This is a genomic window from Shewanella sp. SM95 (assembly GCF_025653595.1).
Lineage (GTDB): Bacteria > Pseudomonadota > Gammaproteobacteria > Enterobacterales > Shewanellaceae > Shewanella > Shewanella oncorhynchi.
The window spans coordinates 1-57,671 of the sequence record NZ_JAKKSE010000012.1 but is presented as its reverse complement, the minus strand read 5'-3'; the positions used below and the strand labels follow the sequence as shown (position 1 = coordinate 57,671).

46 protein-coding genes are annotated in these 57,671 nt (G+C 45.8%); 23 read left to right on the top strand and 23 right to left on the bottom strand.

Annotation, left to right across the window (positions count from 1 at the left end; genetic code table 11):
• Window positions 1–144 precede the first annotated feature (144 nt).
• From L5M29_RS13865 to L5M29_RS13845, 5 genes are all read left to right on the top strand, one after another.
• Window positions 145–1,944: an assimilatory sulfite reductase (NADPH) flavoprotein subunit gene (locus L5M29_RS13865; RefSeq protein ID WP_263168324.1), complete on the top strand. Its 1,800-nt coding sequence runs from the start codon at window positions 145–147 to the stop codon at window positions 1,942–1,944.
• 99 nt (window positions 1,945–2,043) lie between these two features.
• A complete protein-coding gene (cysI, locus tag L5M29_RS13860; RefSeq protein WP_263168322.1) occupies window positions 2,044–3,741 on the top strand; it encodes an assimilatory sulfite reductase (NADPH) hemoprotein subunit in 1,698 nt (565 codons plus the stop codon).
• A complete protein-coding gene (locus tag L5M29_RS13855; protein WP_263168321.1) occupies window positions 3,734–4,516 on the top strand; it encodes a phosphoadenylyl-sulfate reductase in 783 nt (260 codons plus the stop codon). The genes cysI and L5M29_RS13855 overlap by 8 nt, the downstream gene beginning before the upstream one ends.
• Window positions 4,517–5,273: 757 nt before the next feature.
• Complete coding sequence (gene mtgA, locus L5M29_RS13850; RefSeq protein ID WP_263168319.1) at window positions 5,274–6,059, top strand: monofunctional biosynthetic peptidoglycan transglycosylase; 786 nt, start codon at window positions 5,274–5,276, stop codon at window positions 6,057–6,059.
• A 402-nt stretch (window positions 6,060–6,461) separates the two neighbouring features.
• Window positions 6,462–8,198: a hypothetical protein gene (locus tag L5M29_RS13845; RefSeq protein ID WP_263168317.1), complete on the top strand. Its 1,737-nt coding sequence runs from the start codon at window positions 6,462–6,464 to the stop codon at window positions 8,196–8,198.
• Window positions 8,199–8,259: 61 nt separating this feature from the next.
• Here the strand turns inward: L5M29_RS13845 and L5M29_RS13840 are convergent, their stop codons facing one another.
• Both L5M29_RS13840 and L5M29_RS13835 read right to left on the bottom strand, forming a co-directional pair.
• Window positions 8,260–9,816 carry a S41 family peptidase gene (locus L5M29_RS13840; RefSeq protein ID WP_113939008.1) on the bottom strand — a complete coding sequence of 519 codons (1,557 nt, stop codon included), beginning with the start codon at window positions 9,814–9,816 and terminating at the stop codon, window positions 8,260–8,262.
• A gap of 233 nt (window positions 9,817–10,049) precedes the next feature.
• Complete coding sequence (locus L5M29_RS13835) at window positions 10,050–10,934, bottom strand: phospholipase A (RefSeq protein ID WP_263168316.1); 885 nt, start codon at window positions 10,932–10,934, stop codon at window positions 10,050–10,052.
• A gap of 442 nt (window positions 10,935–11,376) precedes the next feature.
• On the opposite strand from L5M29_RS13835, the gene cobA reads away from it, so the two are divergent.
• The 5 genes from cobA (at window position 11,377) to cysC (ending at window position 17,157) form a co-directional block, all read left to right on the top strand.
• Complete coding sequence (cobA, locus tag L5M29_RS13830) at window positions 11,377–12,222, top strand: uroporphyrinogen-III C-methyltransferase (protein ID WP_263168315.1); 846 nt, start codon at window positions 11,377–11,379, stop codon at window positions 12,220–12,222.
• 91 nt (window positions 12,223–12,313) lie between these two features.
• Window positions 12,314–13,222, top strand: a complete 909-nt coding sequence (gene cysD, locus L5M29_RS13825; protein ID WP_105251586.1) for a sulfate adenylyltransferase subunit CysD — start codon at window positions 12,314–12,316, stop codon at window positions 13,220–13,222.
• Window positions 13,223–13,304: 82 nt separating this feature from the next.
• On the top strand, window positions 13,305–14,747 hold the full coding sequence (cysN, locus tag L5M29_RS13820; RefSeq protein WP_113939005.1) for a sulfate adenylyltransferase subunit CysN: 1,443 nt from the start codon (window positions 13,305–13,307) through the stop codon (window positions 14,745–14,747).
• 3 nt (window positions 14,748–14,750) lie between these two features.
• A complete protein-coding gene (locus L5M29_RS13815; protein WP_198571839.1) occupies window positions 14,751–16,475 on the top strand; it encodes an SLC13 family permease in 1,725 nt (574 codons plus the stop codon).
• Window positions 16,476–16,539: 64 nt separating this feature from the next.
• Window positions 16,540–17,157, top strand: a complete 618-nt coding sequence (cysC, locus tag L5M29_RS13810; RefSeq protein ID WP_263168314.1) for an adenylyl-sulfate kinase — start codon at window positions 16,540–16,542, stop codon at window positions 17,155–17,157.
• A 254-nt stretch (window positions 17,158–17,411) separates the two neighbouring features.
• Here cysC and L5M29_RS13805 read toward each other — a convergent pair whose 3' ends face one another.
• From L5M29_RS13805 to L5M29_RS13790, 4 genes are all read right to left on the bottom strand, one after another.
• Complete coding sequence (locus L5M29_RS13805; protein ID WP_263168313.1) at window positions 17,412–19,310, bottom strand: sensor histidine kinase; 1,899 nt, start codon at window positions 19,308–19,310, stop codon at window positions 17,412–17,414.
• Window positions 19,307–21,541 (bottom strand): EAL domain-containing protein, encoded by a 2,235-nt coding sequence (locus L5M29_RS13800; RefSeq protein WP_263168312.1) that lies wholly within the window; start codon window positions 21,539–21,541, stop codon window positions 19,307–19,309. The genes L5M29_RS13805 and L5M29_RS13800 overlap by 4 nt, the downstream gene beginning before the upstream one ends.
• Window positions 21,542–21,683: 142 nt before the next feature.
• The gene (locus L5M29_RS13795; protein WP_028761753.1) at window positions 21,684–22,523 is read right to left on the bottom strand and encodes a TIGR03899 family protein; all 840 of its coding nucleotides are present in this window, start codon (window positions 22,521–22,523) and stop codon (window positions 21,684–21,686) included.
• Window positions 22,524–22,667: 144 nt separating this feature from the next.
• The gene (locus tag L5M29_RS13790; RefSeq protein ID WP_168822615.1) at window positions 22,668–23,876 is read right to left on the bottom strand and encodes an MFS transporter; all 1,209 of its coding nucleotides are present in this window, start codon (window positions 23,874–23,876) and stop codon (window positions 22,668–22,670) included.
• 476 nt (window positions 23,877–24,352) lie between these two features.
• Here L5M29_RS13790 and hemG point away from each other — a divergent pair, with 476 nt between their 5' ends.
• Together hemG and L5M29_RS13780 are read left to right on the top strand one after the other, a co-directional pair.
• Window positions 24,353–24,874 (top strand): menaquinone-dependent protoporphyrinogen IX dehydrogenase, encoded by a 522-nt coding sequence (gene hemG / locus L5M29_RS13785; RefSeq protein ID WP_028761755.1) that lies wholly within the window; start codon window positions 24,353–24,355, stop codon window positions 24,872–24,874.
• Window positions 24,875–24,981: 107 nt separating this feature from the next.
• On the top strand, window positions 24,982–25,509 hold the full coding sequence (locus L5M29_RS13780) for a cytochrome b/b6 domain-containing protein (protein WP_263168362.1): 528 nt from the start codon (window positions 24,982–24,984) through the stop codon (window positions 25,507–25,509).
• Window positions 25,510–25,616: 107 nt separating this feature from the next.
• Here the strand turns inward: L5M29_RS13780 and L5M29_RS13775 are convergent, their stop codons facing one another.
• The 3 genes from L5M29_RS13775 to nfsB all read right to left on the bottom strand — a co-directional run bounded on the left by L5M29_RS13775 (window position 25,617) and on the right by nfsB (window position 28,316).
• Window positions 25,617–26,372, bottom strand: coding sequence for a thiol:disulfide interchange protein DsbA/DsbL (locus tag L5M29_RS13775; RefSeq protein ID WP_263168311.1), 756 nt, complete (start codon window positions 26,370–26,372; stop codon window positions 25,617–25,619).
• A 312-nt stretch (window positions 26,373–26,684) separates the two neighbouring features.
• A complete protein-coding gene (locus L5M29_RS13770) occupies window positions 26,685–27,329 on the bottom strand; it encodes a DNA-J related domain-containing protein (protein WP_131524261.1) in 645 nt (214 codons plus the stop codon).
• Between the two features lie 333 nt (window positions 27,330–27,662).
• Complete coding sequence (gene nfsB, locus L5M29_RS13765) at window positions 27,663–28,316, bottom strand: oxygen-insensitive NAD(P)H nitroreductase (RefSeq protein ID WP_219233801.1); 654 nt, start codon at window positions 28,314–28,316, stop codon at window positions 27,663–27,665.
• 162 nt (window positions 28,317–28,478) lie between these two features.
• On the opposite strand from nfsB, the gene L5M29_RS13760 reads away from it, so the two are divergent.
• The 4 genes from L5M29_RS13760 to L5M29_RS13745 all read left to right on the top strand — a co-directional run bounded on the left by L5M29_RS13760 (window position 28,479) and on the right by L5M29_RS13745 (window position 30,615).
• Window positions 28,479–28,844 (top strand): VOC family protein, encoded by a 366-nt coding sequence (locus L5M29_RS13760; RefSeq protein ID WP_263168309.1) that lies wholly within the window; start codon window positions 28,479–28,481, stop codon window positions 28,842–28,844.
• A gap of 77 nt (window positions 28,845–28,921) precedes the next feature.
• The gene (locus L5M29_RS13755; RefSeq protein WP_263168307.1) at window positions 28,922–29,278 is read left to right on the top strand and encodes a DUF6547 family protein; all 357 of its coding nucleotides are present in this window, start codon (window positions 28,922–28,924) and stop codon (window positions 29,276–29,278) included.
• Between the two features lie 190 nt (window positions 29,279–29,468).
• Window positions 29,469–29,756, top strand: coding sequence for a hypothetical protein (locus L5M29_RS13750; RefSeq protein ID WP_263168305.1), 288 nt, complete (start codon window positions 29,469–29,471; stop codon window positions 29,754–29,756).
• Between the two features lie 121 nt (window positions 29,757–29,877).
• Window positions 29,878–30,615 carry a hypothetical protein gene (locus L5M29_RS13745; RefSeq protein WP_263168303.1) on the top strand — a complete coding sequence of 246 codons (738 nt, stop codon included), beginning with the start codon at window positions 29,878–29,880 and terminating at the stop codon, window positions 30,613–30,615.
• 486 nt (window positions 30,616–31,101) lie between these two features.
• On the opposite strand, the gene L5M29_RS13740 is transcribed toward L5M29_RS13745, so the two are convergent.
• Genes L5M29_RS13740 through L5M29_RS13730 form a run of 3 tightly spaced genes read right to left on the bottom strand, consistent with a single transcriptional unit; the run spans window position 31,102 to window position 33,242 of the window.
• Window positions 31,102–31,827: an amino acid ABC transporter ATP-binding protein gene (locus L5M29_RS13740; RefSeq protein ID WP_028761645.1), complete on the bottom strand. Its 726-nt coding sequence runs from the start codon at window positions 31,825–31,827 to the stop codon at window positions 31,102–31,104.
• Complete coding sequence (locus L5M29_RS13735) at window positions 31,820–32,500, bottom strand: amino acid ABC transporter permease (RefSeq protein WP_006085903.1); 681 nt, start codon at window positions 32,498–32,500, stop codon at window positions 31,820–31,822. Before L5M29_RS13735 ends, L5M29_RS13740 begins: the two co-directional genes overlap by 8 nt.
• Before the next feature lie 7 nt (window positions 32,501–32,507).
• On the bottom strand, window positions 32,508–33,242 hold the full coding sequence (locus L5M29_RS13730) for a basic amino acid ABC transporter substrate-binding protein (protein WP_263168301.1): 735 nt from the start codon (window positions 33,240–33,242) through the stop codon (window positions 32,508–32,510).
• A gap of 433 nt (window positions 33,243–33,675) precedes the next feature.
• Here L5M29_RS13730 and L5M29_RS13725 point away from each other — a divergent pair, with 433 nt between their 5' ends.
• On the top strand, window positions 33,676–34,494 hold the full coding sequence (locus tag L5M29_RS13725) for a hypothetical protein (protein WP_263168300.1): 819 nt from the start codon (window positions 33,676–33,678) through the stop codon (window positions 34,492–34,494).
• 8 nt (window positions 34,495–34,502) lie between these two features.
• Here L5M29_RS13725 and L5M29_RS13720 read toward each other — a convergent pair whose 3' ends face one another.
• A complete protein-coding gene (locus L5M29_RS13720; RefSeq protein WP_028761648.1) occupies window positions 34,503–35,393 on the bottom strand; it encodes a LysR family transcriptional regulator in 891 nt (296 codons plus the stop codon).
• A gap of 122 nt (window positions 35,394–35,515) precedes the next feature.
• On the opposite strand from L5M29_RS13720, the gene L5M29_RS13715 reads away from it, so the two are divergent.
• From L5M29_RS13715 to L5M29_RS13695, 5 genes are all read left to right on the top strand, one after another.
• Window positions 35,516–35,950 carry a CidA/LrgA family protein gene (locus L5M29_RS13715; protein ID WP_028761649.1) on the top strand — a complete coding sequence of 145 codons (435 nt, stop codon included), beginning with the start codon at window positions 35,516–35,518 and terminating at the stop codon, window positions 35,948–35,950.
• 2 nt (window positions 35,951–35,952) lie between these two features.
• Window positions 35,953–36,672, top strand: coding sequence for an LrgB family protein (locus tag L5M29_RS13710; RefSeq protein ID WP_219251214.1), 720 nt, complete (start codon window positions 35,953–35,955; stop codon window positions 36,670–36,672).
• Window positions 36,673–36,847: 175 nt separating this feature from the next.
• Window positions 36,848–37,339: a GNAT family N-acetyltransferase gene (locus L5M29_RS13705; RefSeq protein ID WP_263168298.1), complete on the top strand. Its 492-nt coding sequence runs from the start codon at window positions 36,848–36,850 to the stop codon at window positions 37,337–37,339.
• A 396-nt stretch (window positions 37,340–37,735) separates the two neighbouring features.
• Window positions 37,736–38,704: a D-alanyl-D-alanine endopeptidase gene (pbpG, locus tag L5M29_RS13700; RefSeq protein ID WP_105251600.1), complete on the top strand. Its 969-nt coding sequence runs from the start codon at window positions 37,736–37,738 to the stop codon at window positions 38,702–38,704.
• Between the two features lie 165 nt (window positions 38,705–38,869).
• The gene (locus L5M29_RS13695; protein WP_263168296.1) at window positions 38,870–39,775 is read left to right on the top strand and encodes a hypothetical protein; all 906 of its coding nucleotides are present in this window, start codon (window positions 38,870–38,872) and stop codon (window positions 39,773–39,775) included.
• Between the two features lie 29 nt (window positions 39,776–39,804).
• Here L5M29_RS13695 and L5M29_RS13690 read toward each other — a convergent pair whose 3' ends face one another.
• The 6 genes from L5M29_RS13690 to L5M29_RS13665 form a co-directional block, all read right to left on the bottom strand.
• The gene (locus L5M29_RS13690) at window positions 39,805–40,902 is read right to left on the bottom strand and encodes a calcium:proton antiporter (protein ID WP_025008445.1); all 1,098 of its coding nucleotides are present in this window, start codon (window positions 40,900–40,902) and stop codon (window positions 39,805–39,807) included.
• A gap of 143 nt (window positions 40,903–41,045) precedes the next feature.
• Complete coding sequence (locus L5M29_RS13685) at window positions 41,046–43,355, bottom strand: toxin-antitoxin system YwqK family antitoxin (RefSeq protein ID WP_263168294.1); 2,310 nt, start codon at window positions 43,353–43,355, stop codon at window positions 41,046–41,048.
• Window positions 43,356–43,471: 116 nt separating this feature from the next.
• Window positions 43,472–45,199, bottom strand: a complete 1,728-nt coding sequence (locus tag L5M29_RS13680) for a toxin-antitoxin system YwqK family antitoxin (RefSeq protein WP_263168293.1) — start codon at window positions 45,197–45,199, stop codon at window positions 43,472–43,474.
• A 12-nt stretch (window positions 45,200–45,211) separates the two neighbouring features.
• Window positions 45,212–47,509 carry a hypothetical protein gene (locus L5M29_RS13675; protein ID WP_263168291.1) on the bottom strand — a complete coding sequence of 766 codons (2,298 nt, stop codon included), beginning with the start codon at window positions 47,507–47,509 and terminating at the stop codon, window positions 45,212–45,214.
• Between the two features lie 350 nt (window positions 47,510–47,859).
• Complete coding sequence (locus tag L5M29_RS13670) at window positions 47,860–49,068, bottom strand: NupC/NupG family nucleoside CNT transporter (RefSeq protein WP_012088411.1); 1,209 nt, start codon at window positions 49,066–49,068, stop codon at window positions 47,860–47,862.
• Between the two features lie 310 nt (window positions 49,069–49,378).
• Entirely contained in the window at window positions 49,379–50,326 is a 948-nt protein-coding gene (locus L5M29_RS13665) for a LysR family transcriptional regulator (RefSeq protein WP_259560168.1), read from the bottom strand.
• Between the two features lie 220 nt (window positions 50,327–50,546).
• Here L5M29_RS13665 and L5M29_RS13660 point away from each other — a divergent pair, with 220 nt between their 5' ends.
• Complete coding sequence (locus L5M29_RS13660; protein WP_263168288.1) at window positions 50,547–51,527, top strand: dienelactone hydrolase family protein; 981 nt, start codon at window positions 50,547–50,549, stop codon at window positions 51,525–51,527.
• Window positions 51,528–51,684: 157 nt separating this feature from the next.
• Here the strand turns inward: L5M29_RS13660 and L5M29_RS13655 are convergent, their stop codons facing one another.
• From L5M29_RS13655 to L5M29_RS13640, 4 genes are all read right to left on the bottom strand, one after another.
• On the bottom strand, window positions 51,685–52,965 hold the full coding sequence (locus L5M29_RS13655; RefSeq protein WP_259562563.1) for a cytochrome c: 1,281 nt from the start codon (window positions 52,963–52,965) through the stop codon (window positions 51,685–51,687).
• On the bottom strand, window positions 52,965–53,498 hold the full coding sequence (locus tag L5M29_RS13650; protein ID WP_006085889.1) for a (2Fe-2S)-binding protein: 534 nt from the start codon (window positions 53,496–53,498) through the stop codon (window positions 52,965–52,967). The genes L5M29_RS13655 and L5M29_RS13650 overlap by 1 nt, the downstream gene beginning before the upstream one ends.
• Window positions 53,495–56,392, bottom strand: coding sequence for a xanthine dehydrogenase family protein molybdopterin-binding subunit (locus tag L5M29_RS13645; RefSeq protein ID WP_263168285.1), 2,898 nt, complete (start codon window positions 56,390–56,392; stop codon window positions 53,495–53,497). Before L5M29_RS13645 ends, L5M29_RS13650 begins: the two co-directional genes overlap by 4 nt.
• A 632-nt stretch (window positions 56,393–57,024) precedes the next feature.
• Complete coding sequence (locus L5M29_RS13640) at window positions 57,025–57,390, bottom strand: hypothetical protein (protein WP_263168283.1); 366 nt, start codon at window positions 57,388–57,390, stop codon at window positions 57,025–57,027.
• Between the last annotated feature and the right edge of the window lie 281 nt (window positions 57,391–57,671).

Below are 57,671 nucleotides of genomic sequence, written 5' to 3'. Positions count from 1 at the left end.
AACTTTTAACCAGTGCACACTTTTGTAGCTTAAATTTTGCACTTTGTATATTCCAAAATGGAATTAAAAATCCTATTTTATTCTTTTTTGCTTTTCTTAAACCGCGATAAGCTTGTGGACATTACACTGTCATAGGGCCGTCTCATGTTGTTAAAAGAACTTTCATCGCTGGCTTCGCCATTGTCTCAAGGACAAGTCGATAAGCTAAAACAACTCACTTCTGAGTTAAGTGCTGTGCAATTGGCCTGGGTGAGTGGCTATCTTGCTGCCACAGCCAATGCGGGCCAATTAGCGCCTGCCGCACAGGCGCAAACGGCTCAAACTGTGACTATTCTCTATGGCAGCCAAACGGGTAATGGCCGTGGTGTCGCTAAAGCGCTCGCCGATAAGGCGCAGGCGCAAGGTTATGCGGTCAATCTGGCTTCAATGGGCGAATACAATGTTCGCCAATTAAAGCAAGAAGCTGTGCTTTTATTGGTGGTCAGCACCCATGGTGAAGGTGAAGCGCCGGATGATGCGATTGAATTACACAAGTTTTTAGCATCGAAACGTGCCCCTAAGTTAGACAATTTACATTACTCAGTGCTGGCGCTGGGGGATTCTAGCTATGAATTTTTCTGCCAAACCGGTAAAGACTTCGATGCCCGCCTAGCAGCGCTGGGTGCTAAATCACTATTACCTTTAATTGAATGTGATGTGGATTATGAAGCTGCCGCGGGCCAGTGGCACGCCGATGTATTAGAGGCCGTTAAGCCGCTAATCGAAACCTCGTCCGCCAGTGTGGTATCCATCGGCACCGCTAAAGCGATTGGCGAAAGTGAATTTACTAAGCAAAACCCCTATAGCGCCGAAGTGCTTGTGAGCCAAAAAATTACCGGCCGTGGATCAGACCGAGATGTGCGCCATGTTGAAATCGACCTTGGCGACTCAGGCTTAACCTATCAAGCGGGTGATGCCCTTGGTGTGTGGTTTAGTAATAACGAAGTCTTAGTCGATGAAGTCTTAGCGGGTTTGTCATTAGCCGCCGATGAGTTAGTGACCCTTGGTACTGAATCCTTGTCCCTTAAGCAGGCTTTGGTTGATAAGAAAGAATTGACTCAGTTATACCCTGGATTAGTCAAAGCTTGGGCCGAATTGAGCGGCAGCACTGAACTGCTGGCATTGAGCGAAGATAAAGAACAAGTGCGCCACTTTATCCTTAAGCATCAATTTGCCGATTTAGTTACTCAGTATCCATTATCAAATAACTCAGTAACCTTAAATGCAGCAAAACTGCTTGAGCTACTGCGTCCATTAACGCCAAGACTTTACTCTATCGCCTCAAGTCAAAGCGAAGTTGAAACAGAAGTCCACTTAACTGTGGCCTTAGTGGAAGATGAGCGCCATGGCTCAGCACGTTTTGGCGGTGCGTCACACTTCTTAGCATCTGCGCAGGAAGGCACGCAAGTTAAGGTTTATGTTGAGTCGAACAAGCATTTCCGTTTGCCTGAAAATCCAGAAACACCGGTGATCATGGTGGGGCCTGGTACCGGTGTTGCGCCCTTCCGTGCCTTTATGCAGGAGCGCGTAGCACAAGGGATCCAAGGTGATAGCTGGTTATTCTTCGGCAATCCTCACTTTGAGCAGGATTTCTTGTATCAAACTGAGTGGCAACAGTATTTGAAAAATGGCGATCTCAGCCGTATCGATGTGGCGTTCTCACGCGATCAAGCCCATAAGATTTATGTGCAGCACCGCATTAAAGAACAAGGCCATGCCCTGTGGCAATGGTTGCAAAATGGCGCGCATCTTTATATTTGTGGTGATGCTGAACGTATGGCCAAAGATGTTCACCAAGCCTTGATTGAGGTGGCAGTCGAAGTCGGTGGTTTGAATACCGAAGCTGCCGAAGCCTATTTTGAAACCCTGCGCAGCGATAAACGTTACCAAAAAGACGTGTATTAATCTCAACCGTTGCGCAGATAAGAAACGCATAAGAATAGCCAAAGCTGCACACGTGATGACCTGTGCAGCCAGCTAACCCAATTTTAAGAGGCAGTTGCCATGAGTGAGCAAAAGTTAGCGTTAAACGAATACCTAAAGACCGACAGTGATTACCTGCGCGGGACCATCAAAGAAGGTTTAGATTCTTCTGTGACTGGCAGTTTCAGTGACGGCGATCAGCAGCTGATCAAATTTCATGGCTTCTACCAGCAGGATGACCGCGATTTACGTAACGAACGTAAAGAGCAAAAACTCGAACCTTTATATAGTTTTATGTTGCGTGCCCGTGTACCCGGCGGTATTTGTTCTCCGCAGCAATGGTTAGGCGTAGATAAAATTGCCTCGACGCTCACCAGCTCGAACAGTATTCGTTTGACGACCCGCCAAACCTTCCAATACCACGGTATTCCTAAGCGTAACTTGAAGACCATTATTCAAGACTTAGATCGCGAAGCGCTGGATTCGATTGCTGCCTGTGGTGACGTTAACCGTAACGTGATGTGTAACCCCAATCCGGTGGAATCGAAACTGCACGAGCAGGCCTATGCAGTGGCGAAACAACTGTCTGATCATCTATTACCCCACACTCGCGCCTACGCCGAAATTTGGTTAGATGAAGAAAAGTTACTCTCGACCGAAGATGAAACCGTCGAACCTGTGTATGGCAAAACCTATCTGCCACGTAAGTTCAAAATGGCGGTTGCGGTTCCTCCAGATAACGATGTTGACGTTTACACCAACGATTTAGGCTTTATTGCTGTTGCCGAAAATGGCGAGCTAGTTGGCTTTAACTTAACGGCTGGCGGCGGCATGGGCTCGACCCACGGCGAAGTGGAAACCTTTCCACGCCTAGCAGACGACTTTGGTTTTATCAAAACTGAAGACGTGATGAAGTTTGCCGAAGCTGTGATGACTGTGCAACGTGACTGGGGCAATCGCTCTAATCGTAAGCGCTCGCGCCTTAAATACACAATCGTTGACCACGGCTATGAGAAATTTAAAGCCGAAGTTGAAGTACGTGCTGGGGTGAAATTTGAACCTAAACGTGATGTAGTGATTGGCGATCGCGGCGATCGTTATGGTTGGGTCGAAGGCGTTGACGGTAAGTGGCATTTAACCTTATTTATCGAAAGCGGTCGTATTAAAGATTTACCGGGCCAAACCCTGCAAACGGGGCTGCGTGAAATTGCTAAGATCCACAAGGGCGATTTCCGCATGACCTCGAATCAAAACATGATCATCGCAGGCGTCGCAGCTGAAGATAAAGCCACCATTGAAGGTTTAGCCCGTAAACATGGTCTGCTGGGCCAAGTGTTGACGCAAACCCGCGGTCACTCGATTGCCTGTGTGGCGTTGCCGACATGCCCATTAGCGATGGCGGAAGCCGAGCGTTATTTCCCTGAGTTTATCGATCATATCGATGCGCTGCAGGCAAAACACGGCATCAGCGAGCAAGCAATTGTCGTGCGGATGACGGGTTGTCCTAACGGTTGTGCTCGCCCATTTGCCGCTGAAATTGGGCTTGTGGGTAAGGCGCCGGGTCGCTATAACTTGTACTTAGGTGCAAGTTTTGAAGGGACTCGTTTGAACAAAATGCACAGAGAAAATATCCAAGAGGCGGACATTCTCGCCGAATTGGATGCCCTGTTTGGCCGCTACGCCGTAGAGCGTGATGCAGGCGAAACCTTTGGTAACTTCACAGTCCGCGTGGGTGTAGTGAAGGCGGTGATCGATGCCGCTAAGGATTTTCATGGCTGATCTTGAGCAAAAAACCAGTGATAAAGTGCCGACTGTGGTCAGCGCTGCCGAACTCAAGGCATTATTGAGTGCGCCTAAGGCAGAGCAAGTGATAGAGCTTGAGCGCATTAATCAGTTCTTAGGGGGATTAAGCGCGCAAGAGCGAGTGCTATGGGGCTTAACTTATTTGCCCGGTAATCATGCGCTGTCCTCAAGCTTTGGGATCCAAGCCGCTGTAATGCTGCATATGGTGAGTCAGGCACAGGCGAATATTCCGGTTATTCTGACGGATACGGGTTATTTATTTCCTGAGACTTATCAGTTTATCGACGAACTGACAGAGCGTTTATCACTGAATTTAAAAGTGTACCAAGCAGTGATGACATCGGCATGGCAAGAGGCGCGCTTTGGCCAGTTGTGGGAGCAAGGGGTAAACGGACTAGAGCAATACAACCGGTTAAACAAAGTTGAGCCTATGCAACGTGCTTTAGCCGAGCTTGAGGTCGGCACTTGGTTTGCAGGGCTTAGACGCAGCCAAGCCAGTACCCGTGAGGCGTTGCCGATACTGGCGATTCATGGCACGCGCTTTAAGCTACTGCCAATTATCGAGTGGTCGAATAAAGATGTTCACCTCTATCTGACGCAATTTGACTTGCCGTACCATCCACTTTGGGACCAAGGCTATGTTTCTGTGGGGGATACCCATTCGAGTAAACCACTCGAATTAGGGATGACAGAGGAAGAAACTCGCTTTAATGGCCTACAACGTGAGTGTGGTCTGCACTACGAAATCTAGTCATTTTATTGATTTTAAATATTAAACGCCTCAACTTAGTTTGGGGCGTTTTTTTATCATTTTAAGATAAGTGGGATTGAATTTAATACTCTGGACTGTCGAGGAAGCTAAGTGATGTCATTTAAGCGTCATTTAACTAAGATAGATTGATATTCATAGAGTTAGTTTGCATTCATTTTTAAATGCTAAAAATGTTGTACATTTTTACTCACAGAGTTATGCACATTGGTTAAGCCTGCGCTATATTTTGAAGTTCCCGTAGATGGTTTTGAAGCGTTTTACTGTGTTAATTGACATGATTCATGTCTTTTATGAGGTTAAGTTGTTGTATATCGGTATTTATGGGCTGGGTTTGCTGTGTATCGATATGGCTTAATTGGATGCAGTGAAAGCGTTGAAAACCTGACTCGCACCTGCGAGTATCAAGCAGTTTGATTGACTTGCTAGCTCTCGTTAATCAGCCATCATTACCTCGGTCAGCTGTCGTCAAAGCTGCCGAGGTCAAGTTAAGTCGACCCCAGTCAATCTCCAATAGTGATTTGTTCTTGTTATGGTTATTTCTCAACCTATCTTTGATTATCGAGTAAGATATCCTTGGTGTTTCCTTTACTCTCGTAGCATGATCAGCTTGCAACTCGCGTAAAGCTTTAGAATATTTTCTGTAAGCCTAGGTTGCCCCAAAGAATCCTTGCAATGGGATGGCTTGACTGGATAGATGAGAAACAAGAAATGAGAGTGTGTGGATGAGATGGTATAAATGACGGCCCCTTTATATGCGATGCGAGATCATGTCAGGCGTCCAAGTGTTAATAAGTCGAGTGACCCAGCACCTCAGAGACGAAAGCGTGGTTTTCGTCGTTTATTGTCTTGGTTATTTAAGGGATTAGTTTGGGCATTTATTTGCTCAATTTTATTAGTGATCCTACTACGATTCGTCGATCCACCGATGTGGACTTGGCGTATCGAGCGTGCCTTATTTCCACCTGCACCTATCGGTGAGATCAGGCATCAATGGCGCGATTTAGCGCAAATTTCTCCCGAATTACAATTGGCTGTGATTGCTGCGGAAGATCAACGTTTTGTTGAGCATACTGGATTCGATTTAGTCGCGATAAGTTCGGCACTGAAATACAACCAAAAAGGCACCAAAGTCCGCGGGGCAAGTACCTTAAGTCAGCAGGCGGCGAAAAACCTTTTTATGTGGTCGAGTCGCAGTTTCTTTCGTAAGGGATTGGAAGCTTGGTTTACGTTATTTATGGAGTTGACTTGGGATAAGTCGCGTATTCTTGAAGTGTATTTAAATATTGTAGAATTTGGCCCAGGTATTTACGGCGCCGAAGCGGCATCAAAGCATTATTTTGGAAAGTCAGCGGCAAAACTTACCCAATACGAGGCTTCATTACTCGCAGCCATTTTACCCAATCCTTGGCGCTATAAGGTGTCTCCACCGTCATCCTATGTGCAGCAGCGCTCAGCTTGGATCCGTAAGCAAATGCGCCAGCTAGGTGATGTCACGCTTAAAAAAGTCCACGAAGCACGATGACGCTCTGGTGAGTTAGTTTGAGTGAGATGAGCTTAATTTGTCATTGAGTTCTTTGCTTAATCGTCGATGACTTTGAGATGTTTTATTACCGAATTGAAATAAGATTGGAGTTATGTTTAATAAACGTTAATTCTAATGCGTTTTTAATGCTGCGAACTCCTATCCTGTTCGCTTCTGTGTCGGTTTAATGTTAAATTATCGGAAAAATTTTATACCTTAGTTTCGCTTAGCCTAAGCATTTTAAACTGGGTTTGTATTGCGTAGGGCTGAGTCATTGCGTTTTCTGATTTTGCATTATCTGCATAAGGGATATGTAAGAGCGGATAAATATTTAAATACCTAAGGTGAGTTCTTTAGGTATTGTTTTCATAAAATTGAATGTCATTAAATGGAGTTTCTTAAATGAAAAAGATTGTGATTGCTGCGGCAATTATTGCAGCAGGTGCTGGTGGTTATTGGTATATGCAGAATGGCGCGGGTTCTAGTGCCTCTGCTAATCCTTTGCTCGACTATGTGCCTGCCGATACGCCGATATTTTCGGGCCAGTTAAAACCCTTCCCGTTAAAAGCGTATTTACAGTCTATTTCTGGAAATTATCAGCAATATCCAAGTAACACGCTTGATGAACTCGGTGTGCAGGATAGCCCTATGGGCAAGTTCTTCGTTAGCATTTATCAGCAGTATATGGATGGGATGAAAGATCCTGCCTTACTGTTAAAAACCTTCGGTTTCCCCGATGAAGTTAAACCTTATATTTATACTTTAGGTGCTTTGCCAGTATTAAAGATTGATGTTAATCAGGCTGAAGCATTTTGGGCTGTATTAGATAAAGCCGAAAAAGACAGTGGTGTAACCCACGAAATGCGTAAAGTGGGCGATGTTGATTATCGCGTTTATGCACTATCGGATGAAAGCTCAGCAGAGAAAGCAGAACTGCTATTTGCCCAGAAAGATGGCATATTAACGATGACTTTCAGCACCTCTATTACCGAGCCTGAGTTATTAGAAATGGCATTTGGTATTAAGAAGGCGCCGCAGTCATTAGCCGCTTCTGGCATATTAGAAGATATTATTAAGACCCATGGTTTTAAAGATGACAGCATTAGCTTTATTAACCATGTGGAAATTGTAAAGGCATTAACTTCTGCAGATAGCAATATGCTAGCTAAGCAACTGACTCAATTTTTTGCTGATGAAAGTGCGGGTGAAGATCCATTAGCTCAAATCAGAACACCAGAATGTCGTACCGAACTGACTGCGATTGCCGCTAACTGGCCGCGTACTGTTGCTGGTTTAACGGCGTTTTCTGTGACTGAAAAAGAAAGCCATATGGCGGCTTCATTTGTTGTCGAAACGAAGAATCAACCTATTCTTGCGGCAATGCAAAAGATGCGTGGTTTTATTCCATCGCATCTGGCGGATATCGACAGCACTATCTTCTCCATGGGAATAGGCTTAGATATCAATGAAATTACCCCTTCATTAACGGCTATTTGGGATGATCTGCAAAAGCCGCAACTGACCTGTGCACCATTGGCAGAGTTGCAGGCTGAGTTGAGCCAACAGAGCCCAGCTATGCTAGGCATGTTCACTGGTATGGCTAACGGTGTGAAAGGCATGAGCGTTTCATTGCTCGACTTTAAAATGAGCACACAAGATCAAGAGCCTAAGTTAGAAAGTTTAGATGCTTTAGTCAGCCTCAGCGCCGAAAACCCATCCATGTTGTTTAATATGGTCAAACCTTTCGCCCCTATGCTGGCTGAAGTGCAATTAGCCGATAACGGCGATGCTACTGATTTATCTCCAATATTGATGTTGCCTCCAGAGTTAGGTGTTAAGCCAATGCTGGCGATTAAAGGCCAACATTTAGTGGTGTATAGCGGTGATAAAGGCTTGGCTTTAGCCAACAAATTAGCAGGCGAGAAACTGTCAGCGAATGGCATGTACAGCTTGTCTGCTGATTACGGCAAGATGTTTACGCCAGTGCTAACACTGTTAGAAATGAGCGGTGAGCCGATCCCTGAAGAAATGCAAATGCTTAAAGATTACAACATGCGAGTTCAAATGAGCTTCGATGTGAATAAGCAAGGCTTGGTCATAGGTTCAGTCGCCAATTCTAAAGCAACTGAAAAGAAGTAATGCGTTAGTAAACTCATATTTGCTTAAAATGAGCCAGCAGATTGCTGGCTCTTTTTTTGGCTTAATTTAGCTTAGCTTGAGCCAACTTAGTGTGCTGTGCTGGCAGAACAAGTTGCGCTTTGGGCTTGGCGGAGCGCATTAAACTAACGAGCCCTTGCCATTGAATATCACTGTTCTGAGGGAGCAAAATATCCGGTTCAGTCCCGATACCGGACAGGAGTCTCCCCTGTGCATCATAGGTTAACGAACTGCTGAATCTTATGTTTAATCCACTGTTTGGCAGTTTGAAATGATACTGACGTGCAAAGTCGCCTGAGGTTTTTTCACCAATCAAATTTGCCCTAGACCAAGATTTAGTACGATAGGCAATCCACTCGCATTCTTGGCGACAATGGGGACTCACGAGTAGCGCTAAGCGATTTCGCCCTTCAGGAGCCACCGCAGGCTTAGTGCGAACATACCAAGGGCTGAATTTCTCTTTATCGACAGAGGGTAAGTTACGGGTGAGAGATTTGAGCCTAGGAGGACTGTACTCTAACGCATCCAGAGGCATAAAATTGAGCGGCTGTAGATAATCATTTCTCAGCTCTGGTGAGCGGCGATAGTGCGCAAATCCCATCACGTTAGGTGTTAAAGTGTTATTTAAATCCGCATCTTGATATCGCGACAGCATAGTCAATAATTTCGGACTAAAGCCACTGGTATCACGTAAATCAATGATTAGTAAGGGATGTGTCATGCCTTTGAGCAGTTCTTGCTGTTGTTCTTTATCTAATTCAAAGGCGTAGAGATCGCTGATCTTAAGTTTGACCGTCGTATTGTTGACCGTCTCTAATTGATTTGGCATGTCTTGAAATTCGGTGCGCTCAAATTGAGATAATTGGTTAATAAATTCGAGCACATTAATATCTTGAGTCTCGTCTTTTTCACTGATAGTTGCTAATTGAACTTGCGGTTTATGGCTTGGCAGGGCGAGAGTCACCTGCTGGCTTTGCAGATCATCATTAATTAGCGTAATGACCACATAGGGCTTGATGCTAAGTCCTAAGTCTTCGCGCAGTAGGTTAAGTTTTTTCAGCCAAGGTAACTGCATTTCTTGGCTCTGTTTTGCCGGCTCAGGTAAGTAGGCTTGGCTGGTCGCTACCCATTTGCTCATAGGTAAACCATCGATATGAGTGATAAAGGGGAAGTCGTTGTTGACTGGATTATTATCGTTATCCAAGGCTAACCATTGGTCGTTGACTGGCCTTAGCGTTAACGGGAGATCGCCGCTTTGATCATCGAAGTTATGCACTTGAGCGCCTGGATCTTTGAGGGTATTGAGTAATTTAGTGACTTCAGCAGCAAAGCGATCATTGGGAGTAATATCTTGATACTGTTCAACAATAAGGCTAGCCATAAATTTAAGCTGCGGGTTGGCTTTGTCGGCCGTTAAGGCATAAAACGCTGAGTGTTGCTCGATTTGATCCAATAAGGCATAGAGATCTTGGCGTACCTCTTGTGCATTCAGCACTGGTGCAGCGCTATCTTTTGGCACAGCGAAAAACGCGAGCTTAAGTAAGCTCGCGAAAATAATGACACTGAGTAGCATGACTATGCTGCGGTAGCTAAAACTCATATTCCTCCATGATGTTAAGGCGCTGCTTCAGGGCACAAAAAGGTGTGCGACTATCGGCTTAAATGCCATTCGGATCAATGTAAATCGTCCCGCTGAGCCATAAACTCAGGTCCATCTGAGCAATTTAGCAGCAGGTTTGGTAGATTAGCAGCAAATTATGGTCGATTTTTGTACTTAGTCACTTTATATACCCAAACAATCTTAAACAGCGGGATCAAGTGGGTATATCTTTCTTATAGAATATCGTTGAGTGAAATTCCGATACCAATACGTTGATTGTGATAGTTGTAATCGATTAGGCTTTCGCCATAACCATTAAAGTATTGAGTATAAAAGCGTAAGTTGCCGACGATAGGATGACTCCAAGTCAGTTCTGCTGAGCCTCTGTCGATATCTTCTAGATTCGTTTTAACGGTTAAAGTGAATCTATGTTCATCGATACCATAAACGCCAATAAACTCTGCTTTACCTATATAGTCATCAATATTCGGGTTATCGTCGCCGCTGGCTTTATATGGATCTGTCTTTTCATCTTCAGGAATACGCCACCACACTTTGGTGGAGAAGGCGAGTGGGCCTGCATCAAAAATCATAGTGGCATAGAGTCGATTCCAACTGCGGGAAAGTGGCCCTGCTTTACCATTCGATTGATGTACGGCACCAAATCCCCAAAAGGAATTGGTCACACTGCCAATTTTCCAATCGTTATTAAACAGCATAAAGACTTCAGGCTCGTGATTGGTTTCCCTAAAAGGCGATGAAGTGTCTTTGTTATAAACCTGCCAATAGGATTGATTGGTGTAAGCAAAAAATAAATGGCCATTATCACCAAACACATTGTACCAAATAGGAAATTTAAAACTGATTTGGAACTTAGCCTCAAACTCATCTAATGAATAGGGGTTGAGTATTGCATCTTCGGTGAAAGGTGTCATGTTGGGATCTGGGCTGTAGGTGACTGGTAAAAGGTAATTCACTTTATGTGGCGTAATCACAAAAGGTAGATCCGCCGTGGCAAGTTCATCTTTTACTCTTCCTTTGACTAATGATTCTTCGGCATTTATGTCCGTACAGGCTAATAGCCCTGCCAATGCAATACCTGAGTAAAGTGGTTTCATCTGCCCTCCTTGATGTGTTTATTTATTTGTCAGTCGTACTCAACAAAGATAGTTATTTCCAGCTTAACATTAGAAAGTGAATTTATGGTTATGGAAAAATCCTGTGTCACTTAATGACAAATCTTGTAGTCAGCCATTTTTAGTCCCATAGAGACATGTTTAGGTAGAATTTTTGGCAATAACATAGTGCCAAAATCGTGCACTTAGCGGACAGAAATTAATTTGATGCAATTAGCTTAATCTTATTAAGTCACTTTTATTTCAATAGGTTAACCTGGATTTAGCGCATTTTTGATTTTGAAACCTAAGGTTTTCCCCACTTTAAGTGAGTGATCCCTCATTCTTTTATATCTAAATGATATAAAAACTAATTATTATCTATTTATTATGGAATATAAGACGCGCTATATTTCTACAGACTAAAGTGATCTTGGGGATTCTGATGGAAATTTTCTCTTTACCGGGCCAAGCGGCCAAAGGCAAAGTCTGGCTGGTGGGTGCAGGTCCCGGCGACGTTGAGTTGTTGACGTTAAAGGCATGGCGCATCCTTAAAACTGCTGATGCAGTGCTATATGACGCTTTAGTCAGCCAAGATATCCTCGATCTTATTCCCAAAGACGCTGAGAAGATTGCCGTAGGTAAACGTGCGGGCAAGCATAGCGCCGCACAGGACGAGATTAATCAGTTACTCGTCACTAAAGCCTACACCCGTAAAAATGTGGTGCGCCTTAAAGGTGGCGATCCTTTTATTTTTGGCCGCGGGGGCGAAGAGTTACAAACTTTAGTCGAAGCTGGGGTTGAGTTTGAAGTCGTTCCCGGCATTACCGCTGCCAGCGGCACGTCAGCCTATGCGGGAATTCCCCTAACCCACAGAGACCATGCCCAAGGCGTCACTTTTATCACTGGCCATTGTCAGTTAGAGAGTCGCCCTATGGATTGGCAAGGTTATGCTAATCCTAACAATACCTTAGTCGTGTATATGGGGGTTCTGAACGCAGGCATTATTCGCCAAGGTCTAGTCGATGCGGGCCGAAGCCCTGAAACGCCTGTGGCGATAGTGTCAAAGGCAACCACTAAAGAGCAACGTCGTTTTATCGGCCGTTTAGGTGAGCTTGAACAGCTTGCCGCCGATCCAGAATTACAAATGCCAGCTTTGATGATCATAGGTGAAGTCGTCACGCTGAGTGACACCTTGCATTGGTTCAAACCTGAAGCGATTGAATCGACTCAGGTCAGCGATGAACAGACTCAATCGGTTAGAGTCTCGGCCGTCGCGTCGATAAGCTAAGCCGCAAACAGTTAAAGCTATTAAGCAGTTAAACAAATTAAGCTAATCCATGCTGTGGTAACACGGCGAATTTAAGGTAACGGAGAATAGTATGGCCGGGCGTGAATTAAGCCACTTACAACAACTGGAAGCCGAGAGCATCCAGATCATTCGTGAAGTTGCAGCCGAATTCGATAATCCTGTGATGTTGTATTCCATCGGGAAAGATTCTTCCGTTATGTTGCATTTAGCACGTAAAGCCTTTTATCCGGGCAAGATCCCATTCCCGTTGCTGCATGTCGATACAGGTTGGAAATTCAAAGAGATGATCGCGTTTCGTGATGCGCAGGCAAAGAAATTTGGCTTCGAGTTACTGACGCACATCAACCCAGAAGGTTTGGCGCAGGGAATTAACCCCTTCGACCATGGCAGTGCAAAACACACTGACATCATGAAAACCCAAGGTTTAAAGCAAGCACTTAACCAATATGGTTTTGATGCGGCTTTCGGTGGGGCTCGCCGCGATGAAGAAAAATCTCGCGCCAAAGAGCGCGTGTATTCCTTCCGCGACCGTCACCACAGATGGGACCCTAAAAATCAACGTCCAGAATTATGGCGCACCTATAACGGCGCAGTGAACAAGGGCGAAAGTATTCGCGTGTTCCCATTATCTAACTGGACTGAGCTGGATATTTGGCAATATATTTATCAAGAAAACATTGAGTTAGTGCCTTTGTACTTTGCTGCTAAACGTAAAGTGGTTGAGCGCGGTGGTCAGTTAATCATGGCCGATGACGAGCGGATGAAGTTAGCCGAGGGCGAGCAGATTAAAGAAGAAGTGGTGCGTTTTAGAACCTTAGGTTGCTACCCACTCACGGCCGCCATGTATTCTGAGGCCGACAGTCTAGAAAAGATTATTGAAGAAATGCTGTTAACCCGTTCGAGCGAACGTCAGGGCCGATTGATCGACTCAGATCAAAGCGCCTCTATGGAGCAGAAGAAGCGTCAAGGCTACTTCTAATCTCTACAGGGTTAACCCTATTTCGCGAAGGTGGCGCTAATCAGCGCGATCTTCAGCCAAGCAGATCAAGAGTGAGAATATGATGGACAAAGCGGTCAATAAAACCAATCTCATGGCGGCAGAAATTACCCTCCATGGTGTGAAAGAATATCTAGCCCTGCAGCAACACAAAGGCTTACTGCGTTTTTTAACCTGTGGCAGTGTTGACGATGGTAAAAGTACCTTAATCGGCCGTCTGTTACACGACAGCGCCCAGATCTATGAAGATCAATTAGCGAGCCTAAAGAGCGACAGCGCCAAGATGGGCACCACAGGTGAAGCCATTGACTTAGCCTTGCTGGTGGATGGCCTGCAAGCTGAGCGCGAGCAGGGCATCACTATCGATGTGGCTTATCGTTATTTTTCAAGTGATAAGCGCAAGTTCATCATCGCCGATACGCCAGGGCATGAGCAGTACACTCGCAACATGGCAACGGGTGCATCAACCTGTGATTTAGCGGTGATTTTAGTCGATGCCCGCTACGGCGTGCAGACTCAGACTAAGCGCCATGCGTTTATCGCGTCATTACTGGGTATTCGTCACTTTGTTGTGGCCGTGAATAAGATGGATTTGCTTGGGTTTGACGAGCAAGTATTCAACCGTATTCGTGCCGATTTTACGGATTTCGTTAAAGATTTCGGCAACCTCGATATCCACTTTGTGCCGTTATCGGCGCTTAATGGTGACAACGTGGTTGAGCGCAGCACTCAAAGTGACTGGTATCAAGGCGGTACACTGCTTGAACTGCTAGAAACCATTGATACTCAACGTGAACTCAGCTCATTGCCTGTGCGTTTCCCTGTGCAATATGTGTCGCGCCCTCACTTAGATTTTCGCGGTTTTGCGGGCACGTTAGCCTCTGGCATCATCAATGTCGGTGACGAGTTAGTCGCTTTGCCATCGGGCAAACGCAGCAAGGTTGAACGTATTGTGACCTTCGATGGTGACATACAAGAAGCGGTTGCTGGCCAAGCTGTGACGATCACGCTGGAAGATGAAATTGATATTTCCCGTGGCGATTTACTGGCAAGACCGGATTCTGCACCTGCCGTCGCTAACGTGATCAGCGCTGACATAGTGTGGATGGATGAAAAGCCATTACAACTCGGTCAGTTATACGACATCAAAGTGGCCGGTAAGAAGACGCAAGCTTCTGTGACTGCTATCGATTATGTGGTTGACGTTAATACCTTAGCGCGCAGTGCGACGGACACTCTTGGGTTAAACGCGATTGCGCGTGTGACCTTAGAGCTGACCGAAGACATAGTGTTTGATGCATATTCGTTAGTACGCGATACCGGCGGAATGATCTTAATCGACCGCCTGAGTAATGCGACGGTTGCCGCGGTTATGGTGGTGTCGGGTCAACATGTTAACAAGCAAACAGCGTCACAATTTAGTGCCTTTGAAGTCGAGTTTAATGCCTTAGTGCGTAAACACTTCCCCCATTGGCAAGCGATAGATATCACTAAGCTTGGAGCTTAATTTGTGAGTGACTTGTGGCTATTAGCGATTATTTTGTTAGGGCTTGTGGCTGGCTTAATTAGCGGCCGTATCAATCCAGCGGTATTGTTTTTATTTGCATTTTTGCTCTGTTATTTGCTTGGCATGGTTGCGCTCGATACCGCATTAACAAGCTTTACCAATATTGGCTTAGTCACGCTGGTCCTCTTGGTGTTGGCCGCGACGGCGTTAGAAAAAACGTCCCTGCTGGGAAAGTTGAGTCAAGTCATAGGCAATAGTTCTTTGCCTATGACAATGGCAAAGCTCGGTTTTTCGACGGCTTTGCTGTCGTCATTTACCAATAACACTGCGGTCGTGGCATCACTGATTGGTGTTGTGCGCCGCAATCAGGCACACGCGCCGGCTAAGTTATTATTGCCGTTAAATTATGCGGCAATTTTAGGTGGCACACTGACCCTGATTGGTACCTCGACCAACTTGATTGTGAACTCCTTTGTAGAAAACGCCGGCTTACCCGCCTTAGGGTTCTTCGAGTTTACGCCAGTTGCAGTGGTGATCGTCGTCGCAGGCATCTTGTTACTGACCTTACTGGCGAACATTCTGCCCGACAGACGGGAAGAATCAGGTGAAGAAGCGCTGCCATATTTGCTCGAAGCCCATGTGGCGAAAGGTTCGTCCTTGGTCGGTCGCAGTGTGGTGGATAATAAACTTAGGGCGCTGAAAAAGTTATATCTAGTTGAGTTAGAGCGCAGCGGCATTTGTATTTGCCCTGTGCCGCCCCAGTTAGTGTTGCAAGCGGACGACGTGCTGCGCTTTAGTGGCGCGGTGGAATCGGTTGAGTTATTGCACCAATTCGATGGTTTAGATTGGTTTGGTAAACATCAAGCCAAAGGACAAAATTTAGTTGAAGCCGTACTCGCACCGTCATCCAGTTTAGTGGGCAGTTCGTTGAAAGCCTCGCGTTTTCGTGAGCAATTTGATGCGGCTGTGATGGCCATTCGCCGCGGAAATCATCCGCTGAAGGGCGGACTCGGTGACATTATTCTGCAACCCGGTGATGTGTTGTTATTGACGCCAGGTGATGGTTTTAGCAATAGCGCAAAGCTGAGTTCAGAGTTTGCGGCGATTAGCGGTTTAGATTTGAATGTGCGTCTAGACAGTCGTCGTGGTCGTTGGGTATTGCTGGGCTTTGCGGCAACGATCATCCTGAGTGTCACTGGCATATTACCCTTGGCTAAGGGTTTAGTGATATTGCTGCTCAGTTATTTTGCCATAGGCGCAGTCACGCTGGCTGAGCTTAAACGCCGTTTCCCATTGGAATTAGTGGTGATCGTGGGGAGTGCATTAGGGCTTGCCAACTTGATGATGAGTACAGGCCTTGCGAACAGTTTAGCCCAAGGATTACTCTCAGTTATTAACGGTTATGGGGTATTTGGCGCTTTTGTCGGCGTGTATTTAATGACCTTATTGCTGACTGAACTGGTGACCAATAACGCAGCGGCGGCGCTGGCGTTCCCTATCGCTTACGCGATTGCGCTTAATTACGGTGTCGATGCAAGGCCCTTTATTATGGCCGTTGTCTTTGGTGCCAGCGCGAGCTTTATTTCACCCTACGGCTATCAGACCAATTTGATGGTATTTAATGCGGGTAATTATCGCTTCAGTGACTTTGTCCGCCTTGGATTGCCGTTATCTGTGCTGTATTCCCTGATAGTGATATTTATGGTGCCGATCATCTTTCCATTTTAGTGATTAGCTTGAGTTTATTGCCCTTATGTTAGCGGTTAGTCAACATGGGGATTGAGGAGTTTTTATGACAAATATCGTGTGGCATCAACATCCTGTAGACCAAGCCGCCAGAGCCGAGCAGAAAGGCCAAAACCCAGTACTACTTTGGTTTACCGGACTTTCTGGCGCGGGCAAGTCAACACTGGCGGGTGCATTAGAGCGGGCGTTATTTGAGGCGGGATTCCACACTTATTTGCTCGATGGTGATAATGTGCGCCATGGCCTGTGTAAAGATTTAGGGTTTACGGTTGAAGACCGTGATGAGAACCTGCGTCGTGTGGGCGAAGTGGCTAAATTGATGGTGGATGCGGGGCTTGTGGTATTGTCAGCATTTATATCACCGACCCGTGAAGAACGTGATGGTATTCGTGCCCGTTTTCCTGCGGGGCAGTTTATTGAAGTGCATGTCGCTACGCCTTTGAGTGTGTGCGAGCAGCGTGACCCTAAGGGGTTATATGTGAAAGCGCGCAGTGGCGAGATTAGCAATTTCACTGGTATTTCATCACCCTATGAAGCGCCATTGGCCGCCGAGTTAACCATAGATACCAGCAAAGGCGATTTAGCGACTCAAGTGCGCGCCTTAATCGATTATCTGACGGCAATCAATGTTATCAATACCGATAAGGCTAAAGCACTCGCCTAGTGTTATGACTAGTTATGCCTAGCCATATTAAATCTTGCCTTAGCAAGTGATTGAATGCTCATAAAAAACAGGAGCCTTGGGCTCCTGTTTTATTTTGGGCGCAATGAGTTCACTATGTTCAATGCTGATATTCAAGCAATATGGTTTAAGCACCGCGTTCAAACAGAATAGTTCAAGCATCATGGTTAGATATCAAGTTTTAGCATCATATTCGGCCAGCATACTGGCTATCTATCGCCGTTGCGTATAAGCGGTTAATTCAGGTTCAGCTCGGCGGTTTCTGGCGCTGTTACTGGGATTATCAGGCTGAAAACGCTGCCTTTACCTAACTTACTGCTGACCGTAATTTTCCCGCCAAGAAGTTGGCTGACGAGTTGATAAGTTAAGTGTAACCCCAGCCCAGTTCCGCCATTTCCCCTGCGAGTGGTAAAGAAGGGGTCGAAGATTTGTTTCATCGTTTCCGCGCTCATCCCTATGCCATTGTCTGAGACTGTGATTTCGACTATTTGATCTTCTATCATCTTTGCCGAGATTTTTATCTGGCCATTTCCCCTTCCTTCGAAAGCATGGGTTATCGCATTAGTGACGAAGTTTTCAAGGGATTGTCCGAGTGCGCCTGGGTAGCTGTTCATTTCGATATTGGCATCAATGTCGATTTCGAGCTCATGGGATTGCTTCTTCATCCGTAGCCATGAGGTATGTAGCATGTCCTGAACGAGACTTGTGAGCTTAAAACTACGGCGTTCTTCCCTTGTTCTATCCACGGCTAAGCGTTTGAAGCTACTGACTAAGGTTGCGGCTCTGCTTAAATTGGCTTGCACTATCTCCGCGCCTTCATGGAAGTGAATAAAGTAAGTATCGACATCAGATCGCTTAAGACCCGATTCGAAGGCGTTTTGTAGCTTAGTGCATTCATTTTTCATGCTCGATAACGTGACCTGTGCAGCGCCGACAGGGGTATTGAGTTCATGGGCGACGCCCGCCACCATCATGCCTAAGGATGAGAGTTTTCCCGTCTCGATGAGTTGTTGCTGAGTGTCGTGTAAGTGCTGTAACGATTCGGCTAACGCGGTATTGGATTGGGTGAGTTTTTGCTGTTGCTCGGTTAACTCTTGATTCAACTTGTCCCTTACTCGCATGGACTTTGCTGCGCGCCAGCAGATCCCACCGCCGAGTAATAGTAATAAAATCCCTAGACTGAGCGCTTCCAGCAGGCTGCGTTGATTAATCTTTGAAAGTTGATCATTGGGAACCCGTATCACGAGTTTCCAATCTTGGTCAGAAGTGTTGGTCGCATCTTGTACATTTTCATAATCCCAGAGCCCTTCGGGGGTGATAAAAGCACCTTCGCTATCTTGGGTAATCTGTTGCCAGGCATCGGGATTGAGCTTAGCTAAGGTTAATTCGGGGCGATTAAACATAAATGCCCAAGTGAGTTCGGAATTGGATGAGAGTAGCCAGTAACCCTCTTTATTCAGCAGTGAAAGCTCGACATTGCTGTTAGCCGTAATTTTGGCAATGGCGTCTAACATTGATTGGGCGAGAAAATTGAGGGCAATAAAGCCTTGGCGCTCGCCTGAGGGTAAAAACACGGGAGTGGTGACTCTTAATACGGGCTTGATAGGAGTTTCAATTGTCCCCTTCTCAACATTCAAATCTAAGGGCGAAAAGTAAAAACTATTGGGCGCTAAACGTAAGCTTTGGATGGAGTAGTAGCGTTCGGCTTTTGATTGCAATAATGGCTTAGCAACCACTTGCGGACGTTCTTGGATAAGGTTAACCCTCACTTTCTCGAAGGCATGATTATCGAGCCAACGTACCTGATCGTAGTTTTGTGATGCGGCACTAAAGCTCTTGAAGAAATGTTCGACCTGAGTGAGATCTTGCTCATTTCCCGCCGCCGCATCGAGGAGTGTTTGATATTTAGCAAGAAATAGGGCGTCGCGCTTAATATTACCAATATGGTAGGCAATGGTTTTATCGGCATCACCTAAAAGGGTGTTCGCCTCTTGGTATAAGGGCACCATGGCATCTTCATGGCGCTTTTGATAAAGCAAAGTGGTGAGTATGGGCACCAACAATAACCACGGCAGCATGAATCTGAGCCAGTAGCCCCAGAAGGTAGGCTGAGTCAATTGCGATGGCGCTGTCATAGTGGTGTTTTTTGGTAGTTTTTAAGCCAAGTTAATAACTCCGGTAGTGGCATTGGCTTAGCATAAAAGTAGCCTTGGGCATCGTGGCAGCCGCGGTCGCTTAGCCATTTCGCTTGCTCTTTAGTCTCAACGCCTTCGGCAATCACATTCATGTGGAAGCGTTGTCCTAACAAGATAATACTATCGACTATCGCAGCGGCGCCATCATCTGAGGTGACATTGTCGATAAAGGATTTATCAATCTTAATGCGGTCGAAGGTCAGTTTGCTGAGATAGGCTAATGAGGAAAATCCGGTACCAAAATCGTCAATTGCGACTCTAATATCTATCGAGCGTAAGTCATTTAACTGCTTGCGGATGGTTTCGAAATTTTGCATCGCAATCGATTCAGTGACTTCGACTTCTATCTGACCTAGAGGCATGTTAGCGTCGGCAATGTGCTGCTTTAAAATATCGACTATGTTCTCCTGTTCGAACTGCATGGCCGATAAGTTCACTCCCATACATAAATTGGTATAACCCGCCTCATTGAGTGTGCAGAGTGCTTGGCAAGATTGCACGAATAGTTGCTCACCGAGTTGGGTGATCAAACCTGTCGCTTCGGCAATGGGGATAAAATCCAACGGCGGCACATTTTGACCATTTGGCAAGGTCCAGCGAGCCAGCGCTTCAACCCCGACGACTTCACCCGTTTTAATACAGACTTGCGGCTGCAGTGCAATATGGATGTCATTACAGGTAATACTGTGTTGCAGCGCTTGTAAGAGTTCGAAGTGATAGGCCACATTATCGTCATTGGCTTGTTGGTAAGTCACATGTTGTCTAATGCCTAACTTTTTGGCGGTTTTCTGGGCCATGTTGATTTGCGTTATGGCATCGACCGCAGTGCCATCGGCTAATTCTAGTGGCAGTGTGACAGTGCTGATATTAACCGTGATCTTCGATTTTCCTTGCTGATAGGGCTCAATGAACAGTCGACTAATAATGTCAGCGGTGACTAAGGTTTTAGGGCCGAGCACGGCAAATTTATCATCCTTGAGGCGAGCGACTAACACACAAGCATCAAAGTGTTCGCGCAAACAAGAGGCAACGTGTTTGAGCATCTCGTTACCTTGGGGCGAACCAAATACACGATTAAAGTCGGAAAACTTATCAATATCAATAATCAATAAATTAAATTTTTCGCGAATATCTTCCGCCAGCACGCCTTCTAAGGTGCGGAGCAACACGTTGAGATTAGGGATTTTGACGAGCGGATCTTCAAAAGCAATCTTATCTAGTTGGCTCATGAGCGACACGCTATGCAGGCCGCCACAAATATTCATGCTAAACACACGGATCATTTCAGTTTCCGTGATATCCAGTGGTCTGCCTGTGGCTAAATAAACGGAGTAATCGGCGCCTGCGAGTTCGTCGGGGAAGAAGAGGCAAGTAAAGTCATTTTCGATACGGGATTCCCTGCGGCTCAGGCAAAGTTCAAGTTGTGCCCGTATGTGTTGCTGCTCAAGCTGCTGTAAAGCATAGCCAAAATAAGGTTCAAACTCGCCCGATGCGGCAATGATTTGGTGGGAAATACCCTGTTCAGTTAATTCCCCCATTGATTTCACGCACACAATGCCACCATGGGGCAGGTTTAATAGCTGGGATAATTGTCGCAGCATCTTGCCTGAGAGTTCTTTGATATTGCGTGAGGTGTAGAGCGCGCCGCTGGACTCGGCAATCAGTTGCAAACCACGCTTAGCATTGGCAATACTGCTAATTTGTTGATATGAGCGCAGGTTAGTCGTGAGAATAGTTTGCAGTCTATCGGCCGATAACTCGGATTTAGTCCAATAGTCGTTGATATCGTAATCTCGCATTACATCGAAAATAGGGGCCATACCGGGCTGACCTGTAAGCAGTATAATGCGGATTTTTTCGTTACCGAGCACTTCCCGAATAGCACGGACTAACCGTAGCCCTGCATCTTCGGTTTCCATCACCACATCGACTAAGGCGATCGCAAAATCATTTTCCTTAGTTAACACTTGGCAGGCTTTTGCATAGCTAAAGGCTTGGGCCAGCTCAATTTTACAATCTAATACTTTGAGGGTTGATAACGCGAAGGCGGTCGAACGTTGGAAGTTTGAGTCATCGTCCACCGTGAGTATTTTGACTGTTTTTTGATTTTCGAGGTGTTGTGGTGACGGTTGTTCGTCTAAAAAAAAGACATTTTGTTCTTGACTAATCATTCTCTCCATCCTTGAGATGCCATTCGCATCCTTATTCACTCAGCAAATAAAACGAGCATTTTTTATACATAGAGTATTTGCGACAGATGGAGTTTATTCAAGCAAATATTTTTATTAGTCAATAATATAAGCGATTAAGTCGCTACTCGATCTTAAAATCCTTAGCGAACAAGAGTTGCAGGGCCTTGAGGTATTCTTGATCCGGCTTAGGTTGCACGAGTTGGGCCAGTTCATCACCAATCGGCGTTAAGCGATAATAGCTAAAAAGCAGATTGCCGCTCTTAGGCGTGAGCTTCATTTGTATGCCTTGCAGGGCAAATTGAATCGGTGTTTTATTGTTGAGTAAGCCGGTTTCGAACTCGCTGCTGTGCAGTATTCCCGCATCGACTAAGGTCAAAATACTGGAATAAGGTAGCCCAAACTGGGATAAGCCTAAATTGACTGAGGTGGTTTTACGGAAATACTGGCCAATCCCACCTGACAAGCGGTAGCCACTGATGAGTTTTAGGCGCTGCTCGTTATTCACCTTAGCCGCCATGCCAAGGGCTTTTTCTAGAATTTGTGCTTCCCTGTGAGTCAGTTGCTTGAGCAGCGCTAGGGTACGTAGACTGAAGTTTCCCGGATTCACTATCTCGCTCGACAATATCCGAGCCCACAAATCTTGCATCTTACGGTTATGGATTTGTTCCGCCATCAAGAAAAATTGATGGCTCCAATCGGGATCAAGATCGACCCCTGTGACATCTGAGTGGGTATAACTGAGGGCTAAGGCAAAAATGGTTTCCACATTGGCCTGATATTCGCTCGATAACTTGCGTGCTCTATGTTGAGCTCGCTCGGCTATTGAGGCGTTCGCAGGGCGGTATTCTTGCTCACTGGCGAGCCCTAATTGGCGACCAAGTAGCAGGGCTTTTTTGCGAGCGGATACCTCGGATGCTGACTCGCCTTCTTCTGCCAACAGTAAAATATCTGAATCCTTCATCGCGTTATTAATCCTTGAGCCTGCACTGTGGTTGAGGTGTGGGCTTAGTGAACTCTTACATTCGGTTGTAGCTCACTTTAGATGATCATCTCTTTAGTTTGAGCATCTCGTTAAGCCAATTCTTTGGTTCGTTATTATGCCGTTTTATTTAACGACTTTAGCGATTGATTTCGCACTTTTAGTTGGCCAAGACCATAAGGTTTCATTACCCGGTTCAGGATGGCGCGGAACATTCAGCGCTAGTATTAACGAACATACGGCAAAGCCCGCCCCTATGTAAAATACAAAGGCGGGATCGGTTAACCATAATAAGCCCAAAAGCACAGGAATAATCACAGCCGCTATGTGGTTTATGGTGAAACTGACTGACATAGTGGCAGCAATATCTTTGCTGTCGGCGATTTTTTGAAAATAGGTTTTCATCGCAATTGCCATCGCAAACAGTAAATGATCGATAACGTAGAGTGCTGCCGCCATATGGGCTTGTTCGACTAGGGCATAGCTGATAAAGACTAAGATGAGTCCAATATATTCCACAGTAAGCGCATTACGCTCACCAATACGTCCAATCAAACGACCAATAGCAGGCGCAAACAGTAGATTAACGGCATAGTTGATTAAGAACAGCGCAGTGATTTCACTGACGCTATAACCAAACTTTTCAACCATCATAAAGCCCGCAAATACCATAAAAATTTGCCGCCTCGCACCTGAAAAAAAGGTGAGCAGGTAATAGAGCCAATAGCGTTTACGCAGTATGATTTTTTTGTGTTGTATTTCCGTTGTCTCAAACTTGGGGTAATACCATGTTATGGTTAGCACAATGATGAGACCTAATACGCCTATAATCAAATACATATGCAGGTAGTCTAGCTTCAACCAAGTCATTACTAGCCAAATGCTGGCATAACCGACTAAAGCGGCCGCCGAACGCCACGCCAGTGCTTTCCCCATAAATCCAGCCGCGTCTTTTTTATCGACCCATTGCAGCGTTAGCGATTGGTTGATGGTTTCAAAATAGTGAAACCCGACAGACATCAACACAGTCGTTAGATACAGGCCTATGACCTGAGGAAAGAAACCTGTTACCGCTACGCCGATACATAAAATGGCGAGCGAGAGCAGGGCGAAGGCTTGTTCTCGAATGAGCAGCAGCACAAAAATTGCCGTAAAAGCCAAGAAGCCGGGGATTTCGCGCAGGCTTTGTAACATGCCGATTTCAGCACCAGTGAATTGGGCTTTCTCAATCACGAAGTTGTTGAGCAATGCCTGCCAAACGGCAAACACGAGTGACATAACAAAGGTCATCCACAGCAAGAGTGCTTTAGGATCTTTTGCTTGAATAGCTTTCATGGATAAGGGACTCAGGCGATAAGTGTTCAAATGCTAATGCTTTTTTCTTAGGTTGGCTATATAAGGTGTGACTTATCCCTTTCAATTTTGTAACAATGTTTAGGCGAATTAACTCCCTAGGTTACAAAGACGCTAAAGCGAGAATATACCTAAGGCGTTATTTTTGTGAGGCAGTTAAAACTACCGCATATACTTGGGGTGTTTGGCGCTAAGCCCGTGATCTATTTCATGTAAATTGGCGGGTAAATCACCTAGTATGAAATATCATAATTGTCATTTTACTTTTGCATACCAAGTTAAATTCCACTGGAATGCCAATGACTCTGGGTGTCCATTGCTACTTTTAGCGCATTTAGTCTGAGCGTTGTGATGTCATTTGATATGCCAAACGGGCATAGAGAGTCGAAATTAAGTCGCCTACACCGTCTTTTCTAGGCCGCTTATTGTTATTTTGCTTGGGATTAATCGAGGCTAAATTGAAAAGAATTCTTATCATTTACTCTAGTGTTCACGGCCAAACCCAAAAGATTGCTAAAAAGCTCGCACAGCAGTTAATGGCTTTGGGTAATGAAGTGGTTACTGCCGATATCAAGGCCGCTCCAGTGCTCACTGAGTTCGACAAAATCATCATAGGCGCCAGTATTCGCCATGGTAAACATAACCCAAGTTTGTACGAGTTTATTGAAAAGCATCAAGCCGTATTGACGGATAAGGTCAGTGGTTTTTTCTCTGTCAGCTTAGTGGCACGTAAACCCGAGAAAAACACCCCAGAGACCAATCCTTACATGCAGGCATTTTTAAGTAAAACCACTTGGCGGCCACAATTGTTGCGCGTTTTTGGGGGGAACTTGAATTACCAAGGCTATAACGCTTTAGATAGAAATATTATCCGTTTCATCATGTGGTTAACTAAAGGACCTACTGACCCTGTTACCAATGTTGAATACACGGATTGGCAGAAAGTGACTGAGTTTGGTGAGCAGATCCACAGCGCTTAAGCTTGATATCAAATTTCGGTGCTTCATTTAGCCCTATTCTATTCGCGCCCTGCAAGCTGTATGTATGCCTTAGTCACAAGGGCAAAGGAGCATTAAATATGATCAGTATGATGACTAAACTTCGCTCCTTATGCCGAGTCATTATGGCGCAACTGCATGTGTGGATTGTCGTGTCGACTATCTTACTCGTGTGTTCCAGTCCGTGGATTTTTATGGGCCGACGGATACCCGATAACGCCAGTTTTTGGGATTATTTGCATGTATATTTAGGTTTAGCGTGTACTGTGCTTGGGATTCTTTTCTTACTCAGCAATATCTTGCGTGGCAAGTGGCACCAATACTTTGGCTGGTTGGCGGGCGATTGGTCACAGTTAAAGCAAGATGTTGTTGGACTTACTAAAGGTAAACTCCCCGTCGCTGGTGGCAAAGGGCTGTTTAGTGCCATAGAAGGTATTGGCATGCTGTTGCTGGTGGCTACAGGGGTTACGGGTCTAGTTTGGTTTATCGTTCAAGGGACGCCAACGGCACTGACATGGCGTGGTTATCACCAAGTCTTTGCGCAGGCTTTTATTGGTTTCTTGATCCTACATCTCGTCTTGGCTGCGAGCCATATTCTTGATTTTATTCGGCAATAAACTTCAGAACCCATATTGAGCGCTTATACCAATCACTTGGATTGAACACGCATAAAAATGGCCTCCTAATTTGGAGGCCATTTTTTTATTCCAACGATTGTTTTGAATTAGCTAAGACGTTGCTGACGGGTCGCACCAATTGCGGCGGCGAAGACTAGAAATAACCAGCTTAGACTGCCACCCGATGAGGTTTTAGCGGGGGCGGCATCTTTCTCAACAGCAAGGTAGTTAATTAACCCAATTAACTCATCTAAGGTTTTGATGCTGTTTAAATTTACCGCATATTTATCGTTCACGATAAAGGCGGGTACGCTGTCGATTTTGAATTCATTCTGCTGGGTGCGCCACAGGGAAAGCTTTTCATTAGTGCTTTTGCTATCGGCTAATTCATCGTATTTAGCAGCATCGACACCAAATTGGGCGAAGACTTTTTTGATGTCATCACGGCTGTTAATTTGCGGCTCGTGCTGATGGCCAGGTGCACTATGATCGTGGCCGTTTGCGCCCTCTGCACCTTGGATTGCGGTAAACATGGCATGGGTTAAGGCGTCTTTGTTATCAACGCTTTGGATCACGGCTAATGAACGCATCACTTCAGTGCCAATGTCGCTATTCATAAAGTCGACATGCTTATTGTCGAAACTTATCTGTTTGTTGAGGTTCGCCTTGATATCAGGCAAATAGTTAGTTTCCATATTGAAGCAGTTATGGCAATAAAATGAATAGAATTCAGTGAGTTTTGGTTCGCTGCTAGGGGCTTTGGTCGAGATTTGAGTGTAATGTGTGCCTTCTACAAAATTGGCGGCAAAGGTGCTCAATGGTGCAATCGCTAAGGTTACAGCCAAGGCTAATTGTTTAATCATAGTTTCCTCAAATTCGGTGGGATTGAATTCACAATGTCAGTCGTTGTTATCGTTGACATTCAACGGTCAACATAAGAGATAGAGTGAGCTTCAACCTAGGAGTTAAGCTAGCCAAAATGCCAGCGCTGACACATAGGTTCAGGTTAAATGGAAAGGCTTAATTATGACTGAATTGACATGAAGCTAGTAGGCTAAATCTGTGATCTCAATGGAAGTTTTACCTTAGATTTGGCAGGACTGTAGGCAGGATCGCATCGCTAAGTCGGTGCATATTGATTAAAGCCCAGTTCTGCATCACCACTGGCTAAATTCTTACGCAATATCCCTAAGCGACTGCCAAGCTTCGCACACCTCGCGAAAACGCGCCGCATCGCCATCGGGCCTGTCTGGGTGCCATTTAAGCGCTAAACGACGCCATTGCTTGCGGATATCACGGGCGGTAGCACTCTCGTCTAATTCGAAAACTCGCAGCGCGTTACCTTTGTTCATCAGATTGATATTTAAGCCAATATAGCTCTTATAATTGCTCCAGAATGCCTCAAGTAATTCTCGTACTACGTTTTCGCTGGTGTCGTAGTTATTCCAATCGAGGTAATACTCACGCAGGGAAGTATCTTGCATTATCAGCAGGTTAACGTTTGATGGTACTAAGCGGAAGATTTGAATTTCCATTGCTTTGACTTGTAGCCATTGCTTGGGCAGTAATATTTCCTGCAGTTCAAACAGGGCGTTCATCAGTAGGAAGTTACGTTTGAATAAATCGTTACCCGGATTTTCATCAAGCTGGTGGATCAGCCCTTGGGTTTGTAATTCAGTGGCTAAGTGATGGATTTTCCAACTTTGATTTGAGGCTTGTAAAACCGTAAGCAACGGCCAAATCAGTGGGTTATCGCCCTTAGTGTTTGCAACTCGAATCGATTGAGATTCTTCAGTGAGTGAGGGTTTGGCAAATAACATACTGACTGTCCCATCCTAAATTGTGAGTGTTACCAATGCGCCGATAAAACCGCTGGGCTGCAACAAAGATGACTCGAAAGGCGACGATAAATGATCATTCACTAAGTTGAGCCGCAAACTATGCCACAGAGCCAAAGTGTAGGCAAAGATGAATTTTAGAGCAATACCGTGATGGTTGACTCCTACTTTAGATGGTTTCTCGGCGTAAATAAGCCGTTAACAGCAGTTAAGTTTTAGGGGAAGGTAGTTAAGAGAGGGCTAGCTTTAGACATGATGCCCTTGTTTATATCACATAAAATCAAGGGCATGATTATTTTCACATAGAGTGAAGGACTAGATCTCGGTGAAGATCACTTCTTGATCTAAGCGAGACTTAGGCAATTTAGCGTTGAAATCATTTTCTGAGTGATAACCCAAGGCGACAACCACGCAGGCACCTAGACCTTGCTCTCTTAAGCCTAGGACTTGATTCATTTTAGTGGCATCAAAACCTTCGATCGGACACGCATCAATATCTAATACACTTGCACCGAGCATTAAAGTGCCAAGCGCTAAGTAGACTTGTTTTTCCATCCAATGCTGGGCATCTTTCAGCTCAAATTTATGCATATTAGCGAAGAAAGAACGGCCATTATGTTGGCCTTGCTTGGCTTCTTCATTAGCAAAGCGGCCATCCTTCGCTTCTTGCTCGAGCACTTGCAGTAAGTGTGCTTCATCTAATTGAGCACGAGCACAGAGTACGAGTACATGGGAAGCATCGAGAATTTTTTGGGTATTAAACGCATAGTTTTCGGTCGCTTGGGCAACTAACGCTTTACCTTCCGCCGTACTCGCTAACACAAAATGCCAAGGCTGTGAGTTAGTCGATGATGGGCTGTACTGCAATAAGGTTTTGATTTCTGCTATTTTATCCGCAGGAATCGTCTTAGTTGGATCAAAGGCCTTAGTGGTGTAGCGCTTTTTGGCGAAGAAACTTAAATCACTCATGTAACGGCTCCAAATCATTAAGGAATACAAATTCAATGGCAGTATTTTAAGCAGGTTTAAGTAAAAAACAATGTGATCAAGGCAGGTATTAGTTTCAAAAAAAATTTGAAACTGGGTGCTTATGCGTACTAGACAAAGCTTATGTGTGATGGAGTAGATGGCATGAAGTTTCAGACAATCCCAATTATGCGGATCTTTGATGAAGATAAAGCCAAAGAGTTTTACCTTGGCTTTCTGGGGATGGAATTAGATTGGGAACATCGCTTTGAGGATGGCTACCCGATTTATATACAAGTTTCACTTGGCAATTTTGTTTTGCACTTGAGTGAACATTCAGGCGACTGTACTCCTGGCTGTAAGGTTTTTGTGAATGTGAGTGAACTTGATAAATTATTTGCTCATGTGACTTCTAAGCCATATAAATACAACAAACTTAGTATTGAAGATGCGCCTTGGGGCGATCGTTGCTTTACTGTAACAGATCCGTTTTCAAACAGGATTTTGTTTAATGAAGCAGCAGACACATAACAGAGTGAGGCATTCGAGACCCGCGGCATTTACAAGTTTACGCGCATGGGTACTGCGTTATGCTTTCAGGAGAAAAAATGAGTTCAGTTGAATTGTGGAAATGCTTTGTTGACGAGTTTGCTCAGTTACATGATGGAGTATTTGAAAAATGGGTCTTGCAAGAAGGGAGCTATCCAAACAGGCAGGAAAATTCAGAAATAAATGAGTTCTTAACGTCACTAACTGTCCAGCAAAGAGAGATTCTCGTCAAGATGCTTATTAATGCTAGACGTGGTGGTATTCATGATGCCTTAGTACGACTTAATGACAGAATGGACTGCGAAAATGGTCAGTATTACGAAAACGGCATTGAGATGGAATTTCAGCCCTTTGGTTCCACCCTTTACTATGACTATGTTTGTCGCCGAGAAGGGGATAATTGGGAGCAAGAATAGGTATTATCGGAATATCTTACTTCCAATGAACATCCTGCACAGCTGAATGATTTCAGTTACTTAACAAAGCCATCGCTGGTTGAAGGCAAACCAAAAGTGCATTATGTTGTTGGTTTAAAATGGATGGCTTGATTTATTATTCGCTAACGCGGATCCGCTTATACCCAACGTTATGTGTAGGGGAATCTTAATGATCGAAAGACCCAAAGTAATAAACCTCACAGAAGCCAGAACGATTCGCAAAGTCCATTGCGGAGAGTGTAACTGGGAGCAGGAAATTGCTGCTATCACTGAAGCTGAGATAAAATGTTGCCCTTGGTGCGGCTGGAGCGATCTGGAATTAAGTACTTTAAAAGCAGAAGGTGGCTTCCAAGAAATAGAATGTCAAAAGCACGGTAGAGTTACGGTTCTACTACCTAGCTGTAATATTGATCCACTAGACTTCATGAACAACTTATTTTGTCCATTCTGTGAGTAACACATAACAATGCAAACCAGCCTGATGGCTTTTTCGTTCCTTGTTTTGCTACGCTACCGCAAAACAATCCAATACAAAGCAGCTGTTTGTGGCTATGCGTGAAGAGAGATCGGATATATAAATGGAAAAAGCATTAATAGATATTAGGTATTACGCTAGCGACTCCCTATATGAGAAAGGTAAAAGTCTACCTTCGAGTTGTTCTAGCTTTTTCAAATTTCCTAAGCTGCTTCATTACTGGGGTGCTCGTATAGCCACAATACTTGGTGCAAATGGATTATTTCTCGGAGAATTCGATCACCTATATGTAAACTACACAAATGCTATTCCAGAAGGCACGATGGTTTTTTCTGATAGAACACCAGAAAAGTGGCTTAGGTATATAGATTGCGGTGTAAATTTTGAGAAATTAAAATCATTAAATGAGTCCGAACTTGAACAATTTGTAATTCGCAGTACCTTTGAGTGTCTTGAGCACCTTTGTAAGTTGAGCATAGAAAAAACCGAAAAAATCAAGCTTGCTTCAAACGAAGTGGAAAGATTTGGTTCTGCGGTCGAGCTTCCGGTTAAGGCAAAACATACTAAGTCATATTCGGTTCTGGTTTCATATAAATTGCGCCCAAATGGCGAAGCATCTCATGGGCTTGTAAAATACATTAACCACAAAACAGGTGCTACTTTCACTAAAAGGTTTGTTGATCTTAAAGGGCCATCGGATATATTTCCTCTGGTAGGTACAATTTCAGTAAAAGATGGAAAAGTCCTGATCACGCCGAGGGCATCATTTAAAGCTAGCCTTTACACAAATTCATATCAGATTCCAATGGAGATTGATTTAAGTGAAGCGGCAAGCGCATAACAAGGCGCTGCTAGGGACAAATCTGCGCTGCGCTTCGGTTTGTTCTAGAGTGCGGCGTTAATCCATAGAAAATTTAATCCGAAAATCATAGATTAGAGCAAGAATTCTAACCCATTTATGTCTACTAGCTTTTTACGTATATATAGCAAAACTGGTAGTTAAAATTGGTATTGGGGCACCAGTGACCGTTGGCGACATGGATGTCGCCGTCGAGCCTATAAGGACATATTCACGGCGTGTCGCTAGAGACACAATGACAATAAACTCCCTGAACAGATAAACGGCTATTTAGCTTTGTTCAATACCTATTAATTCAAAGGCATAATGTTTATGGTGTTGTGAAAGATGATTGTATCCTGACTTGTCTAATTTAGTCTTTGTCATCAACGTTGAATGTTGGGATCCTAATTTGAATTCTTCGCTCACTGCACGTACTTATAAAGGTCATGACAGTGAGCGTGAGTGACAGGACTTAAGCCGCTTAAGCTAGCGCAATACTTTGCTTAAAAACGCTTGGGTACGGGCTTCTTTCGGGTGGCTAAATAGTTCATCGGGTGGGCTTGATTCGACTACATAACCGCCGTCCATAAAGATCACTCGATCGGATACATCGCGCGCAAAGCCCATTTCGTGGGTGACAATGACCATGGTCATGCCCTTTAGCGCTAAATCTTTCATCACGTCTAATACATCCCCGACCATTTCGGGATCGAGTGCCGATGTTGGCTCATCGAACAGCATCAAGTCTGGTTCCATCGCTAATGCGCGGGCAATGGCGACCCTTTGCTTTTGGCCGCCCGATAAACTGGCGGGGTAGGCATTGGCTTTGTCACTTAAACCAACCTGTGCCAGTAGGTCGAGGGCTTTGGTCTCGGCTTGAGCTGGCGTCATCAGTTTTAGGCTGATGGGCGCTAAGGTGATGTTTTGGATGACGGTTTTATGGGGGAACAAGTTAAAGTTTTGGAACACCATGCCCACTTTTTGCCGCAGTTTATCTACGCAGGCGTTTGGCGCTGTGATCAATTGACCTTCAATCTCGATATCGCCTTGGCTTGGCTGTTCTAACAGATTAATACAACGCAAAAAGGTACTCTTGCCACTGCCACTTGGGCCGATCACACTCACCACTTCGCCCTGACGAATATGCTCGCTAATGCCCTTGAGCACTTGGTTATCGCCGAAGTTTTTATGCAGGTTGGTTATTTTAATCACTTTGTTTCAACCTCTTTTCAAATTTCGACAGCACAAATGTGAAGCTGTAGGTCAGGAATAGGTAAATAAGGGCGCAGGTAAATAAGGGCACACTATCCTCGAAGGTGCGGCTACGGATGATTTCACCGGCGCGCATAAGGTCAACGCCACCGATAAAGCCAATGACGGCGGTTTCCTTGAGGAGCACGATAAATTCATTACCAAGTGCGGGCAGAATATTCTTAATCGCTTGGGGCAGAATAATCGATTTCATGGTCATTGCTTGGGACAAGCCAAGTGAACGGGCCGCTTCGGTTTGACCTTTATCAACGGCTTGAATCCCTGCGCGGATTATCTCAGAAATATACGCGCCGCTATTGAGACCAAAAGCGATAATGGCGGCAGTGATCTTATCGACATCTAAGGCTGAAAGCACGATGAAGTAAAGGATCACTAATTGCACAACTACTGGGGTGCCACGGATCACACCGACATAAAGATTGGCGGGGAAGCGGATATACCACTTAGACGACATCTTCATAAAGGTGGTGCCAATGCCTAACACTGCGCCTAATAACATGGCGAAGAAAGTGACGATTAATGTCACCTTCAAACCATTTAATATCAGCAGTATGCCTATCATGCCGTCTTCACCAATCGGGCTAAACAGCGAGGTATTAATTGCGTCTATCATGCTGATATCACTTTATATGGGCAGAAACGAGCGTCTGATATTGGCCGTCAGCTTTCATGTTAGCCAGTGTTTTATTGATGCTCGCTAACAGTTCAGGCTGCTCTTTCGACACGGCGAAACCATAAAACTCAGCAGGAAAATCCAGTTTAATCATCTTTAATTCAGGATTTTTAGCCAGATAGTTAGCGGCAGGTTCGCTGTCGAATAACACTAAATCTACCTTTGAATTTTTAAGCTCCATAATGGCTTCGAAACCCGTATTAAAGGCGGTGATATTTTGGGTGTATTTTTTCGACATTATGTCAGCGGTTGTGCCTAACTGCACCGCAAAGTGTTTGCCTTTAATATCTTCAAGCGTATGAATGCTATCGTTATCTTTGTTGACTAGTACGACTTGAGTCGCTTCGTAGTAAGGCTCAGAGAAGTTTACGTTGGCCTGACGTTCAGTGGTTATCGTCATACCTGAGGCGATAAAATCAATCTTGCCTGAGTTGAGTGCGACGATCAGTGAATCGAATTTCATGTTTTCGACTTTCAGTGTCTTGCCCGCATCTTTAGCGATTTGCTTGGCCAGATCGATATCAAAGCCTTTGATTTCATCGCCACTTTGGCCGCCAACATATTCAAAAGGAGGGAAGGCGGCATTGGTGCCAACGACTAACACGTCATCGCTTTTTCCGCATCCAGCTAACAACAAGGTGGCAGTTAAGGTCAGGCCGCCTAATAACATGGACTTTTTCATTTAAGACTCTCTTGTTCGATTTCACTATCAGTGTGGCGACTATAGGCAGATGAGCATTAAGTGTCAATAATTATGCTGTTAATTTGATTAAAAATTCATTTCTATTTTGCGGTTTTCAGTCGCAAGATTGAGGCCAGCTGCTTTCCTGTACAAATTTGTGTGTAAGTTGTTTTTTCTGGGTTGAATTATTGTGCTTTGGTCTATAACTATTGTTACTGTTAGGTTTTTGGCTATCTATACTTCTGTGGTGTTTATTAGTGGCTTCTCAATGAGAGTGTCATAATTTGAACTATCGCCTATTATTCTTTGATTAAATTGGCTAGTTTAGCCGCTCTTTAACGGCAACCTTAGTTGGTGTTATTCCTATTTTATGCAGTTTAATCCTCTGGCTGATTTGATTATCAAGCTAGAAACGATATTTCAGGAGTCAAAAGTGAACTATCTCAACTCAGCATTAGTGTGTTTAGCCCTGTGCTTATCGAGTGCACTGCAGGCCGAAGAGCAAACTCAGTGGCATTACAGCTTAGGCAGCCATGATTTTGTGGTCGAGGATTCTCACACCTTAGGGGTGAATGCGAGTCTATTGTTAGAACATAAAACCCAAAGCGATATTTTGCTGACGGCGGCGCTGGATGCCTATATAGACGCAGATGTCGATAAACTCGACCCTGACCACATCCCTGTGTGGTTTAAGTCTGCCTATGCCGCGAGCGGTGAACTTTATCGTGTTAATCCCGCGTTTTCATTCGGTTGGCAGTTCGATTTACAGGGAAAGCGTAATACCGTTAGCTCGGTTGAGAAACAAGCTAAGGTATTTCCTGGGTTGACGGCTAACTTTGACGGGCAAGCATTACAGGCCCAGTTCAAGGCGGGTACGGGTTATTACTATCTCGAAATCGATGACGATGTGCCTAGAACTCGAGGTTACGATCGTGGCGATTTTGGGAATGGTACGTTTGCTTATACCTTTATGGGAAGTGTAGGGGCAAATGTGACGCCTAAGCTACATATACAGGTTGCCGCACAAACCTGGCAAGACGAAGACCAATGGTTAGAGAATCAATATCGCTTTGAGCTGAGTTACCAAACCGATTTTTGGCGGCCTAATAGCGTGTTAATGCTGAGCGCTGAGCACACGCAATACAATTTAGACCACTATGCCAAAGTCGATGTTAACTCGGCTGAGTATTTGCCTATTCTGCCATGGGATAGCGATACGCTAGTGCGTTTAAGCTTAGTGGTTCCTTGGTAAGAATAGGGTTATTTATGGGTTAAGTGCTTCTCGACTAAGGCGATCATGGCTTGAGCTGCGAAGGATAAGACTTGGTCTTTGCGCCAAAAGAGGGATAACTCCCAGCGCAGCTCGTCACTCGCCAGCGGGATATTTACGACGCCTGGCACGCTGTAGCGCCGCGCGATGGAGCGCGGTAATACCATAACCCCTGTGCCCGCGGCGACTAAGGCAATCCCGAAATCGGCTTGGCTAACGCGGGTGATGTTTTTAGGGACAAATCCGGCGTGTCGGCAGGCATTGAGCACTAATTGATAGAGAGTGTATTCGGTTTCGAACATCACCTGAGGGTCGGCACTAAGATCGCTAAACGATAATATCTGTCGGGTGGATAACGGATTTTCCTTAGGCAGTACCACTACCATAGGATCGTTAAACACGCGTATGCCGTCATAGCCCTCATCAAAATCAATAATCCCAGTGGCTAGTTCAATTTCGCCCTTTTGGATTGCCGCGGTTTGCTCTACACCGCCACGGACGAGTAAGTGCATCTCTATCTGCGGATATTGCTGGCGATATTTGGCAATAATCGGGGCAAAAATTTCGGCACTCCCTAGAGGAGCCAATCCGAGATTGAGTTCGCCCGCGGTTAAACTGCGTTGGGCTGTGAGTTCAGCGAGCATGCGTTGTCGGCCAGCGAGTAACTCTTTGCCATGTCGATAAACAACTTCGCCCGCGGGCGTGAGTTTGACTTGGGTGCCGCGTTTACCGCGTTCGAGTAAGATGAGGTCTAGCTCCTCTTCCAATTGGCGTACGGCCTTTGATAGTGCAGGTTGGGTGAGATGGACTTTTTCGCTGGCTTTACCGAAGCCTCCAGCATCGACGATTTCGATAAAATAGCGGATAACTTTGAGGTCCATTAAGGTTCACCTTTAAATGTATTCTTAAAATTCATGCATTACATTCTTAATATTCATTTTTTTTATCAAATAGGCAAGCCTAGAATAGCCCTATAGAAAACTTTGTTCTAACCGAGAAAATCATGTCATTCCCACAAGCCGCAATACGTCAGTGTCGACATTGGGCTTTGTTATTAAGCCAAATCGGCCTCTTCTGTTTACTGTCCTTCGCATGTCACTGGTTCGCCACTTGGGCACATTCTCCTATTCCAGGGAGTGTGATTGGCTTAGGCATACTCTTATTTTTATTAGGTTTTAAACTCATTCCTGAAAATGCCGTACAACTGGGTGCCGCTTGGTTGATTGGTGAGTTATTGCTGTTTTTCATCCCGCCAGTGATATCCGTTATTAAGTACGAAGGTTTGTTTGAGCAATACGGCACCAATATATTGTTCACTTTAGTGATGGGCAGTGTGTGTGTGATGTTTGGTACAGGCTTTGTGGTCGATAGAGTGTTTCGTTTTGAGCGCCAACTGAACATCAAAAAGCAAGCCCGTCGCCACGCTAAGGCGGCTTAATGATGACTGACTCAAAAGTGGTGGATTTTGTATTGTCGCAGACGGGATTAGCCTTATTCAGCTTATTGCTGACCGTATTCTGTTACTTCGGTGCCAAGCGTCTCTATAAGTACCATAGAGTCTGGTGGTTAGCACCCATAGTGTTAGCGCCAATAGTGATTACCTTATTGGTGTTTAATCTTAAGATCCCGCTGCCAACCTATTTTGAATACACCCATTGGTTAATGGCCATGTTAGCGCCAGCAACTATCGCCTTTGCTTTGCCGATTTATCGTGAGCGTAACTTGATCCGCCAGTATCCGCTGACGATAGGGTTAGGTGTAACGGCCGGATTGTTTCTGGGGATGATGTCTTCTTGGCTGTTGGTGAAGTTTGTGCCCTTGCCGGTGGAATTGTCTAAGAGTTTGCTGGTACGTTCGGTGTCGACTCCCTTTGCGATGGAGGCGACCAGTGCCTTTGGCGGCGTGCCTGAGTTGACGGCCATGATGGTGTTAATTACAGGCGTCATTGGCATCTTGGTGTGTGATCCCTTATTTAAATTTATGCGTATTCGTACTTCGTTAGGTAAAGGTGTTGCTCTAGGCGCATCTGCCCATGGTGCGGGCGCAGCAAAAGCCAATGAAATCGGCAAGCAAGAGGGCGTTATCGCCAGTTTGACTATGATTTTTATTGGTATCGCTATGGTGTTAGGCGCACCCGTTTTTGCATTGATTTTTATCTAGGCTTTGAATGCTATCGTGTGAATTTTATGGTTTGAATTTACACACCTCAATTTCGGCAAATTTGCCTCTTCGAGCGCTAACTCCTTCTCGGTTATGCGCTTTTTTTTTGAGCTTACCTTCATAAAATGTGGCATGCTGTACCAAGTTGAAATACATAGTATTAATGGTGATACCTATGTCTAGTAAGTCAGACAAACAACCAAACACGCAATACAGCGTGAGTTTACGCCCGATTATTGAAAGTGATCTTGAAGCTATTTTTGTGCATCAAAGCGATCCCATTGCTAACCAGCTTGCTCAATTTCCTCCTCGAGATCGAGAGGCGTTTTTTAAACATTGGCATCAAAATATTCTGGGACAAGTGAATGTATTACCAAGGGCGATAGTGGTCGATGGCAAGTTTTTGGGCAATATTGGGCATTGGCAAAGTGATGGACAAGCGCTGATAGGGTATTGGATTGACCGTGAATATTGGGGCAAAGGTATCGCGACACAGACCTTAGCGCAATTTTTGCCTTTAGTCAGTTTAAGACCCCTCTTTGCCCATGTGGCTAAACATAATTTAGCTTCACAGCGAGTGCTGCTCAGACACGGTTTTGTGCTGACAGACCAACTGATACAAGAGAGCGAAGATACTGAAGCCTTACTCGAATTTGTCTTACGCTAGCGGATAAGATGCTATAACGCGACATTTTAGGGCGTATGTTAACGCTTTCATTCGCCTAAAATGACGTATTTAGATGCTTGAAACCACTGTTGTACAGGGACTTTTGTTAAAAGTGCAAAAAGTCGCCCATTATTTTCATTTCAAATTATTCTACTAAAAAAAGCCTCTTCCTAAGATTTTGTCTCTACTGTAATTGAAAAGCCTAGATCTAGATGCTTTATTACTCTGGATTGGTGACAGGTTAAGCTGGTTTTATATAAAAAAATTGAGAAGAAAGTGCTGATCTTACTGATAAAAGTCTAATTGCATTCTATTTCTTTCACTGTAGAACTCCTATACTTAGCCAAAACCTGTGCCATAGCACAATCGATCCCTTATCTATTCAGTGAAATCTATATGAAGATCCGTTTTCTGCTCAGTAGTTTTATTCTTGCGTGCAGCAGTCTCACCGTTGCCACGACAGCGCATTCAGCCGATTCGGCCTCTGTCGCATATAAAAGCACCAAAACTCAATCGACAGCAAAAACGAAGCAAGCACCATTAAAGCAAGAAATTGCAGGACGTAGTGCGATAGTCGTGGACTTAAAAACCAATGAAGTGCTTTATTCCAATAATCCTAATGCAGTAATGTCAATTGCATCTGTCACTAAGTTGATGACAGCTATGGTGGTGCTGGATGCAAAGTTACCTATGGAGCAAAAGCTTGCGGTAAACATCCGTGATACCAAAGAAATGAAAGGTGTTTATTCTCGAGTTCGTATCGGCAGTGAAATCAGCCGTAAAGAAATGTTATTGCTGACCTTAATGTCATCAGAAAACCGTGCAGCTGCAAGTCTTGCACATCATTATCCCGGTGGTCATAAAGCTTTTATTAAGGCGATGAATGCCAAAGCAAAAGCGCTGGGAATGAAAAATACCCGCTATGTTGAACCTACAGGTTTATCCTATAAAAACGTTTCGAGTGCCAGTGATCTGATTGTATTACTCAAGGCTAGTGAAAAGTATCCTATGCTAGGCCAGCTGAGTTCGACCGAGAAGAAGACGGTTACCTTTGCCAACCCAAGATACAGTTTAGATTTTCGTAATACCAATCGTTTGGTTTATAAAGATAACTGGGATATTCATCTAACCAAAACAGGCTTTACGAATGCAGCAGGGCACTGCCTTGTGATGCGTACTGAAATGGCAAAACGCCAAGTGGCATTTGTCGTGCTCGATGCTTACGGCAAATATACTCATATTGCGGATGCTAACCGTTTACGTAACTGGCTAGAGACAGGCAAAGTCACTCCTATTCCTGCTGAAGCTAAGCAATACAAGAAACAACGTAGCCAGCAGCAATTAGCTAAGTTGAGTGAGACCTAGTTTCTCGGTTGCAGCTCTATAAAAGTACAAACATAACAGGCCAGATGAGCAATCAATCTGGCCTTTATGTTTTAACGCTTTGAGTTTCTACTCAATTTTGATAAATTTATGATGGATTTGAGCGTACCATAGTCGTTATTTTATGTTCTCAAGGATGACATTCGTGTGGATGTATTTTTAAAAAAAATTCAACTTATCTATTTTCCCTTCTTATTTCTCAGCCTGTTATTTGTTTCTGGTTACAGTTTTGTCCATTGGCTGTTGTTGGTTAACCTTGAGTTTTTTAGCCTAGATGAAGATATCGTTAATTTGTGGCTGCCGCAGATACTGTCTTGGTTATTGTCGATCATTTATATCCGACCTAGGCTAAAACGACTCAAGTTTGTTAAAGACAATTCGCGCTTTTTCTATTTATTGATCGCGGTGCAATTAATGGCTGTTCCTTGCATTGTTGCGCAGGAATATCTCAAGACTGCCACGGGGAAGTTAACGCAATTAGCATCGATACAAGAATTGTATCTCCATAAAAATACTCAGTATTATCAGTTGCAGCAATCTTATATTGATAAGACGCAAATTGGTTTGCAGCGAAGCCTAGAGGTTACAGGTAAACATAGTAGTCACTTAAATATGGCACTGTATATCGCTATGCCGATTTTTGCAGAGCGTGCAGACAGTTGGCATGCTAAGGCCCTCGCTTGGTATGGTAAAGTTTATCAGCAGGAGATCAGTAATCGACTTGAACCCGATGAGAAAGAAGCGCAATTCAAAGCGTTTTTGGCTAAATCCCTAAATGAGTTCAATGAGTTGGACCCCCAGAGTTTTGTTTACCTTGAACGATTAGCCCCATCCTCTCTTCGTTCAGAGTTGCTCAGCGCCGCACAAAAAAGTCCGCTTTATCAAGCTGAACATCAAACGATTTTTATGCCCAAATTTGAACCATTTGAGGCTCGTAATGGCTATAAGTTAGTGTGGATTTTTATCTGGTTTGTTGTTGGCGCTTTAGTCTGGTTTGTACTCTTACTGCGGGTCAATCTGGATGAGAAAAGCGTAAAGCCGAGACGCAAATAAATCACGCTCGGCCTTGGATTTAATAAAGTTTAGGCATGTTCAAACATTAAGAACAAGTAAACGATAAACAAGACTATATGAGTCGCGCCGTGCAATGCATTGGTGCGACCGCTGCTAAAGCTTACCTTACAGACCATTAAACTGGTGATTAACAGCACCATGTCGGCGGGTGACAGGCCTAAATGGACTTCTTGATCTATCACGCTGCCAATAATTAATACCGCGGGGACTGTGAGTGCAATCGTCGCGAGCACTGAGCCAAAATACAAATTCATCGCCCGCTGTAATTGATTGTTTAACGCGGCCTTAAAACCTCCCACAGCTTCGGGGGATAAAATCAAGCAGGCCACAATAAAGCCCCCTAATGCCTGTGGAGCCCCTAGGGTTGCTACGCTGTAATTGATGGGCATAGCTAAGGTTTTTGCCAACAAAATGACCACGAGTAAGTAGCCAATTAATAGAATTGTATGGTAGGCATTACTGCGTAGTATGCCGTGGTGTTCCTCATGGTCTTCATGATCGGCATCGACAAAGAAATGGCTGTGGCTCTTCGTCTGTACCACTAAAAAAACGCCATAGAGCAGTATCGAAATAATGATCAGCATCCAAGACATGGCTTTAGACATGCCGCCAATAGTGCCACCTTCGGTAAAATTAGGCAGTACTAAACAGAGTAGGGCGAGGGGGATAATCGCCACGAGATAGGATTTTACGCCATCTAAATTGAAATGCTGGGTATGGTAACGCCAGCCGCCAAGTAATAATGTAAAGCCCACTAAGCCATTGATGATCAACATGACGACGGCGAACATAGTGTCGCGCGCCATGACAGGGTTGGGTTCTCCGGTCAGCATCACGGAGGAGATCATCACCACTTCGAGTGAAATGACCGATAAAGTTAAGATTAAGGTGCCATAGGGATCGCCAAGCTTAATCGCTAGTGCATCTGAGTGGCGTACCACAGAGAAAATAGCCCAAGTCACTACACCCAATAGGGCGAGTGACACGGGAATATAGGTCGAGAGGGCGGTGCCATCGGCGAGTAAGCTATCGCCACCGGTTTTAAAGAATACTAAGGTCAGTATTCCCAGTAGCAGGGCTAACTCGTCTTTCATAAATGTCTTCATAGGCAATTTGTCCTAAACGAAAAAAAAGGCCGTTAGTATAGACACTGGTTATGGCACACTTTGCATGAAACTTCCTTTAGATTTGGAGTTAAGGATAAATGTTTGAACTAGATCGCTTTTTAATCTAAAACCCCATTTTTAAGCTAGCCATGGTGTTCTGTTTTAATCAGCTTGCCGAGTTGATCATAATGATTCCAATCCCCTGATTCTCGATCGCTGAGATAACTGCCTTCAGTGCGTTTTTCACCATTAGGCCAAAAACTTTGCCATAGACCTTCCTTGCGATCCCTAAGATAAGTGCCTTGTTCGGCTAACTTGCCATTATTGTGGTAATAGCTAGCATCGCCTTCTTTTTGGCCTTTCACCCAGGTTTCAACGAGTTCTGGCTTACCGTTCTGGTGATATTGTTTAACCTGACCATCGAACGAGCCTTTGGCATAAGTGGCCTCTAGTTTGAGTTGGCCGTTACTGTAGTATTCCTTCGATTGACCATGGTTTTGCCCGTCTAAAAACTCAGTGCTGGCCGCTTGTATTCCATCCTCAAACCAGCTTTCCCATAGTCCAGTTTGATTGCCTTTATCCATAGTGCCGCTGAGTTTTAGCTGGCCATTATTGGGATAATATTCGGCATACGGGCCTGTTTTGTCATTTTTATCATAGGTTTCGGAGCGGTAAACCACTTGCTTAAAGCTGTAAAACTCCCTAACGCCGTGACGCTTGTTTTCCTGCCAATGGCTTTTTTGTTGGATATTCCCTTCTGGAATAGCGCCATAGGTCGGGTCTTTTTCTTCGTAGCGGTAGTCAATCCACAGACCTGTTTTTTGATTATCGAGATATTGCCCTGCCACACGGCGACGTCCGTGGTAATACTCTATGTAGTCACCATTGAGTTTGCCATCGGCGAAGGTTTGCTCCCGCTGTTTCTGGCCTTCGCTGTACTGGATCCATAAGCCTTGTTTATTGCCGTTTTGATATTCGCCTTCCTCATTAGGGTCGCCATTGGCATACCAACGGGCAAAATGGCCATCGAGCGGATAACGACTGGCATTTTCCTTTTTCTCCGAGGCGTAATGGGCGAGTTCGCGAGGTTTGCCATTGTCATAAAAGGATTCATATTGACCCACCCATTGACCATTAATGCGTTTGCCCCGCTCATTAACAGTGCCATCCTCAAAGTAGGACTCGGATTTACCCGTCAGTTTACCTTCGACATATTCATCTAAGCTGCGCAGTTGACCATTGCTATGGTAACGGCGTGATTCACCGTGTCGCTGCCCCTGTTGCCATTGCTCAGAAGATTGCAGTTTGCCTGCGCTATAGCGCTCAAATAGTCCATCTCGAATGCCCATGTCGTAGTGGCTTTTTTCGAGTAAATTACCTTCGGCATCATAACGCTCCGATGGTCCATGAAGCGGATATTGGCCATTTTCAGCTAGCGTTGAGTCTTGATAACTGCGCAGTTCCTTAAGTTGGCCATTGTCGTAGAAATACTTTTGCGTACCGGCAAGTTGGTTCTGCTTATAGTTGAGATCGCTGGTGAGGTTTCCTTCGGCATTAAAATATTGCTGCTGCCCATCTAAAGCGTCGTTAACATACTGTTCTTCAACTAGTAATTTACCCGCATCGTTAAATTGCTTACACTTGCCTTGGCGTTGCCCTACCTTATATTGGCAGAGGCTAGCGAGTTCGCCATTGGGGTAAAACGTCCGTTCTTCACCATCGAGATGATTTAGATTGAACTGGCTGGCACTCGATTTAGTCCCGTCGTCGAAGAAGGTTTCCCACAATCCTTGGCGGCGGCCTTCGGCATCGAAGCGACCTGTCACAGAAACTTGCCCGTCGGGATTTTGCTCTAAATAGGGGCCGGAGAGTTGGTTGTTCGCATAGCTTTGGCTTTGGGATAAAGTACCGTTTTCATAGAAACTTTCCCATTTACCGTGGCGCAGGTTGTCGAGGTAGCTTTCTTGGGCTTGCAGTTTGCCACTGGCATAGAAGCGTTTTACCTGCTCTTTTTTACCGTCTTTATAGTGTGTTGTTTGGGTGAGCTGGCCGCTGCTGTATTCCTTCCATTCGCCCGTGGGCACGCCTTTGGTAAATTGCTGCTCCTCTGTGACTGCACCACTTAAATCGAACAGTCGCCAAGTGCCATCTTGATAACCCTGCTGATAGTTTCCTTCGATAAGCTTGCTGTTATTGGTATGAAATACTTGCCATTTACCATTCGGTATCCCCTGGGAAAATTGCCCTAAGGTATATCCTTGGTTATCGCGGACTATGGCGATATCGCCATTTAAGGGCATGCCAGTGGCGAGATTGTAATAGCTGGGAATTCCGTCTTGCTGACGAATTTCGACCATCATGGAGGAGAGGTTTTGCGCGGCCTGCGCATGGAGACTCACTATGCTAGCCCCTGCAATGGCGAGGCTAATCACGCGAAATGGGGTATTGAACATGCTGATTCCTTGTTCTGGGTCTTAAGGCCAAGGTATGTGCGGCCTATGTAAGAATCCTAATTTTAATTATCTATTGCGCTGTGCACTCAATGCAGTGCACAGCGTCTAGGCTTAAGCTAAAACCGAGGGAAAACATCATCAGAAGTGACCACAGGGGGTGGCATTTCCTGATTTAAAAACTGGCCATTATGGTAGCTATTAATCACCCGTATCCAGCCATGTTCCTCAAACTCGTATTGCTTACCATCAAGCCTGCCCAGTTCGTCATAATTGGCGATTTGGAGCACATAGTCTTCAGATGAGCGCAATTCCCAATGGCCGACTCGTTTACCTTGGTCGAAGCGACCATACCAATAGCGTCTTTCAGGGTTGGGTATTGGGCGGAAACCGTACTCACCATCGGTAAATATCCAATCGCCATCCTGTTCACCATTGCGGTATACGCCTTTTTCATACACTTGGCCGTTACTGGCGTAACGCTGGACTAATCCATCGGGCTTGCCATGTTTAAAGTGAATAGATTCAAGCAACTGGCCAGAGTTGGTCTTGTTGAGGTATTCACCGTGGAGCTCACCATTATCATCGTGGCTATAGGTGAGGGTGGCGTCGTCCTGAAATTTCTTCCAAGTACCTGCTTGTTTATCTTTGGCATATTGACCTTGCTCTACTAGCTGAGTTTTCCCTGTGGCAGGCTCAATTTTTACCGTTTCATAGGCGCCTTCACGCTTACCCGCCTCATAATATTCGCGGGAGAGGGTGATGACATCGTTGTAGTCAAAGGACTTGAGCTGTAAACCATTCAATTGGTTATTGAGTCGCTCCTGGCGCTCGATTAACAAGCCTTTTTTGAAGGTTTCGGAGAGTGACCAGTTTTTGAGTTTGTCTTCTTCTTGAGTCTCAATCAATTGGCCATCGCGATAGCGCTGCTGTTTACGATAAACCCAGCGATTACCTTGGTATTTGCTGTCTGCGGTTTTTTTAATTTGCCCTTGTTCATCGTATTCGATAGCTTGGAGGACATCACCCTTATCGTTGGTGACTTCCTTTAATTTGAGTTGGCCATTTTCATAGTAAGTCAGTTGCTCACCGACCTTATAATCAGCTTGATATTGGTAGTGGCGCTCGACCTTGCCATCCGGGAAGTATTCAAAATAATCCCCCTGTTTTTTATCTTTAACATAAGCTTGGGTCGAAAGCAGTTTACCAAAGCCCCAATTCGTTTCGTTGCCATGTTTGAGCCCATCCACCATGGGGATTTCGAGGTGTAAGTTGCCATTGTCATAGTATTGGGTGACACAGGTGCCACTTTTACAGACTTTACCTCTAAGTTTGCCTTCGTCATCATAGAGTTCGCTTATGCCGACTTCTTTGCCATTTTGATAGCTCGCTTTGTAACGGATATTGCCGCCTTCCCAGTAACTCGTTTCTAGGCCTTGTTTCACGCCATTTTCATAGTGCGTTTCAACATACAGTTGACCGGTGGCAATGTATTTTTTAAGCAAGCCATGAAGTTGGCCTTGCTCGTTACGAAAGCCTTGCTCGTACGGTTTGCCATCCTCAAAGTAACATTGATACGCACCGCGAAATTGTTCGCTGGTGATTTTTTTACCGATCTTGTTATCGGCGAGGGCGCTGGCGCAGAAAAGCATATCTTTGTTCTTGTAATAGACCTCAGTCTTATAATTGCCATCGATCATTTCAGTCGATAGCTTTAAATAGTACAAAGCCTGTTTTTCATCTTTGACAACCTTCCAATGGGCATCGAGCAGCACGTTTTCTGCATTGGCATAGGTACTGATAAGTACGAGTGCTCCAAGGAGCCGATTTACTGTAAATAGACGCATAACCGCTCCTTTTTATGGCAAAGGTTTAAAGGTGAATTCATAGGGGATATTGACGGGGTCTTTAGAGATAGTCATATAACTCACCTTGGCGGCGGGTCCTGCAATACTCAAATAACGGCCATCGACCAGCACCTCGTTTATCCGCTGCTCAGTATTTTCGGGGAGTCGAATGCTTAACAGATTGCCTTGGGCATCTTCGACCTTAAAGTAATTTTTAAGATCGCTACTTGGCTCATTGCCATATCCGGTTTGCGTCAGCCAAGACTCTAAATCGATTAACCAAGGGCGGTCGGTTACAGCCAGTTCTAAAGGCTGCCAGTGAATATCACCTTGGCAATGGATCTTGCCCTTGATCTGTTTATCGTAGAAAAACTGCCGCACGCGGTCTGGGGTCATCAAACTATAGGCTGCCCCGTTTGGGGCGTTGGGATCAAACTGCCAAGTGACGGGATTTTTACCCTCATTAAAGCCTTGATCTATTTCAGGTTTGCAGGCGCTTGCCAAGGCAGCTGACATGGGAATATACAGATTATGACCATTGTCAGTTACAGGTTTTATCCCTTGGATCGTATTGAACTCATTTTTTGCAGCATCAAGCGCCGGATTGATAAAGCTACCTAGGCCAGCGTTGCCAAACTCGGTGGGAGGATTCGCCAGATTTTTGTTGTAGTCGCTAAATTGTACAAAGCGGATCGTTTTGGTTTGAGTCAACTCCGGCTGGGGTTGTTGCTCAATTAACATCAGGGTTTTAGGAATTTCATCCAGCTTGAGTAACAGTGCGTTGCTGGTGAGGTGATGGCTCTCATCGGCCCCAATCAATTGTTCTAGCAGCTCCTTTTCCGTCGCCGTTAGCCAAGAGGGATAATTACCTTCGCGACGGGCCTCAGCCATCATGCCTTTAAATTGTTGGAAAGGCAGATTAATACTCTGATCCTCACTCTGCTTTGACACGACTTTAAAGAGTTTCGCCTCGGCATCGAGCACTTGGATTGTTAGGCTGGCATCGCCAACCCTGTAAGGTGTTGCCAGCAGTTCATCCCACGACTTTTCGACTATCTTATTCGTCTGTGGGATAAGTGTTAGCTTGGCAGTAATATGGTCTATCTGTTTGAGTTTATTCGCGGTGTTATCCCACCCAGTCGCAATAATATCGGTTGCAGATTCAATCGAGGGATGGTAATTCCTCGCCCAACCTTTACCGTGCTGCCAGAAGTGAATGTCAATCGGTTTGCCGTTAGCATCAAAGGCGGTTAAGTCCTCATAACGCACATCGGCTTCCACATATTGCGGACTCATATTGTGGACAAAGCGCAATTGCAGATCTTCAGGGGTATCAGTGCCCCAAGGGCCAAGATTATCTAAAATACCTTGTTGTTCAGGTAATAAGGATTTTATAAATGCCTCATTATTGGGGCGATATTCCTGCGGTATATCGCTAATGCGGTACAGTTCTTTTTGCCGATCATCCCTATCGCGCTCAGCATCAAAGCTATCATCGGCATGCCAAAGCGTGCTCATGATGTAAGGGCGATCCTTAGGCGCCATTACGGTTCGGTGGGTAAAGGTACGCCCTTGGCGCTCTTCCCGTTGAAAAAACGCCATGCTCTCTAACCAACCGGTTTTGCGGTTAACTTCGAACTTGCCATAGGCCTTATACTTGTCTTTCTCCCCTTGTAATACGGCGATCAACTTATCTTCACTGACCTGCTCAACCGTCCAAGTTAAGCGCGCATCCATGGGGGCTTTGATGCTATAACCTACGCTAGGCTCAAGCGCCACAGGCAAGGTAGGGGCTTGTTTAAACAAGCTATTAAGATTTTGCCAGCGCTCAAATAATTCCTTGATATCTTTTTGATCCATCTTGGCAATGGGAGTCAGTTGGCGGACTTCACCATTGTTAAATTCCACATTAAAGCCGTCTTTAACCAACTGAAAGATTTCATTGGACTTGCCTTTGGGGTCAATATTACTCACCGGGATCGGCATGCCATAATCGCTAATTTGCAGCAGGTTAGGTTGGATAAAAAAGCGGGCGTTATGGGTTAACGGTGTGGTTAAGTTGACCGCCTTACCCCCTGCATCTTGTAATTGGTAATCCAGCAGCAATCGTGCCTGCAGTACTTTGCGAGTTTCGAAACCATCGTTGAGGCTTATGGTGGAAATAATCTGATACTCGCGATCTGCGGGTATATTCGTCGTAACCGATTCTGAGGACGTCGTTGAGTCATCGCAGGCGGTTAACAAGAGTGTGATACTTGCCACTGTCAGTGCGATTGCGGCGTGAACTGCCTTGTATTTCCCTGTGGCCATTTGTACTCCCTTGGCTACGCATGTTATTGAAATGTAAATGTATTAATCTTAGTTTGGCGACATTATACACAAAAACTATCTGAGGCAATAAAACGACGTCATCAAAATGTGCGCTTAAAAGGCGAGCAAGCAAGGTAAAGAGACTGTCCGTACTTATTTGTTTGCGACGAGGTTTAGGTCAGTCGTGCGGCAGTAAAGACGAGCTTAAGCGGATAATTAAGCGGGGCATAAAACAAAACCCAAACCAAGGCGTACTTGATTTGGGTTTGCGCTGGGATCAGCTTTTTCTATTTCGATGCTCGAGATCAGTGATTGATACTCGAGGACAGAAAGCTGTTATCGAAAACAAGCTACAGCGAGAGGATCACGCTGGCGATTGCTGCACTCATGAGGTTAGCGAATACGCCGGCGGCAATGGCGCGAAAACCATTACGGGCGATAAATTCGCGGCGCTCTGGCACCATGCTACCCAGTCCACCGATCAAAATTGCCATGGTTGAAATGTTCGCAAAACCACACAGGGCAAAAGTGACAACTGCCTGAGAATGGGCACTCAGTTGGTCTTCTACTTTCATTAACTGGATAAAGGCAACAAACTCATTGACCACGATTTTTTGGCCGATCAGTGAGCCCGCAGTAATGGCTTCATGCCAAGGAATACCCAGCAGCCACGCCATAGGCGCGAACAGATAACCGAGCAAGAATTCGAAGCTTAACTGGTAACCGAACCATTCACCCACAGCGCCTAACATGCCGTTCAGCAGGGCGATAACACTGACAAAAGCTAGCAGCGTGGCACCGATCCCCACAGAAATCCGCATGCCAGACATAGCGCCATCGGCTAAGGCTTCAACCACATTGGTGGCGCGTGGCAGTTCTACTGAGGTGATTTCATCTGAGTTGTTTTTGTCATTTTCGTTGGGTGGCATGAGGATTTTTGCCATCAACAGACCCGCAGGTGCTGACATAAAGGCTGCGGCAATCAAATAGTTAAGATCGACACCTAAAGCGGCATACCCCACTAAGGTGCCGCCCGCAACTGAGGCTAAACCACAGCTCATAACCGCGAAGAATTGCGAATCGCTCATGTGCTTTAAATAGGGTTTGATCACCAGCGGCGCTTCAATCATGCCGACGAAGATGTTCGCCGTGGCAGATAAAGACTCAGCGCGGCCCGTGCCCAGTAAACGCTGCAGACCACCACCAATAATGTTGATCACCTTAGGCATTAACCCAATATGGTATAAGGCAGAAATCAGCGCCGAGAAGAAGATGATGATACCTAACACATTGATCGCAAATACGAAGCCGACTTTACCCGTGGCGAGATCGCCAAACAGGAAACCAATCCCTTCGTTGCCGTAGGCTATCACGCTCGACACGCCCGCCGTAACAGACTGCAATACGGCCTTACCCGCAGGGACGTAGAGCACTAACAGGGCAAATATAATTTGTAGGCCTAGGGCTAAAATCACAGTGCGGTAGGGAATGTTCTTGCGGTTCACTGACAGTAACCAAGCAAAAAACAAGATGCTAATCATGCCTAATATCGCGGTCATAATGGGTTTATTCTTTTGAGTGATAGAAGAAGTCGCGCATTGTAGGCCGAGTCAGCGTAAGGGCAAGTCGAGGGCGTTACTGGGCTGTTACGATAAAAGTGTCGAAAATAGCAACTATTTAAGTTGCTGTTTATGTTGGATAATAAAAGTTATTTTGGCTACTGTTTCCCAGAGGAAATAATATTTGTGTCTGCGGCAATAATAGAAATCACGCCACAGACGACTTTAGGCTGGTGCAGTAGTCAGTGCTGGTTTGAAATGCAGCTTAAGTGACTGTTGCTTAAGTGACTGTAGCTTAAATGACTATAGCTTAAGTGACGGTCTTACCTAACCAAGGTTTGAGCTTTTTATCCCAGTAGGGCGGGTGGCCGATATGGGACTTTAAATATTCGATAATCACTTTGTACTTAGTCGGTAAATGGCGCCGCCTTGGGTAAACCACGTAAACGGGCATCTGTTGCAGCGGTTTCCAATCGGGTAAGAGTTGAATGAGCTTGCCGCTTTGAAACTCATCACTGAGCAAGTAAGTGGCCACATAACCTATACCTCTTCCTGCAATCACAGCATTGCGCACGGCTTCGGCTAAGTCGACACGGTAATTGCCCGCGACATTGACGGTTTGCTCATGGTCATCCTTAGCAAAACTCCAGCGATCATAATTACGGCTTTTACTTTGATAGATAACACAATTGTGCTGAGCTAACTCCCGTGGATGGTGTGGCACGCCGTGCTTGAGTAAATAATCGGGGGAGGCGACCACCACAAAGTTAGTCTCGGCGAGATGCTGGGCGATATAACCTTCGTTCAGCTGTTCATGGTTAGTGATCCACAGATCGAGGCCTTCCTCTAGCATGTCGGCCTTATGGTCGAACAGGCTCAGCTCAAATCGTAATTCGGGATATTTTTCCTGCAACACTTCCAGCGCGGGGATGATGTGTAAGGTGCCAAAGGATTGGGAAGAACCGAGGCGAATCGTCCCGCTAATGTCGTCGCGGGCATCCAGCATCATGGCATCGGCATTTTGCGTCGCTTCAAACACTTGCTCACAATAACGCGCAAACTGCTGGCCCGCGTCAGTTAACACTAAGGTGCGCGTGGTGCGCTGCACTAACAGTAAGTTCAGCTCGGCTTCCAACGCGCCAATTTGCTTGCTGACATAGGAGGTCGAAGTTTTTAACTTAGCTGCCGCTTGGGTAAAACTGCCACTGGTCACCAGAGTGTGAAATATCACCATCTGGCTAGCTCTATGTTGTATCACGCCAAGCCCTCTAGAATCTAAATCGCTATTTTAAGCTAGCCTAGCCTTAACCGACAGCCGTTTGTGCCAATCGTGTGTTATTTCAAACCAAGCTTACCAAACGACAAACGTTAAAGTCAGTTGCCCTAAGTGCGATTCATCCTTTACTCTTGAGTTAAATATTAACACCCACAAGCTAGGGAAGTGACCTGTGGTTAGCTTGTTCAACGGAGGAATAACGATGACACAGCAAGACAAGCAAGCCTTAGCAGAAACAAGCCAGATGAGTGTTCAGAAAGTACAACCGATACCGCAGGAAGCCTTTGACTGGTATGACGAATATGCCCATGGCATTATCGATCGCCGTGAGTTTATGGGGCGGCTTGCAGGACTTGTGGCGCTAGGGTTTACCCTGACAACGCTCACGGGCGCACTCATGCCGAACTATGCCCTTGCCGAACAAGTGTCGTTTAACGACCCGAGTATTCAAGCCAGCTATGTTAAATTTCCCTCGCCCAATGGTTACGGTGAAGGGCGCGGCTATTTAGTGATACCCAATGAATTATTGCTCGCGGGCAGTGCCGCTGGTGAGCCCAAGACTTTAGATCCCAGTAAAAAAGCCGCCGTGGTATTGGTGGTGCACGAGAACCGTGGCCTAAATCCCTATATCGAAGATGTTGCTCGCCGATTAGCGGCGCAGGGGTATATCGCCTTCGCCCCCGATGCACTTTATTCCCTCGGTGGTTATCCGGGCAATGATGATGCGGGCCGCGCCATGCAAAGCAGTTTAGACAGAGCCAAAATTGAACAAGACTTTATTGCCGCCGCGCAGTTTTTAAAATCCCATCCCCAGAGCAATGGCAAACTCGGTGCCGTAGGTTTTTGTTTTGGCGGCTATATCGTCAATATGCTGGCCGCCACGATTCCCGATGAGCTTAATGCTGGCGTACCTTTCTATGGCACACCCGCAGCTGCAGAGCTGCGTGGCCGCGTGAAAGGGCCGCTAATGTTGCAGTTTGCTGGATTGGATCAGCGGGTGAACGACACTTGGGCCGAGTATGAAACCCAGCTAAAAACCAATAAAGCCGATTATGTCGCTTATCTTTACCCGAATGTGAATCACGGTTTCCATAACGACTCAACAGGACGATACGATAAAGCCACCGCCGAGCTCGCATGGGCGCGCAGCTTAGCCTTCTTCGATACTCGACTGCGTGGCTAACTGGGAGTGAAGCTCCGCTTACTCTGATCCCGCTTATTCTGATTCAGCTTACTTTGATTAAGTCGATGAGTGACCGATTCTCGCGCTCTATATCATTCAAGCAAAAGCCGACGCTAGCGTCGGCTTTTATTTTTAATTTCCCACATATCCATGCGGGTTATTCGTGCTCGAGGATCACTTCTTTCAAGCTTTGGATGGTCTTCACATCGAGATTACCGGGTTGTGTGCTCCAGGTGAGTCTTAGGTAATTGGCTAAGTCTTTAATCTGCTCGTCGCTTAACTCATCAGCATATCCAGGCATGGCATAAAAGCTGGTGGTGAGGTTGTAATGCTGGCTCTTAATACCTTTTAGCATCACGGCGACGATATTGTGTGGACTGGCTTTATCTAAGGTGGCGTTACCAGCCATCGCGGGGGCGACGTTAGGACGACCTTCACCGTTTTGACCATGGCAACCGGCGCAGTAACCTTTGTAAAGCGTATAGCCTGGCAGTTCAGGTTTATGGCCGTTAAAGGTGAGCGCTTGTGGTTTAATATCTTCGTCGGTATCGAGCAGATAACTGCTGACCGCGCGCATATCATCGTCGGTTAAGTGGCTAAAGCTGTGATACACCACGGGATACATGCCACCAAATACAGTGCCTTTACGGGAATAGCCTTCAGTAAACAGCGACTTAAGATCCTCATGGGTCCAGTTCTGCCTGTTAAGTTCGGCGGGACGAATGTCCGATGCTTCTAGCCCTTCGATAATCGCGCCCTCAAAGTGCTTGTCCTGCTCCATGGCAAACAGCGTGTCTCTTGGGGTGTGGCATTCACCGCAATGCCCTAGGGCATTGACTAAGTAATTGCCACGATTCCAATGCTCGCTTTTTTCCTTGCTCGGGGTAAATTCCTTGGCATCGTGGGCGACTAAGTTCCAAGCTTTTAGGCCAAAACGCAGGTTAAACGGAAAGTAAACATCATTGTCGCGATTGGCTTGCTTGATGGGTTTAGTACTCATCAAATAGGCATAAATCGCCTTAGTGTCGTCGTCCGTCAGCAGGCTGTATGACGTGTAGGGCATAGCAGGGTAGAGGTTGCCGTTGACGCCAACACCGTGGTGCATGGCATCAAAAAAGTCCTCGTAACTGTATTTGCCAATCCCAGTTTCTTTATCTGAGGTGATATTGGTCGAGTACACAGCGCCAAAGGGCGTTTCGAACGGCAAACCGCCCGCGAGTTCGCGCCCGCCGACCGCAGTATGGCAGGCCACACAGTCGCCTATCTTCATCAGATACGCGCCGCGTTCGATGTCACTATTTGTTGTATTGCCACCTTCATCGGCAACGCTGCTGGAACAGGCGAGCAAACCTAGCCCTAAACTCAGGAGTAGATTGTGGCTCAACAGATTTTTTATCCTACTAATGTGCGGGAAATGGCGCAGATTGGCTGATGTCATCACAGGGTTAACCCCTTAGTGTTGAGGATCAGATCTTTGACCGCCGCATAGTATTTTACGTAGCCAGTACAGCGGCATACGTGTTCACTCAAGGCATCTTCAACGACTTTTTCAACTTGATCTTTAGCGATAGGTTGTCGCTCTAATCGCTCAAGCAGTGCGGTCGATTCGTTGACAAAGCCCGAGGTACACCAGCCACATTGAAACGAGAAGTGCTCTAAAAAAGCCTCTTGCACTGGGCTCAGGGCGGTGATTTCACCAAGGGAGTTTTGTCTAGCATGACCTTCGACTGTGCGGACGCGTTTACCATTAAAACGCTCGACGCCATTGATGCAGGTACGCACCACTTCGCTCATGCCTTGCTCGTCGTCGACGATCACAGTACAGGCGTGGCATACGCCCGCGCCGCAACCAAACTTAGTACCTGTGAGGTTTAAGTATTCATGTAGAAACTCAATCATCATCACACCATCGGCGACTTCAATCGGGCCTACGGCTTGGTTATTAATGGTCAGTTTAATAGACTGGCTCATGCCATGGCCTCCTTAATTTTTTTCGCTGTCATAGGTAAATCGTAAAAGCGGACATGGGTCGCTTGATACACGGCTTCAATCAGCGCCGCGACCACAGGGATCATCACCACTTCGGCGATACCACGGCTGGGATCGTTATCAGATAACTGTGGCAATATGGTATGACGTTGAGCCCACACGCCCACATGCCGCGCTAACGGCACCTGATAGCGATTGAGGTTCCACGTACCATTGCCAGCGCCTGCTTCAAATGGCGGTAAGCCTTCATGCAGTGCATGGCCAATCCCCATCGCAAGGCCACCTTGAATTTGCCCTTCGACCAGTTCTTTCACGATCACTTTGCCCGCCTCTAACCAAGTATGAGAACTCAGCAGCGTGACTTCGCCATTGCCTTCGTTTACGGCGACTTCAACCAAAGTGGCGCAGGGTGCGTAGTAAGTCACCATGGCATTGTTCAGTTCGGCCTTGGGATAACTCATGGCTTGACGATCGATCAAGTGATAGCCGTTAGACTTCATGCTGGCTTGGCGCGCTTTGATACTCATAGTCGTGTCGGAAGTTGCCGCAAACGTCGCGTTCCCTTCGCCGTATTGCAGCGCCAGCGCATCGAGTGCTAAACGTTCTTTAGTGCCAAGAATGTCGAAATCGGCCTCGGCCCAAGCCCAGCGATTAAAGGCATGGCCCATCACGCCGACCACTAAGCCCATGTCGTGGGCGCGTTTCGCGAGAATATCGATCGACAGCGGCGGAAAGCCCAAGGCGGTTAACTTGCCATCGACCCAGCGACCATCGCGGGCGTTATGCAAATTAGTCGAGCCCATTGGCGTGTTAAAATACAACTCGTTCCAAATCGATACCGCCGCAGGCCACAGGCCGTGACGGTAGATAATATCGGCGGCGATGCGGCTGACATGGCTTTGATAATAGGCCGACATAGATGCCGACGAGGCCATAGCTTTAACCGGTGTCCAGCGTGGATTGGCCGCCATTTCATCTTGGCGTTGCTGCGAAATAATATAAGGATTATCGGTTTGCACTAATTGCATCGCATCCCAAATATCCACTTCGGCGAGTTTTACCTCATCGGCAAAGTTGCCGAGGGCATCGCTGACCACAACGGCTTGGGAGGTTTGCGTGCCTGTGCCCATTTCGATAAAGCCGATTTCTAGGGTGATTTTACCGTCTTTCGCTAGGCGAACCGCCGCACTTGGCGCCGCTGCGCCCGTACCATAATCTTTGGTGGCGATACCAAAACCGACGCCGTAACGCATCCCCGGATGTTTGGCCTCATAGTCCTTTTTATTCACCGCGCGGTTTTGCCACACGGGATCACGTTCGGCCATGTCGAGCATTTCGCGGTAACGCAAAGTGCCGTTAGGGATCGCGCCTTGCGTATTACGCTGGCCGGATTCCATCACGTTGGCGGCGCGCAGTTTAAAGGGATCAACCTTTAACTCGTCGGCTATCTCGTGGATCATGCATTCCATCGCTGTCATCGATTGCAGCGTGCCATAACCGCGCATCGAGCCCGCATCTGGGTTACGCGATGCATAGGCGGTGGCGATAATATCGTTGCGCGGTGTGTAGTAAATGCTTTGCATCGCCGTCGCGCCAACTGAGGTCACAGAAGGGGTAAAGTTGACTCGTCCGCCGCCATCGACTGTCATTTGCGAAGTTAAGGCTTGGATTTTTAAGGTCGATTTATCCACCGCTAAGCGGCTTTTCATGATGAACGGATGACGCTTAAGGCCAGACTGGAATTGTTCGAATCTGTCATTGGCGAGTCGGATTGGTCCCTTGGCATAAACGGCCGCGAGCACGCCGTAATAGGGAAATATCGAATGGTCTTTCGCGCCAAATCCACCGCCGATATAAGGCGAGTGCACCACAAGATGTTTCACCTTGCCTGCCAGTGGGCCAGATAACAGCATGTGCACTGCCATCTCTTGAAAGTCCTGCGGCGACTGCGAGGTAATCACAGTATGAAAGGTTTGGCTAGTTGCGTCATACCAGCCGTTAAAGGCTTCGGGTTCCATCATCATAGGATCGATGATCTGGGTGCGATATTCCCGCTCTAACACTTGCCATTGTTGATTGGCTTGGGCGCTAGCAATCTGCTTATCTATCTCGCCTGCATAATAAAGCCCGCGCTCAGACACTGTCCCTTTGGCATTCGGATTGCCTAACCATTCTGGCTTGCGATCTTTTACGCTGGGGAAAAATAGCCCATCGTGGAGCGGGCTATATAAATCTTCCCTTGCGCCATTTTCACCTTCAACTCGAATAAGGCGCCAACTGGCGTAAGGGTCTTTGGTGTCCGACACAAACGGCGTTTGCTCACCAAAGCGCAGTAAGGTCTGATCAAATTGCAGTAAAGACTTAGCTTGCTTAAAGGCGGGGAAACTGTCGAACAACAATATCGCCACCGCATGACCTAAGTAGTCGGCGGTTTGCCCCTCGGCCAGTAACATGTTGTCACCGTAAAAATCGGGCAGCTTGACCTTATCGCGGGCCAGATCGGCCGCAGTGATCACTTTATAGGGCTTAGCCGACGCGGGCAGATGGTCGAGGGAAAAGCCTTGATAAACATGGGAGGCATCGGCGGCGCGAAGTATAAAAGCGTAACCTTGCTGCTTGGGCCAGCCTTCCATGTCCATAGCGCGGTAATCACGGCCATAGACCTTTTGGCCTGTGACCTTCGCTATGCCGTCATTACGAAACTTAGGTTTGGATTGACCATTAACCTGAGTTTGCCATTGGGCTGCCAGTTCAGGTGAGACAATCGCCGCATTCGCGCGACTCATTTCCCACAACAAAGGGGCCGAATATACGGCAACCCCGCCAATCACACATTGCTTAATAAAGGTCCGGCGTGACGTATTAGATGGTTCCATATCTCAACCTCAGTTGTGCTTCCGTGTCATATCAGCCGCGCTGCTTGGTATCGCCCGATATAGGCTTGTTGTCGATCGACTTTTTATTGATTGTTGCGACATAGCTTTGATAAACACTGAATGTAAATTTACATTAGCCACGTTAGCATGTAGGGCTGAAAATGCAAATTTAGGCGGTTAATTGTCGCAGTTTTAATCAAGCTAAATTCGTGTGTAGCACCTGTGTTATCAGGCTTCTACAGTGATGTTCGCACTGTGATTCAACTCAGTTACGTTATGGCTGAATTTTGTTCAGTGCCCTTTGCTTAGTCCCCCTTAGCTAATGCATTCATTGAACTCATTTTCCCATGTCAAAATTGGCTCGCTTGCCAAAACCAAACCGCCTGTCACGGCGAGACTTTATTGCCACCGCAAGATCAAGCGATAGCGTTATTTGATTGCGATTGGTTTAGTCACATACAGTCATATCAACATTGTTAAATCAGTGCTTGCTTAATTACTTGATTTGTAATGCTAAAGTTATAGACAAGTGTACGCTATGTCGCTATCTTAGGTTTTTAACAAGGATGAGCTTTAATCGCGTACCCGTGATTCGAGTCACTTGCATCAGGACGATGTGTCTTTTCTCTTTCTTAGATACCCAACTCCTCCTGCAAATTCGTGAATATGCTTTGGCACTTATACTTGTTGCCATAGTGCTTATTGGCATTGTGCTCAATGTTCAGCAGTGGACGTTTTGAGTTGGTGCAACCTTGTTTTGATTGATTGATGGCTTGGCTGACGAATGTTGGCGAAGTGCGGTAGCCATGGGGAAGCTTTGTCGGTTCGCAATTTGTCGATTTACAAAATAGTGAACTGGTAATTTTGCGGCCTAGCGGCCGAGGTGAATCAAGGTCGTGGGTCTTCAACCCACACCCGACCAAGAGGGGATCAACAGCAATTCCCTCTTGGATCTCCCTTGCCGCCCCCCAACGGAGTTGAAAGCCCCTTGTGCTCATTGGCAAATTTGCTATCGCTTCCGAAGGATGCGTCCCTGCACCTGCGAAAGCTAGCTCGCCATATATGGACCCATCCGGTTTGCAAGACATTCGATAGCGATTATGAGAAGAGTTCATTGCACCCATATATTCGGCCTGTTATTGAGGTATGCCTCTGGCCCTGATGGATATCTGCTTCTACTGTCCTTATCATCCTTGCGGCTTCATTATGAGCCTATGGCGAGCTAAGGTTTTCAGTAGATCAGTCTGACTGTCTCATCATCAAATCAATTGTCATAGCA

Coding starts and splice junctions, on each gene's coding strand:
- L5M29_RS13865 (WP_263168324.1), top strand. CDS start 145: ATGTTGTTAAAAGAACTTTCATCGCTGGCTTCGCCATTGTCTCAAGGA.
- cysI (WP_263168322.1), top strand. CDS start 2,044: ATGAGTGAGCAAAAGTTAGCGTTAAACGAATACCTAAAGACCGACAGT.
- L5M29_RS13855 (WP_263168321.1), top strand. CDS start 3,734: ATGGCTGATCTTGAGCAAAAAACCAGTGATAAAGTGCCGACTGTGGTC.
- mtgA (WP_263168319.1), top strand. CDS start 5,274: ATGACGGCCCCTTTATATGCGATGCGAGATCATGTCAGGCGTCCAAGT.
- L5M29_RS13845 (WP_263168317.1), top strand. CDS start 6,462: ATGAAAAAGATTGTGATTGCTGCGGCAATTATTGCAGCAGGTGCTGGT.
- L5M29_RS13840 (WP_113939008.1), bottom strand. CDS start 9,816: ATGAGTTTTAGCTACCGCAGCATAGTCATGCTACTCAGTGTCATTATT.
- L5M29_RS13835 (WP_263168316.1), bottom strand. CDS start 10,934: ATGAAACCACTTTACTCAGGTATTGCATTGGCAGGGCTATTAGCCTGT.
- cobA (WP_263168315.1), top strand. CDS start 11,377: ATGGAAATTTTCTCTTTACCGGGCCAAGCGGCCAAAGGCAAAGTCTGG.
- cysD (WP_105251586.1), top strand. CDS start 12,314: ATGGCCGGGCGTGAATTAAGCCACTTACAACAACTGGAAGCCGAGAGC.
- cysN (WP_113939005.1), top strand. CDS start 13,305: ATGGACAAAGCGGTCAATAAAACCAATCTCATGGCGGCAGAAATTACC.
- cysC (WP_263168314.1), top strand. CDS start 16,540: ATGACAAATATCGTGTGGCATCAACATCCTGTAGACCAAGCCGCCAGA.
- L5M29_RS13805 (WP_263168313.1), bottom strand. CDS start 19,310: ATGACAGCGCCATCGCAATTGACTCAGCCTACCTTCTGGGGCTACTGG.
- L5M29_RS13800 (WP_263168312.1), bottom strand. CDS start 21,541: ATGATTAGTCAAGAACAAAATGTCTTTTTTTTAGACGAACAACCGTCA.
- L5M29_RS13795 (WP_028761753.1), bottom strand. CDS start 22,523: ATGAAGGATTCAGATATTTTACTGTTGGCAGAAGAAGGCGAGTCAGCA.
- L5M29_RS13790 (WP_168822615.1), bottom strand. CDS start 23,876: ATGAAAGCTATTCAAGCAAAAGATCCTAAAGCACTCTTGCTGTGGATG.
- L5M29_RS13780 (WP_263168362.1), top strand. CDS start 24,982: ATGATGACTAAACTTCGCTCCTTATGCCGAGTCATTATGGCGCAACTG.
- L5M29_RS13775 (WP_263168311.1), bottom strand. CDS start 26,372: ATGATTAAACAATTAGCCTTGGCTGTAACCTTAGCGATTGCACCATTG.
- L5M29_RS13770 (WP_131524261.1), bottom strand. CDS start 27,329: ATGTTATTTGCCAAACCCTCACTCACTGAAGAATCTCAATCGATTCGA.
- nfsB (WP_219233801.1), bottom strand. CDS start 28,316: ATGAGTGATTTAAGTTTCTTCGCCAAAAAGCGCTACACCACTAAGGCC.
- L5M29_RS13760 (WP_263168309.1), top strand. CDS start 28,479: ATGAAGTTTCAGACAATCCCAATTATGCGGATCTTTGATGAAGATAAA.
- L5M29_RS13755 (WP_263168307.1), top strand. CDS start 28,922: ATGAGTTCAGTTGAATTGTGGAAATGCTTTGTTGACGAGTTTGCTCAG.
- L5M29_RS13750 (WP_263168305.1), top strand. CDS start 29,469: ATGATCGAAAGACCCAAAGTAATAAACCTCACAGAAGCCAGAACGATT.
- L5M29_RS13745 (WP_263168303.1), top strand. CDS start 29,878: ATGGAAAAAGCATTAATAGATATTAGGTATTACGCTAGCGACTCCCTA.
- L5M29_RS13735 (WP_006085903.1), bottom strand. CDS start 32,500: ATGATAGACGCAATTAATACCTCGCTGTTTAGCCCGATTGGTGAAGAC.
- L5M29_RS13730 (WP_263168301.1), bottom strand. CDS start 33,242: ATGAAAAAGTCCATGTTATTAGGCGGCCTGACCTTAACTGCCACCTTG.
- L5M29_RS13720 (WP_028761648.1), bottom strand. CDS start 35,393: ATGGACCTCAAAGTTATCCGCTATTTTATCGAAATCGTCGATGCTGGA.
- L5M29_RS13715 (WP_028761649.1), top strand. CDS start 35,516: ATGTCATTCCCACAAGCCGCAATACGTCAGTGTCGACATTGGGCTTTG.
- L5M29_RS13710 (WP_219251214.1), top strand. CDS start 35,953: ATGACTGACTCAAAAGTGGTGGATTTTGTATTGTCGCAGACGGGATTA.
- L5M29_RS13705 (WP_263168298.1), top strand. CDS start 36,848: ATGTCTAGTAAGTCAGACAAACAACCAAACACGCAATACAGCGTGAGT.
- pbpG (WP_105251600.1), top strand. CDS start 37,736: ATGAAGATCCGTTTTCTGCTCAGTAGTTTTATTCTTGCGTGCAGCAGT.
- L5M29_RS13690 (WP_025008445.1), bottom strand. CDS start 40,902: ATGAAGACATTTATGAAAGACGAGTTAGCCCTGCTACTGGGAATACTG.
- L5M29_RS13685 (WP_263168294.1), bottom strand. CDS start 43,355: ATGTTCAATACCCCATTTCGCGTGATTAGCCTCGCCATTGCAGGGGCT.
- L5M29_RS13680 (WP_263168293.1), bottom strand. CDS start 45,199: ATGCGTCTATTTACAGTAAATCGGCTCCTTGGAGCACTCGTACTTATC.
- L5M29_RS13675 (WP_263168291.1), bottom strand. CDS start 47,509: ATGGCCACAGGGAAATACAAGGCAGTTCACGCCGCAATCGCACTGACA.
- L5M29_RS13670 (WP_012088411.1), bottom strand. CDS start 49,068: ATGACCGCGATATTAGGCATGATTAGCATCTTGTTTTTTGCTTGGTTA.
- L5M29_RS13660 (WP_263168288.1), top strand. CDS start 50,547: ATGACACAGCAAGACAAGCAAGCCTTAGCAGAAACAAGCCAGATGAGT.
- L5M29_RS13655 (WP_259562563.1), bottom strand. CDS start 52,965: ATGACATCAGCCAATCTGCGCCATTTCCCGCACATTAGTAGGATAAAA.
- L5M29_RS13650 (WP_006085889.1), bottom strand. CDS start 53,498: ATGAGCCAGTCTATTAAACTGACCATTAATAACCAAGCCGTAGGCCCG.
- L5M29_RS13645 (WP_263168285.1), bottom strand. CDS start 56,392: ATGGAACCATCTAATACGTCACGCCGGACCTTTATTAAGCAATGTGTG.
- L5M29_RS13640 (WP_263168283.1), bottom strand. CDS start 57,390: ATGAGCACAAGGGGCTTTCAACTCCGTTGGGGGGCGGCAAGGGAGATC.